This is a genomic window from Ferriphaselus sp. R-1, assembly GCF_000746095.1.
Taxonomy (GTDB): domain Bacteria; phylum Pseudomonadota; class Gammaproteobacteria; order Burkholderiales; family Gallionellaceae; genus Ferriphaselus.
Genome location: NZ_JQKP01000001.1, coordinates 388,289 through 445,052 on the forward strand (window position 1 = coordinate 388,289; position 56,764 = coordinate 445,052).

The 56,764-nt window shown below is 62.3% G+C and carries 52 protein-coding genes and 1 tRNA gene (2 of these 53 cut by a window edge); 32 read left to right on the plus strand and 21 right to left on the minus strand.

Annotation, left to right across the window (positions count from 1 at the left end; translation table 11 throughout):
- From DM08_RS02125 to DM08_RS12135, 3 genes are all read right to left on the minus strand, one after another.
- A protein-coding gene (locus DM08_RS02125; RefSeq protein WP_035382929.1) for a sensor histidine kinase crosses the window boundary here: on the minus strand, positions 1-107 show its start. 1,153 nt of this gene lie to the left of the window's left edge; the window shows 107 of its 1,260 coding nt (coding positions 1-107); its start codon is at positions 105-107; its stop codon lies off the left edge, out of view.
- Positions 104-805 carry a response regulator gene (locus tag DM08_RS02130; RefSeq protein WP_035382930.1) on the minus strand — a complete coding sequence of 234 codons (702 nt, stop codon included), beginning with the start codon at positions 803-805 and terminating at the stop codon, positions 104-106. Before DM08_RS02130 ends, DM08_RS02125 begins: the two co-directional genes overlap by 4 nt.
- Before the next feature lie 158 nt (positions 806-963).
- Complete coding sequence (locus DM08_RS12135; protein ID WP_051937731.1) at positions 964-1,554, minus strand: Spy/CpxP family protein refolding chaperone; 591 nt, start codon at positions 1,552-1,554, stop codon at positions 964-966.
- A gap of 287 nt (positions 1,555-1,841) precedes the next feature.
- Here DM08_RS12135 and DM08_RS02140 point away from each other — a divergent pair, with 287 nt between their 5' ends.
- The 9 genes from DM08_RS02140 (at position 1,842) to DM08_RS12140 (ending at position 11,757) form a co-directional block, all read left to right on the plus strand.
- Positions 1,842-2,717, plus strand: coding sequence for a class I SAM-dependent methyltransferase (locus DM08_RS02140; RefSeq protein ID WP_081908725.1), 876 nt, complete (start codon positions 1,842-1,844; stop codon positions 2,715-2,717).
- The gene (locus DM08_RS02145) at positions 2,714-4,363 is read left to right on the plus strand and encodes a glycosyltransferase family 39 protein (RefSeq protein WP_035382931.1); all 1,650 of its coding nucleotides are present in this window, start codon (positions 2,714-2,716) and stop codon (positions 4,361-4,363) included. Before DM08_RS02140 ends, DM08_RS02145 begins: the two co-directional genes overlap by 4 nt.
- Positions 4,364-4,372: 9 nt before the next feature.
- Positions 4,373-5,491, plus strand: a complete 1,119-nt coding sequence (locus DM08_RS02150; protein ID WP_035382932.1) for a DegT/DnrJ/EryC1/StrS family aminotransferase — start codon at positions 4,373-4,375, stop codon at positions 5,489-5,491.
- 79 nt (positions 5,492-5,570) lie between these two features.
- Positions 5,571-5,996: a nucleoside-diphosphate kinase gene (gene ndk, locus DM08_RS02155; RefSeq protein ID WP_035382933.1), complete on the plus strand. Its 426-nt coding sequence runs from the start codon at positions 5,571-5,573 to the stop codon at positions 5,994-5,996.
- Positions 5,996-7,081, plus strand: coding sequence for a dual-specificity RNA methyltransferase RlmN (gene rlmN / locus DM08_RS02160; protein WP_035382934.1), 1,086 nt, complete (start codon positions 5,996-5,998; stop codon positions 7,079-7,081). Before ndk ends, rlmN begins: the two co-directional genes overlap by 1 nt.
- The gene (gene pilW, locus DM08_RS02165) at positions 7,078-7,830 is read left to right on the plus strand and encodes a type IV pilus biogenesis/stability protein PilW (protein ID WP_035382935.1); all 753 of its coding nucleotides are present in this window, start codon (positions 7,078-7,080) and stop codon (positions 7,828-7,830) included. The genes rlmN and pilW overlap by 4 nt, the downstream gene beginning before the upstream one ends.
- Positions 7,830-8,669 (plus strand): helix-turn-helix domain-containing protein, encoded by an 840-nt coding sequence (locus DM08_RS02170; protein ID WP_161780249.1) that lies wholly within the window; start codon positions 7,830-7,832, stop codon positions 8,667-8,669. Before pilW ends, DM08_RS02170 begins: the two co-directional genes overlap by 1 nt.
- Positions 8,670-8,671: 2 nt before the next feature.
- Positions 8,672-9,904 carry a flavodoxin-dependent (E)-4-hydroxy-3-methylbut-2-enyl-diphosphate synthase gene (gene ispG / locus DM08_RS02175; protein WP_035382937.1) on the plus strand — a complete coding sequence of 411 codons (1,233 nt, stop codon included), beginning with the start codon at positions 8,672-8,674 and terminating at the stop codon, positions 9,902-9,904.
- Between the two features lie 158 nt (positions 9,905-10,062).
- On the plus strand, positions 10,063-11,757 hold the full coding sequence (locus DM08_RS12140) for a sensor domain-containing protein (RefSeq protein WP_081908726.1): 1,695 nt from the start codon (positions 10,063-10,065) through the stop codon (positions 11,755-11,757).
- 25 nt (positions 11,758-11,782) lie between these two features.
- On the opposite strand, the gene DM08_RS02185 is transcribed toward DM08_RS12140, so the two are convergent.
- Both DM08_RS02185 and DM08_RS02190 read right to left on the minus strand, forming a co-directional pair.
- Positions 11,783-12,070, minus strand: coding sequence for a helix-hairpin-helix domain-containing protein (locus DM08_RS02185; RefSeq protein ID WP_035382938.1), 288 nt, complete (start codon positions 12,068-12,070; stop codon positions 11,783-11,785).
- A gap of 4 nt (positions 12,071-12,074) precedes the next feature.
- Positions 12,075-12,668, minus strand: a complete 594-nt coding sequence (locus tag DM08_RS02190) for an SRPBCC family protein (RefSeq protein ID WP_051937733.1) — start codon at positions 12,666-12,668, stop codon at positions 12,075-12,077.
- A 280-nt stretch (positions 12,669-12,948) separates the two neighbouring features.
- Between DM08_RS02190 and hisS the strand changes: the two genes are divergently transcribed.
- The 6 genes from hisS to DM08_RS02220 are packed head-to-tail and all read left to right on the plus strand — an operon-like array spanning position 12,949 to position 21,977.
- Positions 12,949-14,220, plus strand: coding sequence for a histidine--tRNA ligase (gene hisS, locus DM08_RS02195; RefSeq protein WP_035382939.1), 1,272 nt, complete (start codon positions 12,949-12,951; stop codon positions 14,218-14,220).
- A gap of 8 nt (positions 14,221-14,228) precedes the next feature.
- Positions 14,229-14,867, plus strand: a complete 639-nt coding sequence (locus DM08_RS02200) for a YfgM family protein (RefSeq protein WP_035382940.1) — start codon at positions 14,229-14,231, stop codon at positions 14,865-14,867.
- Position 14,868: 1 nt separating this feature from the next.
- A complete protein-coding gene (bamB, locus tag DM08_RS02205) occupies positions 14,869-16,023 on the plus strand; it encodes an outer membrane protein assembly factor BamB (protein WP_035382941.1) in 1,155 nt (384 codons plus the stop codon).
- Positions 16,024-16,035: 12 nt separating this feature from the next.
- Positions 16,036-17,436 carry a ribosome biogenesis GTPase Der gene (der, locus tag DM08_RS02210; protein WP_035382942.1) on the plus strand — a complete coding sequence of 467 codons (1,401 nt, stop codon included), beginning with the start codon at positions 16,036-16,038 and terminating at the stop codon, positions 17,434-17,436.
- Between the two features lie 56 nt (positions 17,437-17,492).
- Entirely contained in the window at positions 17,493-20,906 is a 3,414-nt protein-coding gene (locus DM08_RS12145; RefSeq protein ID WP_051937734.1) for an EAL domain-containing protein, read from the plus strand.
- Between the two features lie 3 nt (positions 20,907-20,909).
- Entirely contained in the window at positions 20,910-21,977 is a 1,068-nt protein-coding gene (locus DM08_RS02220; RefSeq protein ID WP_035382943.1) for a PA0069 family radical SAM protein, read from the plus strand.
- 15 nt (positions 21,978-21,992) lie between these two features.
- Here DM08_RS02220 and ppx read toward each other — a convergent pair whose 3' ends face one another.
- Entirely contained in the window at positions 21,993-23,489 is a 1,497-nt protein-coding gene (ppx, locus tag DM08_RS02225; protein WP_035382944.1) for an exopolyphosphatase, read from the minus strand.
- A gap of 192 nt (positions 23,490-23,681) precedes the next feature.
- On the opposite strand from ppx, the gene DM08_RS02230 reads away from it, so the two are divergent.
- Positions 23,682-24,296, plus strand: a complete 615-nt coding sequence (locus DM08_RS02230) for a ParA family protein (protein WP_035382945.1) — start codon at positions 23,682-23,684, stop codon at positions 24,294-24,296.
- Between the two features lie 31 nt (positions 24,297-24,327).
- Here DM08_RS02230 and DM08_RS02235 read toward each other — a convergent pair whose 3' ends face one another.
- Positions 24,328-25,134 (minus strand): lysophospholipid acyltransferase family protein, encoded by an 807-nt coding sequence (locus tag DM08_RS02235; protein ID WP_051937735.1) that lies wholly within the window; start codon positions 25,132-25,134, stop codon positions 24,328-24,330.
- 49 nt (positions 25,135-25,183) lie between these two features.
- Entirely contained in the window at positions 25,184-27,064 is a 1,881-nt protein-coding gene (locus tag DM08_RS02240; protein ID WP_081908729.1) for a GGDEF domain-containing protein, read from the minus strand.
- Positions 27,065-27,245: 181 nt separating this feature from the next.
- On the opposite strand from DM08_RS02240, the gene ppk1 reads away from it, so the two are divergent.
- Complete coding sequence (gene ppk1 / locus DM08_RS02245; RefSeq protein WP_081908730.1) at positions 27,246-29,396, plus strand: polyphosphate kinase 1; 2,151 nt, start codon at positions 27,246-27,248, stop codon at positions 29,394-29,396.
- A 3-nt stretch (positions 29,397-29,399) separates the two neighbouring features.
- Here ppk1 and DM08_RS02250 read toward each other — a convergent pair whose 3' ends face one another.
- A complete protein-coding gene (locus tag DM08_RS02250) occupies positions 29,400-29,783 on the minus strand; it encodes a hypothetical protein (RefSeq protein WP_035382946.1) in 384 nt (127 codons plus the stop codon).
- 90 nt (positions 29,784-29,873) lie between these two features.
- On the opposite strand from DM08_RS02250, the gene DM08_RS02255 reads away from it, so the two are divergent.
- On the plus strand, positions 29,874-30,332 hold the full coding sequence (locus tag DM08_RS02255; protein ID WP_035382947.1) for a SixA phosphatase family protein: 459 nt from the start codon (positions 29,874-29,876) through the stop codon (positions 30,330-30,332).
- 6 nt (positions 30,333-30,338) lie between these two features.
- Here the strand turns inward: DM08_RS02255 and DM08_RS02260 are convergent, their stop codons facing one another.
- On the minus strand, positions 30,339-31,955 hold the full coding sequence (locus tag DM08_RS02260) for a methyl-accepting chemotaxis protein (RefSeq protein ID WP_035382948.1): 1,617 nt from the start codon (positions 31,953-31,955) through the stop codon (positions 30,339-30,341).
- A 195-nt stretch (positions 31,956-32,150) separates the two neighbouring features.
- On the opposite strand from DM08_RS02260, the gene DM08_RS12150 reads away from it, so the two are divergent.
- The 5 genes from DM08_RS12150 to DM08_RS02285 all read left to right on the plus strand — a co-directional run bounded on the left by DM08_RS12150 (position 32,151) and on the right by DM08_RS02285 (position 36,765).
- Positions 32,151-33,251, plus strand: a complete 1,101-nt coding sequence (locus DM08_RS12150; RefSeq protein ID WP_051937736.1) for a porin — start codon at positions 32,151-32,153, stop codon at positions 33,249-33,251.
- A gap of 125 nt (positions 33,252-33,376) precedes the next feature.
- Entirely contained in the window at positions 33,377-33,748 is a 372-nt protein-coding gene (sdhC, locus tag DM08_RS02270; protein ID WP_035382949.1) for a succinate dehydrogenase, cytochrome b556 subunit, read from the plus strand.
- On the plus strand, positions 33,742-34,089 hold the full coding sequence (gene sdhD / locus DM08_RS02275; protein ID WP_035382950.1) for a succinate dehydrogenase, hydrophobic membrane anchor protein: 348 nt from the start codon (positions 33,742-33,744) through the stop codon (positions 34,087-34,089). The genes sdhC and sdhD overlap by 7 nt, the downstream gene beginning before the upstream one ends.
- Positions 34,089-35,852, plus strand: a complete 1,764-nt coding sequence (sdhA, locus tag DM08_RS02280) for a succinate dehydrogenase flavoprotein subunit (RefSeq protein WP_035382951.1) — start codon at positions 34,089-34,091, stop codon at positions 35,850-35,852. Before sdhD ends, sdhA begins: the two co-directional genes overlap by 1 nt.
- 64 nt (positions 35,853-35,916) lie before the next feature.
- Positions 35,917-36,765, plus strand: a complete 849-nt coding sequence (locus tag DM08_RS02285; RefSeq protein WP_035382952.1) for an HDOD domain-containing protein — start codon at positions 35,917-35,919, stop codon at positions 36,763-36,765.
- A gap of 25 nt (positions 36,766-36,790) precedes the next feature.
- Here DM08_RS02285 and ffh read toward each other — a convergent pair whose 3' ends face one another.
- The gene (ffh, locus tag DM08_RS02290) at positions 36,791-38,140 is read right to left on the minus strand and encodes a signal recognition particle protein (protein WP_035382953.1); all 1,350 of its coding nucleotides are present in this window, start codon (positions 38,138-38,140) and stop codon (positions 36,791-36,793) included.
- Positions 38,141-38,194: 54 nt separating this feature from the next.
- Here ffh and ccsA point away from each other — a divergent pair, with 54 nt between their 5' ends.
- Positions 38,195-39,007 carry a cytochrome C assembly family protein gene (ccsA, locus tag DM08_RS02295; protein WP_035382954.1) on the plus strand — a complete coding sequence of 271 codons (813 nt, stop codon included), beginning with the start codon at positions 38,195-38,197 and terminating at the stop codon, positions 39,005-39,007.
- A gap of 60 nt (positions 39,008-39,067) precedes the next feature.
- Here ccsA and DM08_RS02300 read toward each other — a convergent pair.
- Positions 39,068-39,157: transfer RNA gene (locus DM08_RS02300), tRNA-Ser, on the minus strand.
- 313 nt (positions 39,158-39,470) lie between these two features.
- Positions 39,471-39,842 carry an Mth938-like domain-containing protein gene (locus DM08_RS02305; RefSeq protein WP_035382955.1) on the minus strand — a complete coding sequence of 124 codons (372 nt, stop codon included), beginning with the start codon at positions 39,840-39,842 and terminating at the stop codon, positions 39,471-39,473.
- Between the two features lie 123 nt (positions 39,843-39,965).
- On the opposite strand from DM08_RS02305, the gene DM08_RS02310 reads away from it, so the two are divergent.
- The 5 genes from DM08_RS02310 (at position 39,966) to DM08_RS02330 (ending at position 45,827) form a co-directional block, all read left to right on the plus strand.
- Complete coding sequence (locus DM08_RS02310) at positions 39,966-41,219, plus strand: pyridoxal phosphate-dependent aminotransferase (RefSeq protein ID WP_035382956.1); 1,254 nt, start codon at positions 39,966-39,968, stop codon at positions 41,217-41,219.
- Between the two features lie 102 nt (positions 41,220-41,321).
- Positions 41,322-42,635, plus strand: a complete 1,314-nt coding sequence (locus DM08_RS02315; RefSeq protein WP_035382957.1) for a homoserine dehydrogenase — start codon at positions 41,322-41,324, stop codon at positions 42,633-42,635.
- A 115-nt stretch (positions 42,636-42,750) separates the two neighbouring features.
- Positions 42,751-44,184: a threonine synthase gene (gene thrC / locus DM08_RS02320; RefSeq protein WP_035382958.1), complete on the plus strand. Its 1,434-nt coding sequence runs from the start codon at positions 42,751-42,753 to the stop codon at positions 44,182-44,184.
- Between the two features lie 130 nt (positions 44,185-44,314).
- Positions 44,315-45,220 (plus strand): AEC family transporter, encoded by a 906-nt coding sequence (locus DM08_RS02325; protein WP_035382959.1) that lies wholly within the window; start codon positions 44,315-44,317, stop codon positions 45,218-45,220.
- 1 nt (position 45,221) lies between these two features.
- Entirely contained in the window at positions 45,222-45,827 is a 606-nt protein-coding gene (locus DM08_RS02330) for an SAM-dependent methyltransferase (RefSeq protein ID WP_035382960.1), read from the plus strand.
- A gap of 135 nt (positions 45,828-45,962) precedes the next feature.
- Here the strand turns inward: DM08_RS02330 and DM08_RS02335 are convergent, their stop codons facing one another.
- From DM08_RS02335 to mutL, 8 genes are all read right to left on the minus strand, one after another.
- Positions 45,963-46,715 (minus strand): class I SAM-dependent methyltransferase, encoded by a 753-nt coding sequence (locus DM08_RS02335; RefSeq protein WP_035382961.1) that lies wholly within the window; start codon positions 46,713-46,715, stop codon positions 45,963-45,965.
- A gap of 75 nt (positions 46,716-46,790) precedes the next feature.
- A complete protein-coding gene (locus DM08_RS02340; protein WP_051937737.1) occupies positions 46,791-48,953 on the minus strand; it encodes a putative bifunctional diguanylate cyclase/phosphodiesterase in 2,163 nt (720 codons plus the stop codon).
- A gap of 91 nt (positions 48,954-49,044) precedes the next feature.
- Positions 49,045-50,091, minus strand: coding sequence for a hypothetical protein (locus tag DM08_RS02345; protein ID WP_035382962.1), 1,047 nt, complete (start codon positions 50,089-50,091; stop codon positions 49,045-49,047).
- 55 nt (positions 50,092-50,146) lie between these two features.
- On the minus strand, positions 50,147-51,175 hold the full coding sequence (locus tag DM08_RS02350) for a GGDEF domain-containing protein (RefSeq protein ID WP_035382963.1): 1,029 nt from the start codon (positions 51,173-51,175) through the stop codon (positions 50,147-50,149).
- A 127-nt stretch (positions 51,176-51,302) separates the two neighbouring features.
- A complete protein-coding gene (locus DM08_RS02355) occupies positions 51,303-51,530 on the minus strand; it encodes a hypothetical protein (protein ID WP_035382964.1) in 228 nt (75 codons plus the stop codon).
- Entirely contained in the window at positions 51,509-51,943 is a 435-nt protein-coding gene (trxC, locus tag DM08_RS02360) for a thioredoxin TrxC (RefSeq protein WP_035382965.1), read from the minus strand. The genes DM08_RS02355 and trxC overlap by 22 nt, the downstream gene beginning before the upstream one ends.
- A 42-nt stretch (positions 51,944-51,985) precedes the next feature.
- Positions 51,986-52,495, minus strand: a complete 510-nt coding sequence (locus DM08_RS02365) for a hypothetical protein (protein WP_035382966.1) — start codon at positions 52,493-52,495, stop codon at positions 51,986-51,988.
- A gap of 46 nt (positions 52,496-52,541) precedes the next feature.
- Positions 52,542-54,317, minus strand: coding sequence for a DNA mismatch repair endonuclease MutL (mutL, locus tag DM08_RS02370; RefSeq protein ID WP_035382967.1), 1,776 nt, complete (start codon positions 54,315-54,317; stop codon positions 52,542-52,544).
- 145 nt (positions 54,318-54,462) lie between these two features.
- Between mutL and DM08_RS02375 the strand changes: the two genes are divergently transcribed.
- The 3 genes from DM08_RS02375 to gnd form a co-directional block, all read left to right on the plus strand.
- Positions 54,463-54,699 carry a hypothetical protein gene (locus tag DM08_RS02375; protein WP_035382968.1) on the plus strand — a complete coding sequence of 79 codons (237 nt, stop codon included), beginning with the start codon at positions 54,463-54,465 and terminating at the stop codon, positions 54,697-54,699.
- A gap of 226 nt (positions 54,700-54,925) precedes the next feature.
- A complete protein-coding gene (locus DM08_RS02380; protein WP_035382969.1) occupies positions 54,926-55,363 on the plus strand; it encodes a four-helix bundle copper-binding protein in 438 nt (145 codons plus the stop codon).
- Between the two features lie 155 nt (positions 55,364-55,518).
- Positions 55,519-56,764, plus strand: the 5' portion of a protein-coding gene (gene gnd / locus DM08_RS02385; RefSeq protein ID WP_035382970.1) for a decarboxylating NADP(+)-dependent phosphogluconate dehydrogenase. It continues 200 nt past the right edge of the window; the window shows 1,246 of its 1,446 coding nt (coding positions 1-1,246); its start codon is at positions 55,519-55,521; the stop codon falls past the right edge of the window.

Here is a 56,764-nt window from a genome sequence, read left to right on the forward strand (position 1 = left end):
GGCGGTGAATCCTTGCCCTGCAAGTGAAAGAACGCACCCGCCGACACCACCAGCAGGGCGAGGCTGCCGATCACGCCGAGATAGATCTGGAAATATAGTTTTTTCATGCGCTCTGCTCCGGCTCATCCTGACTGCGGGTGAACACATAGCCTGCGCCGCGCAGGGTGAGGATGCGGCGCGGGCGTTTGGGGTCATCTTCGATGGCGGCGCGGATGCGCGAGATGTGTACGTCGATGGAGCGGTCGAACGCTTCCAGCGGCTCGCCTTTTACCGCGTCCAGCAACTGCTCGCGGCTCATCACCCGCCCCGGCCTTTCGGCCAGCGCCAGCAACAGGTCGAACTGGTACGAGGTCAGTTCGCGCGCTTCGCCATCTATCCGCACCCGCCGCGCATCGCGCGCGATCTCCAGCCTGCCGAAGCGCAGTACGTCGCCATCACCGGGTCTGCCGCGCCGCAGGATGGCTTTCAGCCTGGCCAGCAGTTCGCGTGGCTCGAACGGCTTGGGCAGATAGTCGTCCGCGCCCATCTCCAGGCCGAGGATGCGATCCATCGCCTCGCCGCGCGCGGTGAGCATCAACACGGGAATGGCGGAGAAGGCGCGCAACTGGCGGCAGGCATCCAGCCCGTCGCCATCCGGCAGCATCAAGTCCAGCACCAGCGCATCGAAGTCTTCCTGCTTCAACGCCTGCAAACCGCTGGCGATGGTGTGGCGCGCTTCCACGCGATAACCGGCATCGCCCAGATACTGTTGCAACATGGCGCACAGGCGTTCATCGTCGTCGATGATGAGAAGGTGATGGTTCATGTGAGATTCCCAAAAAGTTGCCCCGCATCATACCAAGCGGAGCGGGGCACAACACCCTCTCCCCTACCCCTCTCCCACAAGTGTGAGAGGGGTTACATATCATCCCCTCGCCCGCGTGCGGGAGAGGGTGGCCGTCAGGCCGGGAGAGGGAATGATGTTCAACCGTGATGCATCCAGCCGTGGCGCTTCTCCATCTTCTCGGCCAGTTTGGCGCGTTGCTCCGGTGTCAACACTTCGGCCACCTCTTCCATGGTCTGCGTCATCAACTTACTTGCCTCATCCGCCAGCTTGATCTGCTCCGCACGCAAGGTCTCGATGGCCGCCTTGTCTATGCTTGCCGCCGACATCAGCTTGCGCATCTGCACGTGGTTGTCGCGCAGCTTATCGGCCAGCGGCGCACCTTTGGCGACCGACGCCTTAACGATGGCGGTTGCCTTCACCTTCTGCTCATCGTTCGCCTTCACATCATCCAGCATGTGCTTCACCCCGCGCTCGGCGAACTTGTTCGCCTGCTCCACATCCATCGGCTGGCCAGACATGAACGCCTGCGGCCCGCCGTGATGTCCAAAGCCCGGCTCACAGGCATACGACTTGCCCGCAAAGAAGCCGAGTCCGAACACCAGCATCACGCCCAGCACCTTGCCGAAGCAGCGGCCACGATGTCCGCCGTGGCAGCGATGGGATGGGCTGCTGCCGCAGCAGCGGTCCTTGTTGGCCGTATCTTGATTGGTCGTGGCTTGCTCACTCATGTCGTTCTCCTTGATGGTTGCGCCGCACCCTGTGTGACGGCTGGACATCACTTTATGGACGGGCCTTTGCGGTGGTTTGTACGCAGAGTAAAGATTTGTAAAGTAGCGCGTCACGCACGGGTGCCGATGTCCCGCGCAGCTTGAGCAGGCGGTGGCGTTCGGACGCTTGCCTCGGGTGCTCCATGCATAGGCGGACAGGTGGGTAAGGTTGTGCCGGACCCACAACATGGCCTAGGTGGGGCGGCTTTCGGTTAAAATCCGCCCCCTGATTTTTTGCATTCATTGCCATGAAGCTGTGTCCGGCCTGTCATCATTCGTTCGACCGCCCCGACTGGGCCTGCCCGCAGTGCGCGGCAGTGCCGGTGGAGCGCGGCGGTTTTCCGTCGTTCGCGCCCGAGCTGGCGGCGCAGAACGATGGTTTCGATCCCGAGCTGTTCCAGCGCTATGCCCAGGTCGAGGCGGACAACTTCTGGTTCGTGGCGCGCAATGAGTTGCTGAAGCGCGAGATGCTGCGCCACTTCCCGAAGCCAGCGAAGATCCTGGAGATCGGCTGCGGCACGGGCTTCGTGCTGCAAGGTATTCGCACCACCTATCCCGAGGCCACGCTTTCCGGCAGCGACATCTTCACCGAAGGCTTGGGTTTCGCCGCGCAGCGCGTCCCTTCGGCGCAGCTGTTGCAGATGGACGCGACCGCCATTCCCTTCCGTGAGGAATTCGATCTGATCGGCTCGTTCGACGTGCTGGAGCATATCGACGACGACACACGCGCGCTGGCGCAGATCCGCGATGCCTTGAAGCCCGGCGGCGGGGTGATCTTCACCGTGCCGCAACACCCCAAGCTGTGGAGCCGCATGGACGAATACGCGCACCACAAGCGTCGTTACACCCGCGCCGAGTTGCTGGAGAAGATGACCGGTGTTGGCTTTGAGGTCGAATACGTCACGTCCTTTGTGTCGTTGTTATTGCCCGCGATGTGGGCTTCGCGCGTGATGCAGCGCAATGCGCCACCCGCCGCCGATGGCATGGATGACGGCCTGCGCATCAACCCGGTACTCAACAACTTGTTCGGCGGCATGATGCGGGTCGAGCGCGCGCTGATGGGTGCCGGGCTGACGTTCCCGGCGGGCGGTTCGCTGCTGGTGATAGGAAGGAAGCGGACATGAAAGAAGGTTTGAGCAAGCGAGGCTGGTGGCTGCTGATCCTGGTGGCGGCGCTCATCTGGTTCTCCAATCTCGAATACCGCTTGCTGGCGAAGCCGGACGAGGGGCGCTATGCCGAGATCCCGCGCGAGATGGTGGCCAGCGGCGACTGGGTCACGCCGCGCCTGAACGACCTCAAGTATTTCGAGAAGCCGCCCCTGCAATACTGGGCGACGGCGGTCGCCTACGAGGTATTCGGCGAGCATCAGTGGACCTCGCGCCTGTGGGCGGCGCTGACCGGCTTCCTGGGCTTGTGGCTGACCTGGTTCACCGGCGCGCGGCTGTTCGGGCGTACGGCGGCCAGCTACGCGACCGTGTTGCTGGGCAGCAGCCTGTTGTATGTCGGCATGGCGCACATCAACACGCTGGACATGGGCGTGACCTTCTTTGTCACGCTGGGCCTGTTTGCCATGATGCTGGCGCAACGCGATCCGCTCAATGTGCCGCAACGGCGCGGCTGGATGTTGCTGGCCTGGGCGGCGATGGCGCTGGCGGTGTTGAGCAAGGGGCTGATGGGCATCATCCTGCCCGGCACGGCGCTGCTCATCTACATCGGCATCCAGCGCGAATGGGTGCTGTTCAAACGTTTGCATCTGGTCAGCGGCGTGCTGCTGTTCTTCGCTATCTGCGCGCCCTGGTTCTATCTGGTGATGAAGGCCAATCCCGAGTTCTTCCAGCGCTTCTTCATCTACGAGCACTACACCCGCTTCACCACCAAGGATCTGGGGCGCTATCAGCCCTGGTACTACTTCGTGCCCATCCTGCTGCTAGGCCTCATGCCGTGGACCTTGCTGATGTTCGACACCCTGCTGCGGGTGTGGCGCAACGGGGCGCGCGCCGTGCGTGAGTTCAGCCCGGAGCGCTTCCTGCTGGTGTGGATCGTGTTCGTCTACGTGTTCTTCTCGGCCTCCGGCTCCAAACTGCCGTCCTACCTGCTGCCGATGTTCCCGCCGCTGGCTCTGCTGATGGGGCAACGGCTGGCGCTGATCGAGCCGCAGCGCTTGTTCCGCCTGCTGTTGCCGATGCTGGCGCTGGCCGGGCTGGCGGTGAGCTTTGCACCGATGATGCCGAAGCTGGCCGATTATCCCGAGCAGATGGTGCTGTACACAGCCTACGCCCGTTGGCTGGAAGGTGCGGCGCTGATCTGGCTGGCGACTCTGTTGCTTGGCTCGCTGTGGTTGCGCGGTGGCCGCAAGTTCGGCGCGGTGCTGGCCATCGCCCTGGGCTCCCTGCTGGCCTATCAGGTGGCCTTGTCCGGCTACAACGCGGCGGCCAGCGAACGTAACGCGCGTCATATCGCACAGGCCATCCAGCCCTTGGTCAAGCCGGACATGCCGCTGTACCAGGTGTGGAACTATGAGCAGACCATCGATTTCTATCTGAAGCGGACGTTCACACTAGTGCAGTTCCGGGATGAGTTGGCCTTCGGCATCGATCAGGAGCCTGAGCGCTGGATCGCCGACCTGGACCAGTTCGCTCCGATCTGGAACGCCCATACCGAGGCACTGGCGCTGATGCCGGTGTACGCCTACCCCGTGCTGCAAAAGCGTGGCTTCCCGATGCGCGTGGTTTACCAGGACTACCAGTTCGTGGTGGTCAGCCGGAAATAAGGAGTAACGATGAGCGAATTTCTACCCTTCACCCGCCCGCATATCGGCGAGACCGCCATCGCTGCCGTGGCTGATGTGCTGCGTTCCGGCTGGATCACATCCGGCCCCAAGGTGCTGGAGTTCGAGCGCCAGTTGTCCGAATACTTCGGCGGCAGGCCGGTGCGTACCTTCAACTCCGGTACCTGCACCATGGAGATCGCCCTGCGCATCGCAGGCATCGGTCCCGGCGACGAGGTCATCACCACGCCCATCTCCTGGGTGGCGACCGCCAATGTCATCCTTGAGGTCGGTGCCACGCCGGTGTTCGCCGACATCGACCCGGTGACGCGCAACATCGATCTGGCCAAGGTCGAAGCGGCCATCACTCCGCGCACCCGCGCCATCATCCCGGTCGACCTGTCCGGCCTGCCGGTGGATAGGGATCGGCTGTACGCCATCGCCGCCAGGCACCAGTTGCGCGTGGTGGAAGATGCCGCGCAGGCGCTCGGTTCACAGTGGGGCGGCAAGCGCATCGGCAGCTTCGGCGACTTTGTCTCGTTCAGCTTCCAGGCCAACAAGAACCTCACCACCACCGAAGGCGGTTGTCTGGTGCTGAACAATGCCGACGAGGCGCGGCTGGCCGAGAAATATCGCCTGCAAGGTGTCACCCGCAGCGGTCTCGACGGCATGGACGTGGATGTGCTGGGCGGGAAATACAACATGACCGACGTGGCCGCCGTGATCGGCCTCGACCAACTGCCGCAGCTGGATTCCATCACCGCGCGCCGCCATGCGCTGGCGCAGCATTATTTCGCCAGCTTCGGTGCGGATTTCGAAAAACAGACTGGCGTGCAGTTGCCGCAAAAAGATTTCGCCAACACCAACTGGCACATGTTCGAGATCGTCCTGCCGGAAGGGGTGCAGCGCAGCGATTTCATGGCTAGGATGAAAGAGCTGCATGCCATCGGCTGCGGCGTGCATTACCCGCCCATCCACCTGTTCCAGATGTACCGCCAGCGCGGTTTCAAGGAAGGCATGTTTCCCGTGGCGGAGAGCGTGGGGCGGCGCATCGTCACCTTGCCGCTGTTCCCGCGCATGAGCGAGGCCGATGTGGAACGCGTAGTGCAGGCCGTGCGGCGATCTTTGTAGTGTCAGCCGGGACAGCCCCGGCAAAGCCTGATAGAATGCGCGGCCTAATTTTTCATCAACTTAGCTGGAGCTTTTCATCATGGCCGTAGAACGCACCCTTTCCATCATCAAACCCGATGCCGTTGCCAAGAACGTGATCGGTCAGATCTATTCCCGTTTCGAAGGCGCTGGCCTGAAGATCGCCGCCGCCCGTATGGTGCAACTGTCGCGCGCTGAAGCCGAAGGCTTCTACGCTGTGCACGCCGCCCGTCCTTTCTTCAAGGATCTGGTGGACTTCATGATCTCCGGCCCGGTGATGATCCAGGTGCTGGAAGGCGAAGGCGCGATCCTGAAGAACCGCGACCTGATGGGTGCAACCGACCCTAAGAAGGCTGACAAGGGCACCATCCGCGCCGACTTCGCCGACAGCATCGACGCGAACGCCGTGCACGGTTCCGACGCTGCCGAGACCGCAGCCGTCGAGATCGCCTACTTCTTCCCGGCGCTGAACGTCTACGCACGTTAATGCAGCAAAACCTCCTCGACCTTGATCTGGCCGGACTGACTGCCTGGTTCGCGGAAATGGGCGAAAAGCCCTTCCGCGCCAAGCAGGTGTTCCGCTGGGTGCACAAGGCCGGGGAGCCCGATTTTGAAGCGATGAGCGATCTGGCTCTGTCGCTGCGCAGCAAGCTCGTCGAGCGCGCGACCGTCGCGTCGCCCGAGGTGATGCGCGAAGAACTTTCCGCCGACGGCACCCGCAAGTGGCTGCTCAACGTTGGCACCGGCAACGCGGTCGAGACCGTGTTCATTCCCGAAACTGATCGCGGCACGCTGTGCGTGTCCACCCAGGCCGGCTGCGCGCTGGACTGCGCCTTCTGTTCCACCGGCAAGCAGGGCTTCAACCGCAATCTGTCGGTGGCCGAGATCATTGGCCAGTTGTGGTGGGCGAACCGCGAGGTCGGCAAGAACAGCGAAGGGAATTGGCCGATCACCAACGTGGTGATGATGGGCATGGGCGAGCCGCTGCTGAATTTCGACAACACGGTGACCGCGCTGCGCATGATGCTGGACGACCACGCTTACGGCCTGTCGCGCCGCCGCGTCACAGTGTCCACCTCCGGCATCGTGCCCGCGATGGACCGGCTGCGCGACGAGTGCCCGGTGGCGCTGGCGGTGTCGCTGCATGCGCCCAACGATGCGCTGCGCGACCAACTGGTGCCGATCAACCAGAAGTATCCGCTGCGCGAACTGATGGCGGCCTGCCAGCGCTACCTGGAAAAAGCCCCGCGCGATTTCATCACCTTCGAGTACATCATGCTCGATGGCGTGAACGATACCCTGAAGCACGCCCGTGAACTGATCGCGCTCACCCGCGACACGCCGTGCAAATTCAACCTGATCCCGTTCAACCCCTTCCCGCAAGCACCGTACCAGCGTTCGCCTGCCGACTCGGTGCGCCGTTTTGCCGAGACGCTGATCGAGGCCGGCATCGTCACCACCACGCGCAAGGTGCGCGGCGACGACATCGCGGCGGCCTGCGGCCAATTGGCAGGCCAGGTGCAGGACAAGACCAAGCGTACCGCGCTACGCATCCAGGAGGTGCGCGGATGAGGTGGGCGACTCTGTTAGCGGTGCTTGTGCTGACCGCCTGTGCCAGTCAGCCGGCCAGTCGATCGGATGCTTCGGGGCGCGGCACAGCCAGTGCCCGGGTGCATACCGAGTTGGCAGCGCTGTATTACGAGCGCGGGCAGTTCGGTGTCGCACTCGAAGAGATCGATCTGGCGCTGAATGGCTATGCCGAATATGCCCCGGCATTCACCATGCGTGCGTTGATCCGCATGGCGCTGCGCGAGGATGCTGAAGCCGAGAGCGATTTCGTGCGTAGCCTGAAGCTGGATCCCGCCAGTTCGGAGGCGCACAACAACTACGGCTGGTTCCTGTGCCAGCGCGGGCGCGAGAAGGAATCTCTGGTCGAGTTCACGGCGGCCTTGAAGAACCCGCTGTACCAGACTCCGGAGAAGGCGCTGGTGAATGCGGGTATCTGCGCGCGCCGGATGGGCGATGGCAAGTCGGCGGAGGATTTCCTGCAGCGCGCCTTGATGGCCAGTCCCCGCTCGCCCGAGGCCCTGGTCGCCCTGGCCGAACTGAATTTTGAAAAGGGCGACTGGGCGGGAGCCAAGTCGTATTTCATGAAGTACGAGCAGACCGTACCCGATGCCCTGAGTGCGGCCAATCTGTGGCTGGCGGTGCGTATCGAGCGCAAGTTGGGCAGGAATGGGGCTTCGGAGGAGTATGCGCAGCGACTGCGCAGGCTCTATCCCGATGCCAGAGAGACACAATTGATGCTGTATGGACGATGATGGATACACAAACCCAGGAAAACAATGAGCCCAGCGAGGTGAGCCCGGTCGCACGAGGCCTTTCCGTCGGAGCAGCTCTGCGCGAGGCGCGTGAGCAGCAAGGCTTGAGCATCGATGATGTGTACGGGCGTATCAAGTTCGCGCCGCGCCAGATCGTGGCGCTGGAAGCCGACGATTTTTCCGCCATTCCCGAGGGGGCGTTCCTGCGTGGTTTCGTGCGTAGCTATGCGCGCATGTTGCAACTCGACGAGCAGCGGCTCATCGCCGCTCTGCCTAGCGGAGCCCCAGCCATCGAAGCGCTGCCTGCCGGTGTCGCGGTCGATGTGCCCTTGCCCAGGGAGTCGGACGGGCGCAAGGCTGTGTTGTTGAGGAATGTGGCCATCGCTGCCGTCGTCGTGTTGCTTGGTTCGGGCGCGTGGTTCGTGTTCGGGTCGCATGGTTCCGGCGAGGAAGGTGCGCTTCCTGCGGGCGAAGTGCCGGTCGCGGTCTCGGCAGTCGCCGCAGCCCCCGAGGCGAGTGCGCCGGTACTGGCCGAGCCGGTGGCTGTCGCGCCGGTCGTGCCTCAGGTCGAAGCGGTGGCGCAGTCCGCCGTGGCTGTCACCGAGCCACCGTTGCGTCTGGTGTTCGTCGAAGGCTCGTGGGCCGAGGTGCGCGACAAGCATGGTGCGATGCTGATGTCGCAACGCAATCCGGCAGGCAGCGAGCAGAGTTTTCAGGGCGAAGCGCCGTTCTACGTGGCGATCGCCCGGGTCAGCGGTGTCAGATTGTATTTCAAGGGCAGGCTGGTGGACCTGACACCCAACACCACCAACGGTTCGGCACGGTTGAAGTTGGAGTGAGCATGAGTCAAGTAGCGCAACGTCGCGCCTCGCCGCGCGTTTGGGTGGACGGCGTCGCTATCGGTGGTGATGCGCCGGTCGTGGTGCAATCGATGACCAACACCGATACCGCCGACATCACGGGTACGACCAAGCAGGTGTACGAGCTGGCGCAGGCTGGTTCCGAGCTGGTGCGCATCACCGTCAATACCTCCGAAGCCGCTGCTGCCGTGCCGCATATCCGCCGCAGGCTGGATGCGCTGGGCTGCAAAGTGCCGCTGATCGGCGATTTCCACTACAACGGTCACCGTCTGCTCACCGAATATCCCGAGTGCGCGCAGGCGCTGGCCAAGTACCGCATCAACCCCGGCAACGTGGGCAAGAACCGCAAGGGCGAAGACCAGTTCGCCATGATGATCGGTGTCGCCATCCAGTACGGCAAGCCGGTGCGCATCGGCGTGAACTGGGGCAGTCTGGATCAGGACGTGGTGGTGCGCATGATGGACGAGAACTCCAGACTGGCGCAGCCGAAAGACGTGCGCGAGCTCACCCGCGAGGCGCTGATCGTGTCCGCGCTGGAGTCGGCCAAACGCGCCGAAGAGCTCGGCCTGCCGCATGATCGCATCGTGCTGTCCTGCAAGGTCAGTGAAGTGCAGGACTTGATCGCGGTCTATCAGGAACTGGCAGGACGTTGTGATTACGCCTTGCACCTCGGTCTGACTGAAGCGGGCATGGGCTCCAAGGGCATCGTCGCGTCCACCGCTGCGCTGGCCGTGCTGTTGCAACAGGGCATCGGCGATACCATCCGCGTGTCGCTCACACCCGCTCCCGGTGGCGCGCGCACCGAGGAAGTCGTGGTGGCGCAGGAGATATTGCAGACCATGGGGCTGCGCGCCTTCGCACCGATGGTCACGGCCTGCCCAGGCTGTGGTCGCACCACTTCCACCGTGTTCCAGGAACTGGCGCAGGACATCCAGGGCTATCTGCGTGCCCAGATGCCGGTCTGGCGCGAGCAATACAGCGGCGTGGAGGAGATGACCGTGGCGGTGATGGGTTGCATCGTCAACGGCCCCGGCGAAAGCAAGATGGCCAATATCGGCATCAGCCTGCCCGGCACCGGCGAAACGCCTTCTGCCCCGGTCTATGTCGATGGCGAGAAGACCGTCACTCTGCGCGGCGAGCACATCGCCGCCGAATTCCAGCGTATCGTCGACGATTATGTAGTGCGGAAATACCGCGCCAAAGCGCCGGACTGACTTTGCCGGGCTACGGGTCGTACGCGCGGGAGCGCCGGGTTGCGGCGCTTGCTGGCCGGCTGAGCGATGAGCGTGAGCCTTCCAAACTTTCTTGCTGGTAAGCTGTCCCCCGTTAGGCGCATAATCCGAGCCTCGTTCATCCGATTGGCCGAACCTTCATGTATCGATTAGTCGACAGCCGGCTTTCTGTGGAGCAGCAGTGCTTGCTGCGGGAATTGATCGATGCGATCCCCGATCCTATCTTCATCAAAGACTCGACCGGAAAGTATCTGCTCTGCAATCGTGCCTTCGAGCACCTGACTGGCGTGGCGACCGATGCGATCCACGGCAAGACGGCATACGACCTGTTTCCGGCACAGCTGGCCGAGAGTTTCACGCAGCGGGATCAAGAGTTGTTCGACCGCCATAGCCCCGTCACCAGCGAAACTTGGGTGGCCTATCCGGATGGCCGGCGGGCCTGCTTCGAGGTGTTGCGTACGACCTTCCTGGGCGAGGCCGATGAGGTGGTCGGACTGATCGGCATCTGCCGTGACGTGACCGAGCGCAAATGGTCGGAAGCTGCCTTGCAGGAGAGCGAGCACCGCTTCCACGACATCATGGAGTTCGCGCCCATCGGCACCGGCGTGGCCGATCTGACGGGACGCTTCATCGAGGTCAATCAAGCGCTTTGTCAACTGCTGGGGTACAGCAAGGCAGAGTTGCAGCAATTCACTGCCAACGATGTCACCCATCCCGAGGATCGCAGCCGCGATGCGGAACTCAAGCAACGCCTGATCGGCGGTGAGCTCGCCAGCTTCCAGTTGGAAAAGCGCCTTGTGCACAAGGACGGGCATGTCATCCCGGTGCTGCTCTCGGTGGTGTTGCACAAGAGCCCGGCGGGTAAACCGATGTTTTTGATCGGCCAGGTGCAGGATCTGTCGGAGCATCGGGCGGCCATTCAGCGTGACCATCTGATGTCACTCGTGCTCGATAATGTGTTTGACGGTGTGATCACCATAGATGCTCGCGGCATCATCGGCTCGTTCAATCTGGCAGCCGAAAAGATATTCGGTTACCGGGCGGAGGAGGTCATCGGCAAGAACGTCAATCTGCTGATGCCCCAACCGTTTCGGGCCGCGCACGACAGCTATTTGCAGCGCTATCAGGAGACCGGGCAGAAGAGGATCATCGGCATCGGGCGGGAGCTGTCCGGTGTGCGCAAGAGCGGCGAAGTGTTTCCGCTGGAGTTGGCGGTCAGCGAGATGGCCACGCCTGAGGCGCGACACTTCATCGGAGTGGTGCGCGATATCACGGCACGCAAGGATGCGGAGGAGCAGATCCGCTATCTGGCCTATCACGATGCCCTGACCGGTCTGCCCAACCGCTTCTTGTTCGAGGATAGGCTATCGCATGCCATGTCGGTAGCGCGGCGTGACCGGCAGGAGGTCGCGCTGATGTTCGTCGACCTCGATGAGTTCAAGCCGGTGAACGACTGTTTCGGTCACCATGTCGGGGACAAATTGTTGCAAGAGGTGGCGCGGAGGTTGAAGGAGTGCCTGCGCGATTCCGACACGGCGGCGCGCATCGGCGGTGATGAGTTCGTCGTTTTGCTGCCCAATGTGGAAAGCTTGCCCGGAGCGAGGCTGGTGGCCGAGAAGATACTAACCAAGCTACGCCAGGTGTTTGAGCTGGATGGCTACCAAATCCATATCTCTGCCAGCATCGGGCTGGCTATCTCTGGGGGCTCCGGCGACAACGAAAAGGAGCTGACGCGGCGGGCCGATGCGGCCATGTATCAGGCCAAATCCAGTGGCAGAAACCATGTGTCCGTCGCCCGCAACGACACCGACCATTCGCACGACTGGGCGATCTAGCAGCGGGGCGGGCCCGGTTGCAGCTTCACGGCGCGCAAAGCGTTGCCGCGTGTGCGGACAGCAAGCGTCGCCCCTGCTCGGTGAACTTCCACCAGGGCAGGGACTCGCCGGTTTCCAGAAAGTGGCGGGCGGCGAGTAGCGTATAGAGTACGCAAGGATCGTGCCGCTTGCCCATGGGGGTGGCGAGGTGCAGGTACAAGGCCAGTGGGCTGTGCTCCAGCAGGCGTCCGGGCTGGTCGATGCCGATGGCGCGCAGGTCGGCGGCGATGGAGTGGCCGATATTGGGCAGCTCTTCCAGGCGGGTGCAGGTCATCGGATCACATGATGCCGGGGCGGGGCGCTTTCTGGGGCGTGCGATCTGTGTCCGTGCCGTATCGGGCGGTGGGTTGCTGCTCCACCCTGGTTTTCAGCCGACTCAGGCCGACCTCGAAATCCTTACCCACCATCCAGTCCAGGATGTAGAGCGTGTCGAGCACCTTGGATAACAAATTCATTTTGCAATCCATGCCCCAGCTCACTTGGGTCGAGTCGCCTTGCGGAGTCAGGGTGAAAGTGACGGCGTTGTGGGCTTCGATCGGTTTGATCATATGCAAATCGAGCACGACCTTGCTGGTGGGGACGGAATCGGTGATCGTGATTTCGCCCTGGCCGACCTCATTGTTGCCCTGCCAAGCGTACGATGCGCCTATCCCGCGCGGACTGCCGGTGAACAGTTTCTTCATCGCCGGATCCTTGTTGTAAGGTGTCCAGGATTCCCACTGGTAGAACTCATTGATGAGCGGGAATATCCTGTTCGGCGACGCATGGATGCTGATCGAACGCTCGACGTGCAGTTCGTTCGGCCTCTGCGATGCGTAGGCACCGACAAGGGGCAGAAATATGACAAGCGCGAGAACGGTTTTCTTGAACACTTTGACTCCTCTGGGTGTCTGCCGGACGGGTGGTGTCCGGGACGTGTGGCTCGATGCCATCGTTTGCTGTATGGGAATAGATTAGCTTAATACCCCGCTGTTTGGCTATGCATGAAATCCACTACCATCCCCATGCTTAATGCAGGGTTCCTCCGGGATGTGGGCTTGTGGCGGACGCATCAAGCGCTTCATGAACAAGCCCTTTCCTGCTACCATCGCGCCCTTGATAAATTCCCTGGGCGCGTGGTGCAAGTCGCTGTCGCGCTGACTAGTCGGTTCCATGAGCAATTCTCCTTTGCAGGCCGTGCGCGGCATGAATGACATCCTGCCGGATGAGGCGGGACTCTGGTTGTGGTTCGAAGATACGGTGCGTGACTGGCTGGAGGCCTATGGCTATCGCAACATGCGCATGCCTCTGGTCGAGCCGACCGCGCTGTTCAAACGCGCCATCGGTGAGGTCACCGACATCGTCGAAAAGGAGATGTACAGCTTCGAGGATGCGCTCAACGGCGATCATCTGACGCTGCGCCCCGAAGGCACGGCTTCCTGCGTGCGCGCCGTGCTGCAACACAACCTCCTGTACAATGCGCCGCAGCGTTTGTGGTACAGCGGGCCGATGTTCCGCCATGAGCGTCCGCAGAAAGGGCGCTACCGCCAGTTCCATCAGGTCGGCGTGGAAGCCCTGGGTTTCGCCGGGCCGGATGTGGATGCCGAGCAGATCGTGATGTGCGCGCGGCTGTGGAAGAAACTGGGCATCCGCGACGTGGCGTTGCAGCTGAACACGCTGGGCGACAGCGCCTCGCGCCAGCGTCACCGCGACAAGCTGATCGCCTATTTCGAGCAGCACAAGGACGTGCTGGACGCGGACGCGCAGCGCCGCTTGTACAGCAACCCGTTGCGCATCCTGGATACCAAGAATCCGGCGATGCAGGAGCTGGTGGCGGGCGCACCCAAGCTGATGGACGAGCTGGACTCCGATGCCATCGCCCATTTTGAGGCGGTGCAGGCCATTCTCCAACGCCACGGCATCGCCTACGAGATCAACCCACGCTTGGTGCGCGGGCTGGATTACTACAACCGCACCGTGTTCGAGTGGGTGACCACGCGACTCGGCGCGCAGGGCACCATCTGCGCCGGTGGCCGATACGACGGGCTGATCGCCCAGATCGGCGGCAAACCCGCCCCGGCCATGGGCTTCGCCATGGGCGTGGAGCGGCTGCTGGCCTTGTTGCAGGATGACGGCATGGCCAATCCGACCATGCCGCTGGACGTGTATCTGGTGCATCAGGGCGAGCAGGCGAGTGCGCTGGCGACGCTGGTGGCAGAAGAATTGCGTGACGCAGGACTGCGCGTGCTGCTGCATTGCGGTGGCGGCAGCTTCAAGTCGCAGATGAAAAAGGCGGACGGCAGCGGCGCGGCCTGTGCGGTCATCATCGGCGACGATGAGGCGGCGGCGCAGCAAGTCACGCTGAAACCGCTGCGTGGTGGTGGCGAGCAAGGCCGGGTGGCATTGGCAGACTTGCCGCAACGAATTCAACACATAGTCGAATAGGAACGAACATGGCAGCACTGGATTTGCAGGAACAGGAACAGGTCGATGCACTGAAACACTGGTGGAAGGACAACAGCAAGCGCTTGGTGATCGCGCTGCTGCTGGCCTCGCTCGGCTTCGCCGGGGTCAAGGGCTGGAACGTCTATCAGGCCAAGCAGACGGCGGAAGCAGCCAAGCTCTACGGCGAGCTGGTCAAACAACTCGGTACCGGCGATGCCAAGCGCGTGAACGACGCGGCTGCGGCGGTGGCCGAGAAGTTCGGCTCCACTCCCTTTGCTAGCCGCGCGCAACTGCTGGCGGCGCAGATCAATCTGGTGGATGCCCACGATGCGGCGCGCGCCAAGACCCAGTTGCAATGGGTGATCGAGCATGCCAAGGAAGAGGGCTTGCAGAACGTCGCCCGCCTCAAGCTGGGCGCGGCGCTGCTGGACGAGAAGAATTACGCCGAGGCGCTGAAGCTGGCGGAAGCCAAGCACGCGGAATCGTTCGACGGGCTGTATGCCGACCTCAAGGGCGACATCCTCAATGCGCAAGGCAAGGCTGCCGAGGCCAAGGCCGCGTACAAGATCGCTTACGACAAGACCGATGCCAAGAGCATGTACCGCAACCTGATCCAGATGAAGCTGGACGCGCTGGGTGGTGCGTAACATGCGCCGCGCTCTTGTCGTTGGATTGTTGTGCGGACTGGCGGGCTGCTCCGGCCTGCAGTCCACCATCAAGGACTGGACCAGCTCCGATCGTGCCAAGGACAACTTGCCTGCGACGCTGACCCCGTTCAGTGAGCGGGCGGCATTCACCGTGCGCTGGCATCAATCCGTCGGCGAGATCGGCAACAACCCGCTTACGCCAGCATTGACCGCCGATGCGGTCTACGCCGCCAATGGCAAGGGCGAGCTGTATCGTTTGGCGCGCAATGACGGCAAGCAGGCCTGGCATATCAATGCCGGTTTCGAGATCTCCGGTGGGGTGGGTGCGGGCGAAGGCTTGTTGCTGATCGGTGGCGAAAAAGGCGATCTGGCCGCTTACGGTGAGGACGGCAAGCTGCGCTGGAAGGCCAAGGTGACCAGCGAAGTGATGAGCGCCCCGCAGGTATCGGATGGCGTAGTGGTGGTGCGCACCGGCGACGGGCGCATCGCCGGGCTGGATGCGGCGGACGGCAAGCCGCTGTGGAACTACCAGCGTGCGACCCCCGCGCTGATCGTGCGCAGTCACGCCGGTGTGGCGATCCAGCGCAATCAGGTGTTCGCCGGGTTCGCAGGCGGCAAGCTGGTCGCGCTCGACCTCAAGAGCGGCTCGCTGCAGTGGGAGACGGCGGTATCGCAGCCGCGCGGCAACACCGAGCTGGAGCGCATCAGCGACGTGACCAGCACCCCGGTGGTGGATGACGAACAGGTCTGTGCCATCGCGTTCCAGGGCCGTCTGGCCTGCTTCGACATCGCTCAGGGCAACTTGCTGTGGAGCCGCGACATCGCGGGTGACAAGGGCCTCAACCTGCTGCGCAAATTCCTGTACGTGACCGACACTAACGGCGGCGTGCTGACGCTGGAGAAGAGCAGCGGCAGTACTGTCTGGAAGAACGATCAGCTCAGCTTCCGCCGCACCTCGGTGGCCACCCCGCTGGCTGGCTGGCTGGCGGTGGGCGATCTGGAGGGCTACGTCCATGCCATGAGCCGTGAGGATGGCAGTTTCGCCGCCCGGGTGAAGACCGATGGCAGCCCCATCCTGTCCGAGCCGGTCGAGTTCGACAACGGCCTGCTGGTGCAGACCCGCGCTGGCGGCGTGTATTCCCTCGCCCTACACTGATCGGAAAATCTCATGTTGCCTACCCTGGTACTGGTCGGTCGTCCCAACGTCGGCAAATCCACATTGTTCAACCGCCTCACCCGCAGCCGTGACGCGCTGGTGGCCGACCTGCCGGGCCTGACCCGAGACCGTCACTACGGGCGCGGTCGCGTCGGTTCCAAGCCTTATCTGGTGGTGGATACCGGCGGTCTGGAGCCGGTGGCCAAGGACGGCATCCTGCACGAGATGGCGCGGCAGACGCGCCAGGCGGTGGACGAAGCCGATCTGGTGCTGTTCCTGGTGGACGGGCGCGCTGGGTTGACGCCGCAGGATCGCATCATCGCGCAACAACTGCGCAAGACCGGGCGCACCGTGCTGCTGGTGGTGAACAAGGCTGAAGGCATGCAGCAGGCGCGCGTCACCGCCGAGTTCCATGAGCTGGGGCTGGGCACGCCGCTGCCGATCTCCTCCGCCCACGGCGACAACGTGGAAGAGGTCATCGAGATCGCGCTGGAAGAGTTTCCCGCGCCGGAAGAGGGCGCAGAAGACAAATCCGACCACCCCAAGATCGCCATCGTCGGTCGCCCCAACGTGGGTAAGTCCACCCTGGTCAACGCCATTCTGGGCGAAGAGCGCGTCATCGCCTTCGACCAGCCCGGCACCACGCGCGACTCGATCTACATCGACTTCGAGCGCGAGGGCAAGCAATACACCATCATCGACACGGCGGGCGTGCGCCGTCGCGGCAAGATCGACGAGGCGGTGGAGAAGTTCTCCGTCATCAAGACCTTGCAAGCCATCGAAGATGCCAATGTGGTGGTGCTGGTGGTGGATGCCGCCGACCAGATCACCGAGCAGGACGCGCACATGGCCGACTTCGTGCTGCAAGCCGGGCGCGCGCTGGTGTTGGCAGTGAACAAGTGGGATGGGCTGGACAACTACCGCCGCGACTGCGCCAAGCGCGAGATCGAGCGCAAGCTGCACTTTTTGGGTTTCGCCAAGCAGCATTTCATCTCCGCGCTGAACGGTACGGGTGTGGGAACTGTGCTGAAGTCGGTAAATGAGGCGTACAACGCTGCGATGGTCAAACTGGCCACGCCCAAGCTGACCCGCGTGTTGCAGATGGCGATCGAGAAACAGCAACCGCCGCGCAGCTCGGTGTCGCGCCCCAAGATGCGCTACGCCCACCAGGGCGGCAGCAACCCGCCGCTCATCATCGTCCACGGCAGCGGATTGGACAAAGTGCCGGACAGCTATTCCCGCTATCTGGAGCGCGTGTTCATGGAAGCCTTCAGCCTGCAAGGCACGCCGCTGCGCATCCAGTTCAACTCCAGCAAGAACCCCTTCGCCGATCGCGCCCCCAAACCGCTCACCGAAGAGGAACAACGCGCCGCCCACCGTGCCCGCATCCGTGGCCGCCGGATGTACGGCTGAGCCGCCTCCTGTGTTACCCGACTGTCGCTGGATGGAATTCTGGTAGAGTGGCAGCCATGGATAGCTTGCGGATATGGGTGGTCGTGGCGCGCCTCTTCCTCGTTCTGGGGATGTCGCTGTCGCTGGTCGCGCCTGCTTTCCCGGCACCCGTGTTACGGGTGGATGACTTCAGTCGCATGCTCCCTGCGGCTGCCTATATGGACTATCTGGAGGACCAGGCCGGCGAGTTGACCATCGCCGACGTAACCTCCGGCGCTGCGGCAAGCCGCTTCCGCTTGGCCGCCCCCGCCCGTGCCGGCGGGGGCGACATCAACTTTGGCTACTCCGGCTCGGCTTTTTGGCTGAAGCTGACACTGGAGTCCGACCGCCCCGAGCCCCAGTCCCGTTTGCTGGAGATCGCGTTCCCCACGCTGGACCGGATCGAACTCTATCGCGCCGGTGAGGCGGGTTGGTCGCGTGTGGTGATGGGCGACCGCTTGCCGTTCTCCGCACGCCCGCTGGGGCATCCCAACTTTGTCGTGCCGCTCACCCTGGCGCAGGGCCGGACCACGCTCTACATGCGGGTAAGCTCAGCCGGAACGTTGACTACGCCAATCAGGGTGTGGCGGCAAGAAGCATTCACGGCCTACGATCAGCGCCTGCATACCTTGCTGGCGTTGTATTTCGGCATGATGTTGGCGCTCTTGCTCTACAACCTGATGCTGTACGTATCGTTGCGCGACCGCAACTACCTGAACTACGTGCTGGCGGCCCTGGGCATGACCTTGGGCCAACTGGCCTTGAGTGGTCTGGGCAGCCAGTACGTGTGGCCGGATTGGCCGGATCTGGGCAATGTGGCCTTGCCGTTCGGATTCGGCGTGGCCGGCTTGTTCGGGGCGCGCTTCGTGCAGAGCTTCCTCGATACCGAGTACACCTCGCCCAGACACCACCGCCTGATGTCGGCGTTCGCCGGTCTGTTCCTGTTCATGGTGATCCTTCCCGTCTGGGTGGCCTATCAGTGGGCGGCGGTGATGGTGTCCGTGCTGGGCGTGTTGTTCCCGGCGTTCGCCATCAGCAACGCGGTGACCTGCTGGCATCGCGGCAACCGCAGTGCCTTGCTGTTCCTGCTGGCCTGGACCATGCCGCTGGTCGGTACCTTCCTGCTGGGCTTGCGCAATCTGGGCTGGGTGCCGACCAACTTCCTGTCGGTCTATGCCCTGATGATAGGTTCGGCACTGGAGATGCTGCTGCTTTCCTTCGCTCTGGCGGACCGTGTTCAGACCCTGCGGCGCGAAAAGGAGGCCGCGCAAAGTGATGCCATCTTTGCCATCGGCCATTTGCTGCGTTCGGTCATCAATGCCATTCCCGAGTACATCTTCTACAAGGATCGGAACGGTGTGTTTCTGGGCTGCAACACGGCGTTCGAGGGCTTTTTGGGGCGTAGCGAGCAGGAGATCGTCGGTCACACCGGCTTCGATCTGTTCCCCAGTGACAGGGCGGCCATCTTCCATGAGCAGGATGTCTATGTGATGACTTCCGGGGAGTCGTTGAGCCACGAGGAGTTGCTGCAACACGCCGATGGGCGGACCTTGTTCGTGGAGCAGAACAAATGGCCGTTGCGTGACCCGTCGGGCAAGGTGGTCGGGCTGGTCGGTATCGTGCGCGACAGGACAGAGCGTCAGCGGCTGGTCGAACTGGAACGGTTCCGTAACCGCATCTTCGAACTGCTGGCTTACAACAACAATCTGGCCGACATCCTGGGCGAGATCGTGGGATATATCGAGCAGGCCCACGAAGGCTTGCTCGCGTCCATCTTGCTGTTGGATGAGGACGGCAAGCGTCTGCGGCTGGGCGCAGCCTGCAGCTTGCCGGACTTCATCGAACAGGCCGTGGATGGCCTGCTGGTGGCGGAGGGCAACACGCCATGCGGTACGGCAGCGTTCCGTAACCAACGGGTGGTCACCGAGAACCTGCAGACCGATGCCGCCTGGGCGGCTTATCGGGAGATCGCGGCGCGCGCGCAGCTATGCGCATGCTGGTCCGAACCTATCCACTCTTCCAAGGGCGAGGTGCTGGGGACGTTTGCGATCTACCGGCATCAGCCGGGACTGCCCACCCCGGCTGACCTCAAACTGATCCAGCAGGCCGCCACACTGGCCAGTATCGCCATCGAACGCAAGCGGGCCGAAGACACCATCTGGCGCCAGGCCAATTACGACACGGTGACGCATCTGCCCAATCGGCGTTTGTTCCGCGACCGCCTGGAGCAGGAGATCCGTCGTGCCCAGCGTGAGCAGCGACTGCTCGCGCTGCTGTTCATCGATCTGGACCGGTTCAAGGAAGTGAACGACACACTGGGGCACGACGCAGGCGATGCCTTGCTGGTGGAGGCGGCACATCGCATCAGTGCCACCATACGCGACACCGACACGGCGGCACGCATCGGCGGCGACGAATTCACCATCATCATGCCGCAGCTGCCGGATACCCGGCGGGTGGAGGAGGTGGCGCAAAAGGTGGTGGATGCGTTGGCCATCCCGTTCAAGATCGGTGATGAGATGGTCTATCTGTCGGGCAGCATCGGCATCACCATCTATCCGGATGATGCCCGCGATCTGGAGAGTTTGCTGAAAAACGCCGATCAGGCGATGTATGTCGCCAAGGGCTGGGGGCGCAGTCGTTACAGCTTCTTCACCAGCGGCATGCAGGAGTCTGCCCAGCAGCGGCAGGTGATGATGCGTGACCTGCGCACCGCATTGGTGAACGACGAGTTCCGCATGTATTTCCAGCCCATCGTGGAAATGGATAGCGGACGCATCGTCAAGGCCGAGGCACTGATCCGTTGGCAGCACCCGCAACGCGGACTGGTCAGCCCGGTCGAGTTCATCCCGTTGGCTGAAGAGATCGGACTGATCGGCGACATCGGTGACTGGGTGTTGGGTGAGTCCCTGCGCTGGATGAAGCGCTGGCATGACGCGGGAGTGAGTTGCCGACAAGTGAGCGTGAACATGTCGCCGAACCAGTTCATCGGCGAAGCGAGCGGCGTGTGGCTGGAACAGTTACGCAATGCCGGACTGCCCGGTGAGTGCCTGATCATCGAGATCACCGAGGGCGTGTTGCTGAACGAGAGGGCGAGCGTCACCGACAAACTGACCCAGTTGCGGGCGGAGGGAGTACAGATCGCGGTGGATGATTTTGGCACCGGCTATTCAGCGCTCGCCTATCTGAAGAAGTTCGATGTGGACTTCCTCAAGATCGACCGCTCCTTCGTGCGTGACCTGGCTACCGACCCGAGCGACCTGGCCTTGTCCGAGGCCATCATCGTGATGGCTTACAAGCTCGGTCTGCGCGTCGTGGCCGAAGGCGTGGAGACTGCGGAACAAAGGGACATCCTGACCACCGCCGGGTGCGATTTCGCCCAAGGTTATCTCTATGCCAAACCCATGTCCGTAGAGGAGTTCGACACCCTGTTGGCGGGTAGTGTGCATTGAACCATGGGGCCGACGGTCCGCAAAGGGCGTGGCACGACCGCGCAGCCAGCAGGGCGCTTCGAGACGACGGCGCGTGAGGTGTGTGACGATGGCTGGTCGACGGACGACCCAGCCTTGCCGCCGCTGACCACCACCGTGATCGCCGAACAGGCCCGATCCATCATCCAGCATCACGATTCGCCAGACCTGCCCTTCCTTCAGTCGCTCAACGCCTATCGCGGCTGCGAGCATGGCTGCATCTATTGCTACGCCCGGCCCAGCCACGCTTATCTCAATCTGTCGCCGGGGCTGGATTTCGAGACGCGCTTGTTCGCCAAGCCAGACGCGGCACGCTTGTTGCGGGAGGAGTTGGCCAAGCCGGGCTACCGCTGTGCGCCCATCGCGCTGGGCAGCAACACCGACCCGTATCAGCCCATCGAACGCGAGTGGCGCATCACCCGGCAGGTGCTGGAGGTGCTGGCCGAGTGCCGCCATCCGCTCTCCATCGTCACCAAGTCGGCGCTGGTCGAGCGCGATCTCGATCTGCTGGTCGATCTGGCGCGGGACGGGCTGGTGCAGGTGTTTCTTTCCGTTACCACGCTGGATGCGGAGCTGGCGCGCACGCTGGAGCCACGTGCCAGTTCGCCGCGCCGACGCTTGCAGGCGGTGGAGCGGCTCAACGCAGCGGGCGTGCCGTGCGGGGTGTTGGTCGCGCCGGTGATACCGTTCCTCACCGATGCCGAACTGGAGCGCATCCTTGCCGCTGCCTTTGACCACGGCGCACGCACGGCGGGCTACACCTTGCTGCGCTTGCCTTACGAGCTGAAGGATTTGTTCAAGGATTGGCTGGAGACGCACTATCCGCTCAAGGCCGGGCATGTGATGAGCCGCGTGCGTGCCATGCGTGCAGGGCGCGAGAACGACAGCGACTACGGCAGCCGCTTCACCGGCGCGGGCGAGTTCGCCCGCCTGCTGGCGCAACGCTTCCGGCTGACGTGCGAACGGCTGGGGTTGAAGCGCGAGGCGGTGGCGCTGGATACCGCGCATTTCCGCCCTCCCGCTCGGGGTGGGCAGATGGGGTTGTTCGACTGAGGCGTGGCCGTCAGGTCAGCCCGGCTGGTCGGTCTGGCGCAGTTTCAGCTGGATGCCGAGCTGTGGCCATTCGGCGGTTTCGGCTTCGAGGGCGGCCAGGGTGAGCGGGTGTTGTTTCAGCCAGGATTTGCTCAGGCTCAGTTCGACGCGGCGGGTGTCGAGTTTGAACGAGCATGACGGCAGGCTGAGTTCGTTACGACTGCGGTAGAGCAGGGCGGCCAGACGCAGGGCCAGTGCCGGCCGCCACAGATCGTTTTGCTGTAACGACCCGTTCATCTTCCTGAGCGAGCCGCGATGGGCCAGCACCAGATGGCTGAGCGCCTCCTGTTCGTCCCTGGAGAAACCGGGCATGTCGGCGTTGACCAGGATGTAGGCGGCATGTTTGTGGTGGCCGCTGTGTGCGATGGACAGGCCGATCTCGTGCAGGCGAGCGGCCCAGCCCAGCATCCGGTGATGGGTGTCGTGCTGGCCGACCAGGTCGTGGGTGAGTGCCGTCAGCAACGACCCGGCCAGTCGCTCCACGCGCTGCGCCTGGGCGGGATCGACCTGATAGCGCTGCATGAAGTTGCTCACCGTGACATCGCGCACATCGTGATCGTGGAAGCGCCCGAGCAGGTCGTGCAGGATGCCGTCGCGCAGGGCGAAGCGGCTGGTGGTGAGGCGCGGGATGTCGAGCTCGGTCATGATGGCGTACATGATCGCGAAGCCGCCGGGCAGGACTTGCAGGCGGTCGGCGCGGAAGCCGAGTTTGTCCAGTTGCGATGTGTCGCCGATCTTGAGCAGATGGTTGCGCAGCGCGACCAGCCCCTCTTGCGTCAGGCTGCCGTCGGACCAGCCGTTGCGTTGCAGGATGCCGGCCAGCGTGCGGGCCGTGCCCGAGGAGCCGATGGCCTCGTGCCAGAACTCGTTGGAGTATTCGCTGACGATGCTTTGCAGCTCGTTCCTGGCGGCAAGTTCGGCGGCGAGCAGCGCCTTCTTGGTGATCTTCCCGTCCGGGAAGAAGCGCAGGGTGTAACTGACGCAGCCCATGTACAGGCTTTCGAGCTTCTCCGGCTGGGTGCCGCTGCCGATGATGAGCTCGGTTGAACCGCCGCCGATGTCCACCACTAGGCGGCGCTCCGACGAGGGCGGCAGGTTGTTGGCGACACCGAGATAGATCAGGCGAGCCTCTTCGCGTCCGGCGATGATCTCGATGGGGAAGCCCAGCGCCGCCTCGGCACGCAGCAGGAACTCGTGCGCGTTCTTGGCGACCCGCAGCGAATTGGTGCCCACCGCCCGCACCGCGCCCGGCGGCAACTGGCGCAGCCGTTCGCCGAAACGGGTCAGGCACGCCAGCGCGCGTTGCTGTGTCTCTTCGTCCAGCCGTTTGTCGGCGGTCAGGCCGGAAGCCAGTCGCACCGGCTCGCGCAGGGTGTCGAGCGGAAAGATCTGGTCGTTGATGACGCGGGCGATCTCCAGATGGAAACTGTTGGAGCCCAGGTCGATCGCGGCAAGGACGGAGTGTTTGAGCATGGTTGACCCAACGTGGAATGGCGACTGGATTTTCGAGTGCTACAGCATAGCGTAATAGTATTACAGTTTCATCTCATGGCGGGATGCACGATTGTCGCCCGAGCCATCTGGCCAAGCGAGTCGATATGCGTCATGCTTGCGCCAGCGGACGCTGCCTCGCAGCGTCGTTGATAGCAGATCGAAAGGCTCATCATGCAGACCATCCTGATCGCCAATCCCAAAGGCGGGAGCGGCAAGACTACCTTGGCAGTCAACGTGGCATCCAGTCTGGCGTTTGCCGGCGGACAGGTCACTTTGCTGGATATGGACAGACAGCGCTCGGCCCGTCTCTGGCTGGAGCGGCGCTCGCCCGAGTTGCCGGTGATCTGGCCGCTGGAGACGCGGCGCGACGAGCGGCCCGAGGCGGATTGGCTGGTGATCGATTCCGCCGCCGGTTTGCACGGCAAGAATCTGGAGCGGGCCATCAAGCTCGCCTCCAAGGTCATCGTGCCGGTCGGAACTTCCCTGTTCGACATGCAGGCCAGTCAGGATTTCCTGGATCTATTGAGAGCAGAGAAAGCCGTGCGCAAGGGCAGGTTGCAGGTGGGCGTGGTCGGCATGCGCATGTCCGCCCGCACGCGTGCGGCGGCCGCGCTGGAGGAGTTCCTGGCCGGTCTGGACCTGCCGGTGCTGGCCTGTCTGCGCGAGGCGCAGGTCTATGTGAACACGCTGGTAGAAGGCAAGAGCATCTTTGATCTGCCGTTGCATCAAACGGTGCGCGAACGGGAGCAATGGGCCTCTTTGCAGCGCTGGCTGGAGAAGCCCTGAGCTTGCGCATGCTGCCGTCACGCCGCCGCGATCAGCGCAGGTCGTAGGTGTGGGGGTGCAGCGCGCTGGGCAGCATCAGCGAGTACAGCGCCGGTTCGGTTCCGTCCCGGCACGGGTCGGATGGCTGCGGCGAGGCAGCCACGGGGTGACGCAGGGCGAGGCTGATGCTGGCATGCGCATCCCTGGCCAGGCGGCGCCGGGTCTCCCCGGCGCAGGGGAGTTCGGCCAGCCCGGTCAACGTGACGTGCAGGTCCGGACTGCGCAGGATGCGCCAAAGTGAACGTGGCAGGGTGGTTGTCCCGATGATGTCGGCGGCCCGCGACGGGCGGCCATCGCGGTCGTGATAGCGGATGGCGACAGGGCGTACCGGTACCTGGCAATCGATGGCACTTTGCAGCAGGATGGAGTGGAAATGGCCTGGCAGCTTGCCTGCGCTGGCCGCCCCCTCCGGGAACAGGATGACCGATTCTCCGCCGCGCAGTCTTGCCGTGATCTGGTCGCAGAGTCGTGCGCTGTCATCCGCTGTCGGAGGTCGGTCGCTCCAGCGCCGGGCCCCTCCGGTCAGCGGCCAGAAGCGCAACCCGTTCCCCGTGACGCAGCGCTCAGGGGCGACAGCGCTCAGGGCGATCGCATCCAGCCAGGAAGTGTGATTGGCGACGACCAGTCCGGGGCGATGGATGTCGCGCAGCATCTGCCCCTGTGTTTGCAGGCGGATGTGGAGTAACTGCAGCAGGTCGCTGCACCAGCGTTGCAGCATGCGCCGTTGCCGCGCACGGCCCAGCAGCGGGCAGAGCAAGCCCAGCGGCACTCCACCGGCCAGATGAAGCAGGACGCGCATTGCCCTGAAGAGGACGAAGCGTAGCCGGGTCTTTCCTGGGTACATATGCTCAGTCGACCGGCATTAGTACTGCGCCTTGTCTGCGCGGTTCGATGAACAGGCTGTTGCCACGGATCTGTTTGGCCATCTTCTTGGCGCGAGCGCTCGCCGCCGAGACCTCGTGGTGTGACTCGAACCGGCGCGGGTCGATATGGACGGCACCGATGGACAGCGCGGGGGAGGGATGGAAGATGATGCGGCCCTGTCTATCCTCGCTCTCGTAACCACCGCGCCATCGATGCTCGTCGCTGAGCAAGGACGAAGAAAGCTCGGCAAAGGAGCGCAGCGCATCGTTACAGCGTTTCTGCCAGTCCGGGCTGCGCATCAACAGGATGAAGTCGTCCCCGCCTATGTGGCCGAGAAAGTCCAGCTTCGGATCGCAGGCATGATGCAGGATACGTCCGGTCATCTGGATCAGTTCATCGCCCTTGCTGTAGCCGTAGACATCGTTGAAGGGTTTGAAGTTGTCGAGGTCGCAATAGCAGGCGTAGAACGGTTCGCTGTCACCCAGCAGTCGTTCGATCTGTTCGTTGATCGGGACGTTGCCCGGCAGCATCGTCAGCGGGTTGGCGTAGCGGGCGGACTCGATCTGCATCTGGGTGATGACACGCAGCAAGCTCTGGCTGGTGCCTACCCCCAGATAGCGGCCACCTTCGGTGATCAGGAAGCCATCGGCGAAATGGCGGCCCTCGGTCTCGGTCAGGAACTGGCTCAGTTCCTGCACCGGGGTGTCCTTCTCGACCAGTAGCGGGGTTTGCATCATCTGCTGACAGGGTTTCTTGCCCAGCAACTCGCGGCGGAAAGGTTGGGCGAAACAGTCGATGAACGAGTAGCGGTTGATCATCCCGACCGGCTTGCCATTCTCCACCACGGGGATGCTGTGCAGGTTGCCGGCCTCGGCGAAGCGTGCCAGAACGGTATCGTTATCGGTTTCGGGCGTGACCGGGTCGACATACGTCAGCAATTTGTGGGCGGTCACGCTGAGGTTGGACAGCACCGCGTTCTTGGGGTGTTCGGCGACGCGCGCGCGGTTGAGCACCTGGACGACTTCAGGCGGCGCGATCAGGGGCGGCGTGGGGCTGGGGCGGGCGATGAAATAGCCCTGGCCCATGGCGATGCCGATGTCGCGCAGGGTACGCAGCTCGGCCTCGGTCTCCACGCCTTCGGCGATGACCTGCGTGCCGCAACTGTCCGCGATCTGCTGGATGGATTTCAGGAACTGCAGCTTGAGCGGGTCGAGGTTCACGCCCTGCACGAAATGCATGTCGATCTTGACGAAATCGGGGCGCAGTTCCGACCACAAGCGCAGGCTGGAAAAGCCTTCGCCCAGATCGTCCATCGCGATCTGGAAGCCCATCTGGCGATAGTGCAACAGGGCGTTGCGCATCGCCTCGAAATCAAAGATGGGCTGGTTCTCGGTGATCTCGATGATGACCTGCTCAGGCGCGATGCCGAGCTTGTCCATGAACGCCAACGTCTGGCCGTTTTTGAAGCTGGGATGGGTCAGCGCATCCGGGCTGATGTTGAGGAACAGCTTGCCCGGCAGGCGTAGCTGGGCGAAGCGCTCCAGCACCACTTGGCGGCACAGCATCTCGACCTCAAGCGCCCGGCCTTGCTGTTTGGCCGCGCTGAACAGGTTGCAGGGCGAGTGCAGCGGGCTGTTGGCCGGTCCCCGGATCAGTCCCTCGAAGCCGACGAATTCACCGCTGTCCATCGCCAGAATGGGCTGGAACAAGGCCGACAGGCTGCGTTTGCTGAGTACGGCATCGAGTTCGCTCGAAGTCTCATCGTGCGGGATGCGGAACGGCAAGCCCAGAGTGTAGTGTTCGGTGCCGGAGAATTCTCCCAGGGTCCAGATCGGGGAGAGTTGCGGTTCGTTGGCATGTGACATGGGGCGGACTCCTGTGGTCTGGTGGTTCGGTTGCAGCAACGGTACGGTGGGAAGGTTAGGCTGGCTTTGTTGCGTCAAGGTGACAGGGAGATGTGTTTTTGGTTACTGTTGTGATGGCGACTGTCATCTTGTTGACATAAAAACCGCATAGACTGGCGACATGGACGAATCGAAAGCAAGTATGGGTATTGAACATGCTGTATCAGTGGTGGCGATCCCCGAGGGCGGTCGCCACCTGAAGGTCGGTGAGGACCGGGACTATCTGCCGCAGCAGCTCATCAACCGGGAGTTGGGGCTGCTGGAATTCAATCGGCGTGTGCTGTCACAAGCGGCGGATGCGCGTGTGCCCTTGCTGGAGCGCCTGAAATACCTGTGCATAGTCAGCAGCAATCTGGACGAGTTCTTCGAGATACGCGTGGCCGGCCTGAAAGAGCGGATCAAGAGCGGTAGGGGCGCGGGCGGGGAGAACGGCACGGATGCCGGTGAGGTGTTCGCGCAAGTGCGTGAGGAGGCTTACCGGATCATCATGCGCCAGTACCAGTTGCTCAATGAGGACATCTTCCCCGCACTCGCGGTGGAGGGAGTCCGCTTCCTGCGTCGCACCCACTGGAACGAGGTGCAACAGGCTTGGGTGAAGGATTTCTTTTTCCGTGAGGTGATGCCGGTGCTGACCCCGATCGGGCTGGATCCGGCGCATCCGTTCCCGCGCGTGCTCAACAAGAGCCTGAATTTTGCGGTCGAGCTGGAAGGCAAGGATGCCTTCGGGCGCAGTTCGGCCAAGGCCATCGTGCAGGCTCCGCGCATGTTGCCACGCACCATCCCGGTCCCGCCCGAAGTGGCGGGATGCCCGCACGGGTTCGTGTTCCTCTCGTCCGTCCTGCATGCCCATGTCGGTGAGTTGTTCGCGGGTATGGAAGTGCTGGGCTGCTACCAGTTCCGCGTCACCCGCAACAGCGACCTGTTCGTGGACGAGGAAGAGGTCAAGAACCTGCGCACCAGCTTGCAGGGTGAGCTGCCGCAGCGACACTACGGCGACGCGGTGCGGCTGGAAGTGGCGGACAACTGCTCGTTACAGATGGAAGCGTTCCTGTTGAGCCAATTCGGGCTGGGGGCTGAGGATTCCTATCGTGTGCACGGCCCGGTCAATCTGGTCCGCCTGATGGGCATCCCGGATCAGGTGGCTCGTCCCGACCTGAAGTTCCCGCCGTTCGTGCCCGGCATCCCCGGCGTGTTGCAGAAAAAGGGAGCGGACCTGTTCAAGGTCATCCGCAAGGGCGATGTGTTGCTGCACCATCCCTTCCAGTCGTTCAAGCCGGTGATCGATTTCATCGTTCAGGCGGCGAACGATCCCGCCGTGGTCGCCATCAAGCAGACGATCTACCGGACTGGCGCAGACTCGGCCCTGATGGAAGCGTTGATCTCCGCCGCCCAGCGTGGCAAGGAGGTGACGGTGGTGGTCGAGTTGCTGGCGCGTTTTGACGAAGAAGCCAACATCAATTGGGCCAGTCGGCTGGAAGAGGCGGGGGCGCACGTGGTGTACGGCGTGGTCGGCCACAAGACCCATGCCAAGATGCTGATGGTGGTGCGTCGTGAAGAGGGTAAGTTGCGCCGCTATGTGCATCTCGGGACGGGCAACTATCACCAGCGTACCGCCAGGCTGTACACCGACTTTGGACTGTTCACCTGCAACGAGGCGATGTGCGCCGACGTGAACGAGATGTTCGTGCAGCTCACCGGGTTGGGGCGGGCGGGCAAGCTGCATCACTTGTGGCAGTCACCGTTCACCCTGCATGCTGAGGTGCTGCGCGCCATCCGCAACGAGACCCGTCTGGCGCAGGCGGGCAAGGGCGGACACATCATCGCCAAGATGAACGCCCTGCTGGAGCCGGAGATCATCCTCGCGCTGTACGAGGCATCGCAGGCGGGAGTCAAGATCGACCTGATCGTGCGCGGCGTGTGCGCGCTGCGTCCGGGCGTGGCCGGGCTGTCCGAGAACATCCGGGTGATCTCCGTGGTTGGCCGGTTTCTGGAGCACACGCGCATCCTGTATTTCCGCAACGACCTGGCGCACGATGTCTACCTGTCCAGCGCGGACTGGATGGAACGCAATTTCTTTCGCCGCATCGAGGCCTGCTTCCCGGTACTGGACCGGAAGCTCAAAAAACGGGTGATAGGCGAAGGACTCAGGGTCTACTTGCGTGACAACACACAAGCCTGGCACATGGAAGCGGACGGCCACTACCGACTGAAGACATCACGCCGCGCGGCACCGAGGTGCGCGCAGCGCTCGTTGTTGCAAGACCTGGTCAGTCGGGCACCCCAGGTCGTATGACGCTCAGGAGGCCTTGGGTCGACCGGTCTTGACCTTCTCCAGCGCACTCATCTCGGTGTGGAGCTGGGCCTCGTCCAGCTTGCTCAACAGGCGCAGACCTGCGCGGATCAGTTCGCTCTTCTTCACGTGCAGACCCGTCTTGAGGCAGAGCTGTTTGAGCTGCGCGATCCTGGCGTAATCATCCTGCGGCAGGGTAAAGCTATCCCGGATGACCTTCATCTTGGTCGGTTTGGCCTTCTTGTCCTTCTTCGCCTCAGCTTTGGGCGGTGCGGGGACGACAGGTGCGGCTTTGCCCGCTGCGGCGGCCTTGGTGCGAGTGGTGCGGGCGGGGGCGGTTCGGGTGGCAGGCGCTTGTTTGGCGGCAGGTGGTACAGTCTTGTCAGTCATGACGCTCTCCTTCAGTGGTTGGTGTCGCGATAACAATATATACAGTATCTTCTTGCGGGTAAATTGTAATAATTCAATAGGGACAAAGAGATGGAGCTTATCCTGTGGCGTCATGCCGATGCGGAATATGGTTTGCCCGACCTGGAGCGCGCGTTGACGGCCAAGGGTCTGCGTCAGGCCCGTGGCATGGCCGAACTGCTGGCACCGCGCCTGCCCAAGACGGCGCGCATCCTGGTGAGCCCCGCCGTGCGCGCCCGCCAGACGGCGGCAGCGTTGGGGCTGCCCGTGCAGATCGAACCCGCTCTGGCACCCGATGCCACCGTCGCAGCGTTGTTGCAGGTGGCAGGCTGGCCACAGGCAGAGGGCTGCGTGGTGGTGGTTGGCCACCAGCCTACGTTGGGTCGCGCCGCTGCCCGCTTGCTCACCGGTCGTGACACCGATCTCAGTCTGCGCAAAGGCGCGGTGTGGTGGTTGAGCGGGCGTGAGCGGGAGGGCGTGGACGCGTCGGCGTTCCTGCGTTTCGCCGTGGGGCCGGAATTCTCCGAGTGAAGCGACTCAGGCGGTTTTGAATCGCCCCACCACCTCGCTCATACGCATGGCCAGTTCGTTGAGCAGCTCTGAGCGGGTGGCTGTGTGTTTGGCTGAAGTGTCGGTGATGTCGAGTAGTCCCATCAGTTGTCGCACATCGCCCGAGATGTGCTTGCTGGAGCCGGTTTGCGCGTCGATGGCTGAGTGGATGTCCTGGATCAGCGTCAGGGTCTTTTCCGAGCCGTGCCGGATCTGTTGCGCGGCCTCGTCGGCCTGGCGCGCTTCGATCACTCCCTTGTTCACTTGCTGGATGACATGATGCATCGCCGAGGTCGCTTCGGTGGAGACCGTGTGGATCTCGTTGGAGAACTGGCTGATCTCGCGTGCAGACAGGCTGGTGCGTTCGGCCAGACTGCGTACCTCGTCGGCCACGACGGCGAAGCCGCGACCGTACTCGCCCGCGCGGGCCGCCTCGATGGCAGCATTCAGCGCCAGCAGGTTGGTTTGCTCGGCCACGTTGCGGATGATGGAGACCATACTCAGGATGTTCTGGCTGGCCGAGGTGAGCTCGTGGATCTTGTCGGCAGCCTGGCCCACCACGCTGGAGGCGGCATCGATCTCGTTGACGCTGGTCTGGATCGCACCGGCGCTCTGGATGGCGATGATGCCGGAATTTTCTACCAGCAGACTGGTTTCCTTGCTGCGTTGGGCGATCATCGATATGTTATCCGCCACGTTGATCAGCGATTGCCCCATCTGTGTGGCCAGAGTATTACCCTCGGAAAATGTGTGGGCCATCATCTGGGCGGACTGCTGCAGATCCAGTGAGGCCTGGACCATTTCCACGATGCAGTTCCGTAGTTCGATGAAGCTTTTCTGTACCACATCCAGCAACTGATTGAAGGCACTGATGGTTCTGCCGATCTCGTCCTTGCCGTTGACCGGCGCGCGCCGGGTGAAATCCAGCGAGGTCGAGATCGCCTGTACGGTGTTTTCCAGTGCCTTGAGTGGAGCGACGATGCTGCGGTACAGAAAGTAGCTCACCGCTGCCAACAGCGCGATGGAGAGCAGCGTGACCAGACCGTAACCCAGCATCACCTGCTGGAAGATGTCGGCGAGGTCGGCGTTCGCCTCGGCCTGCGCCCGATCGGAGCTGATGCGCAATGCGTTCAAGGTCTGATGGATGATGTCGCCGGACGGTACGACGCTGCCGAAGGTGATGGCCGAGGCCAGCTCCTTGTTGCCCCGTCGGGAGGCTTGCACGGCTTCATCCAGCGCCGTGAAATATTCATCCGCGCTTTCCCGGACGAACTTGAACTGCTTTTGTTCCTGTGCGCCGGTGAACCGTACATCCACCGCGTCCAGACTATGCCGGAACGTCGCCTGGATGGTGCGCAGCTTCTCTTCTTGCGCATGCATCAGCTCGGGGTTTTGCTCATTGATGTGCGCCAATAGCACCGGCAGCACATCCTTGAACTCGGCGGACAGGTCGTGCAGCGCGATGACCGAGGGATAGGAATGCTCCGTCAGCCGGGTGACATTCTTCTCGATATGCGTGAACAGGAACAGGTTGATGCCGCCGACCATGAGGATGGTCATCACGGCGGTCAGTAGCAACAGCACTAGGCGTTTGGCAATGGACATGACACGGGACTCCAGGTAATGGTTTATCCCATTATGTGGTCCGCTTGTTGCAGGACGATGAAGCCTTGTGGTGCCCTGATAACTCGAATTTTTCTGTAAAGAATAATTCATCAGGGCGTAACACTGTCTGGCTACGATGCGCGCCGTCGCATAGGGCGGCTCACAACACCAATGATAGAACTAAGGAGAGATTCCATGATGTACAAGAAACTGATCGCACTGGCTGTGACGGCTGCCGTGTCTGCACCCGCGCTGGCTGACAGCAACGTGACTGTCTACGGCCTGGCCCACGTGTCGGTCGATTCGGTCAAGCAAGGTGCAGGCGTCGATGCGCTGAAGGTGTCCAGCAATGTGTCCAAGTTGGGTTTCAAAGGTAGCGAGGATATCGGCGACGGTCTGAGCGCCATCTGGCAGATCGAGCAACAGATCAACATCGACAACTCGACCGCCAACGTCAGCACCCTCGCCACCCGCAACTCCTTTGCCGGCTTGAAGAGCGGCGCAGGCACCGTGTTGCTGGGCCGTCACGACACGCCTTACAAGATCGCCACCCGCAGGCTGGACGTGTTCGGCGACTACTTGGCCGATAACCGCACCCTGATGGGCGGTGTGGCTGGCAAGAGCGTCGGCTCTTCCTTCGATGGTCGTCCGACCGATGTGCTGGCCTATATCACGCCTGATCTGGGCGGCTTCACGGGCGCGATCGCCTATGTCGCTGGCGCAGAAGGACAGACTCTGGCCGCCGACAAGAAAGGCTCCGCCATCTCGGTCGCCGGTATGTTCAACATGGCTGACTTCTACGGCAGCTTGGCCTACGAAGAGCACACCTTCGGTACGGCTGGCACCGGCACCATCGCTGGCGCAGCGGCACTGGCTGGTTTGAAGGAGTCTTCTGCCAAGCTGGGTCTGGGTTACAAGATCGCGGATGCATTGGATTTGGGCGTCGCCTATGAAAAGAGCACCGACAATTTCGGCGCGGCGAATGCCAATAAGTACGGTCACAACGCGGCTTACGTGTCGGCCAAGTATGCGTTCGGCGCACACGCGCTGAAGCTGGCTTACACCAAGGCTGGCGCAACCGCTACGGCCAACACCGGTGCGACCCAAATCTCCGCTGCTTACGAGAACAGCCTGAGCAAACGTACCTCGGTGTATGCCCTGTACACTCAGCTGAACAACGGTTCGGCAGCCAACTACAACTTCGCGACTGCTGGCTCCACCGCAGGTGGTGTTGCCACGACCGGGCTGGGCAAGAACCTGTCTGCGATCTCGTTGGGCATGAAGCACTCCTTCTAAGTCAGTGCGGTAAGTGTCATCTGAAAGCGGGCAACGCAAGTTGCCCGCTTTTTTATGCGGCACGCAAAACAGCACCTGCGCACGGGTGTAAGATGGCGGCCATCGTGCTTTTCTGATCTTCTGCAATGCCCAGCCGACCCAAACATCTCGACCTGTTTTCGATCAAACTACCCCTGCCGGGGTTCGTCTCCATCCTGCACCGCGTCAGCGGTGCCTTGCTGTTCCTGGCATTGCCGCTGCTGCTGTGGCTGTTGCAGCAAAGCCTGCGTTCGATCGAGACGTATACGCGCGTCAGCGAACTGCTGCAGTCCGGGCTGCTCAGGCTGGTGTTGCTGGGTTTACTTTGGGGATTCCTGCATCACCTGTGTGCAGGCATCCGTTATCTGTTGATCGATGCGCACCTGGTCTCCGGCTTGGCGCAGGCACGCTCTTCGAGCTGGCTGGTGCTGGCCGTCAGCCTGTCATTGACTGCGTTGTTTGGAGTGAGGCTATGGTGAACCGGATGGTGACCGGCGCGCATTACGGTCTGCGCGATTGGCTGGCCCAGCGCGTGACCGCTGTGGCGATCGCCGCCTACAGTATCTTCGTCGGGGCTTGGCTGCTGCTCCATCCGCAACCCGGCTACGACGGCTGGACCGGGCTGTTCTCCAGCAACGTGATGCGTACGTTTTCGCTGCTGTTCCTGCTGGCGGTGTTCTACCACGCCTGGATAGGCGTGCGCGACATCGTGATGGACTACGTCAAACCAGCTTTCATTCGGCTGGCGATCCACGTCGTGGTCATCCTGCTGTTGGTGTTGTACACCCTTTGGTCGGTGCAAATTCTCTGGGGCATGTGATGGCGGTCAACAAACGAACCTTTGATGTGGTGGTGGTGGGCGCGGGTGGCGCGGGGATGCGCGCGGCGCTCACGCTGGCGGAATCCGGCCTCAAGGTGGCGGTGCTGTCCAAGGTGTTCCCGACGCGCTCGCACACCGTGGCGGCGCAGGGCGGCATCGCGGCCGCGCTGGGCAACGTCAAGGAAGACAACTGGCTGTGGCATATGTACGACACGGTCAAGGGCTCCGACTATCTGGGCGACCAGGATGCCATCGAGTTCATGTGCCGTGCCGCGCCCGAGGTGGTGTATGAACTGGAGCACTTCGGCATGCCCTTCGACCGGCTCGACAGCGGCAAGATCTACCAGCGCCCGTTCGGCGGCCACATGCAGGCCTTCGGGCGCGAGTCGGTGCCGCGCGCCTGCGCCGCCGCCGACCGTACCGGCCATGCGCTGCTGCACACGCTGTACCAGCGCAACGTGCGCGCCAACACCCATTTCTTCGTCGAATGGATGGCGCTCGATCTGGTGCGCGACGAGCACGGCGACGTGCTTGGTGTCACCGCACTGGAGATCGAGACCGGCGAAGTCACGCTGTTCCACGCCCGCGCCACCTTGCTCGCCACCGGTGGGGCAGGGCGCATCTTCGCTTCCAGCACCAATGCCTACATCAACACCGGCGACGGCCTCGGTATGGCGGCGCGTGCGGGCATCCCCTTGCAGGACATGGAGTTTTTCCAGTTCCACCCCACCGGTGTGTACGGCGCGGGCGTGCTGATCTCGGAGGGCGTGCGCGGCGAGGGTGGCTACCTCGTCAACAAAGACGGCGAGCGCTTCATGCCGCGCTATGCGCCGACCGCGCAGGACCTGGCCAGCCGCGACGTGGTGTCGCGCGCCATCGCCACCGAAATCAAGGAAGGGCGCGGCTGCGGCCCGCGCGCCGACCATGTACTGCTGAAAGTTGATCATGTCGGTGACGAGGTGATCCGTCATCGCCTCCCCGGCATCCGCGAGATTTCGCTCACGTTCGCTCACGTCGACCCGGCCAAAGCGCCTATCCCCGTCGTGCCCACCGCGCATTACATGATGGGCGGCATTCCCACCAACCTGCACGGCCAGGTGGTCGCGCCCTACGGCACTGCGCCGGAAGAGGTGGTGCAAGGCCTGTACGCCATCGGCGAATGCGCCTGTGTCTCGGTGCATGGCGCGAACCGGCTGGGCTGCAACTCCTTGCTCGATCTCATCGTGTTTGGCCGCGAAGCGGCGCGCCAGATCGTCGAGGACTTGCAGCGCAACCCGCATCCCAAACGCTTGCCGGACGGCGCAGCCGACCCGGCACTGGCACGTCTGGCGCGACTGGAGAGCCAGCAGCATGGCGAGCGCGTGGCCGAGGTCGGCGCGGCGATGCGCGAGGTGATGCAGACCCATTGCGGCGTGTTCCGCTTCCCCGAGCTGCTGGCCGAAGGCGTGGACAAGATACGGGAAGTGGCGGAGCGCGCGCGCCAAACCGCTATCGGTGACAAGAGCCGGGTGTTCAACACCGCGCGCATCGAGGCCTTGGAGTTGGATAACCTGATCGAGGTGGCGCAAGCGACCATGGTTTCGGCTGCGGCCCGTACCGAGAGTCGTGGCGCGCACGCCCGTGCCGACTTCCCGCAGCGCGACGATGACCATTGGTTGCGCCATTCGCTCTATTTCAGCGCCGATCAGCGCCTGGATTACAAGCCCGTGCGGCTGAAGCCACTGACGGTCGACTCCTTTCCGCCCAAGGCCCGGGTGTATTGAGGGCCGGGCTAAACTTTGCATGGCGGCTGCCGTTAGATGGGCAGATGGTCAGGGGGAGCTTGGTATGAGACAAGGTATGCGGGGAGTGGATGACTGGGTGGCGTTCCTGAGCAAAGCCGATATTCCGGTGCTCAAGCGCACTGGGCGTGAGCTCGCGGTGTTGCGTCAGGATCCGGAGAAGTTGGGTGCCCGCAAGGTCGCCGAGGTCATTTCGCGGGACCCGTTGATGACCGTCAAGCTGTTGCGTTACCTCCAGTCACACAGAAGCCGGAACCAGACCAACGATGTGCTCGTGGTCGAGCAGGCGTTGATCATGCTTGGGCTGGACGTGTTCTTCAACCGGGTTCCAGCCGAACACTCGGTGGAGGAGGTGCTGCATACCCATCTTGATGCACTGACCAGTTTGTTGCATGTGGTGCATCGCGCTCATCGTGCCTCCGGCTATGCCCGTGAATGGGCCGTACTCCATCTGCATGACATGCATTATGAGGAGGTACGCATCGTTGCGCTGCTGCATGATTTGGCCGAGATGCTGATGTGGTGTTTCGAGCCCGAGGCGATGCTGGAAATCCGGCATATCCAACAACACGACAAGGCATTGCGCAGCCGGGACGTGCAGAAACAGGTGCTGGGGTTTCCCTTGATCGAGTTGCAGCACGAGCTCGCGAAGGCGTGGAACCTGCCCGAGCTGCTGTTGAGTTTGAACGACACTGAGCATTCCCGCCATCCGCGCGTCCGCAACGTGGAGCTGGCGATCAATCTGGCGCGCCACTCGGCCAACGGCTGGGATGATGCCGCCCTGCCGGACGATTACAAGGATATCGGTGAGTTGATTCGCATGTCGGCAGACGAGGTCATGGCCATGGTGGCGATGGAGTCGGGGGCCGCCTGCGACCTGAGTCGTCCCCACTGAACAGGCGACGCATCGGGAGTGCGGCTCAGCGCATTCCCGGCATCATGCCCTTCATGCCGCGCATCATCTTGGCGATGCCGCCCTTGCTGAACATCTTCATCATCTTTTGCGTCTGCTCGAACTGGCTGAGCAGTTGATTGACGTGCATCACCTGCACGCCCGCGCCCATCGCGATGCGACGCTTGCGGCTGGCCTTGATGAGCTCCGGCTTGGCACGCTCCAGCGGGGTCATGGAATTGATGATGCCTTCGATGCGGTTGATGGCCTTGTCGTCCACCTTGGCTCCGGCGGCGGCCTGCGACAGCTGGGCCGGTAGCTTGTCCATCATGGCGGACATGCCGCCCATCTTGCGCATCTGCACGATCTGCATCTTGAAGTCGTTGAGGTCGAAGCCCTTGCCGCTCTGCACCTTCTTGGCCAGCTTCTGCGCCTCTTCCACATCGACTTCGCGCTGCGCTTCCTCGATCAGCGACAACACGTCGCCCATGCCCAGCACGCGTTGCGCCATGCGGTCGGGGTGGAAGGCTTCGAGGCCGGTCATCTTTTCGCTCACGCCGACGAACTTGATCGGCTTGCCGGTCACGTGACGCACCGACAGCGCCGCGCCGCCGCGTGCATCGCCGTCCAGCTTGGTGAGCACCACGCCGGTGAGCGGCAGCGCCTCGCCGAAGGCTTTGGCGGTGTTGACGGCATCCTGGCCGGTCATGGCATCGACCACGAACAGCGTCTCGATCGGCTTCATCGCGGCATGGAGCTGCTTGATCTCGTCCATCATCGCCTCGTCGATGGCCAGACGACCGGCGGTATCGACGATCAGCACGTCGTGATAATGGCGGCGCGCCCAGTCATGCGCGGCACGGGCGATATCGACCGGCTTCTGGCTCAGGTCGGAGGGGAAGAAGTCGATCTCCAGTTGCAGCCCCAGGGTGCGCAGTTGCTCGATCGCCGCCGGGCGGTACACGTCGCAGGAGACCAGCAGCACCTTCTTTTTCTGTTGGTCGCGCAGCAGCTTGGCCAGCTTGCCGGTGGTCGTCGTTTTACCGGCGCCTTGCAGACCCGCCATCAGGATCACGGCGGGCGGCACGGTGTTGAAGTTCAGCCCGGCGTTCTCCTCGCCCATCAGCTTGGTCAGCTCGCGGTGCACCACGCCGATGAAGGCCTGTCCCGGCGACAGGCTGCCGATGACTTCCTGACCCAGCGCGGCCTCTTTCACCTGGCCGATGAACTGCTTCACTACGGGCAGCGCCACGTCGGCTTCTAGCAGGGCCAGACGCACTTCGCGCAGCGCGTCCTGGATGTTGGTTTCGCTCAGGCGCGCTTGTCCGCGCAGGTTCTTGATGACACCGGAGAGGCGGCTGGTCAGGTTGTCTAGCATGGCGATTTCGGAGATGGTGTAGAATTCCGCGCAGTCTAATCATCCTGACCTGAAATGTCGAACCTTGATCTCTATTTGCTGACTTTTTTGTTGTACGGCGCCTTGGCGGTGTTCTTTTGGCGTGCGCAGATGCGGGGTGAGGGTGAGGCGCTGAACCGCAGTCTCATCGGCCATCTGGTGCTGGTGCCTTTGCTGACACAGGGTTATTTGTTGTCACATAGCCTGCGCATGCTGGGGGAGTTCAACTTCGGGCTGGCCAACGCCGTATCGCTCATTCTGTGGCTGACCATGCTGGTGTACTGGCTGGCGCGCTTCTTCTACCCGATCTGCAGTTTGCAAACCTTGGTGTTGCCGCTGGCCGCCGTCGGCGTGATGTTGCCCGCCTTGTTCCCGGCGCTGCATCCGCTCGATTACACGGTGACCCTGGCCTTTGAGGCACACATCGCAGCGGCCATGCTGGCTTACAGCCTGCTCACCATCGCGGTGCTGCATGCCGTTATCATCTCCAGCGTGGAGAAGCGCCTGCATCATGGCAGCCTGCCCGCGCTGCTGCGCAATTTGCCGCCGCTGCTGGTGATGGAAAGCCTGCTGTTCCGCATCATCGGCATCGGCTTCGTCGTGCTCACCTTCACCTTGGCTTCCGGCATGATGTTCTCCGAACAAGTGTTCGGCAAACCCTGGGAATTCAGCCACAAGACCGTGTTTGGCCTGCTTTCCTGGGCGGTGTTCGCCATCCTGCTGGTCGGCCATCATGTCTATGGCTGGCGTGGTCGCACCGCCGTGCGCTGGACTGTGGGCGGTTTCGCTTCCCTGTTGCTTGCTTACATCGGAACACAGTTCGTCTTGCAGATCCTACTGCACCGCTGACCCCGCAGAGTAGGGTGGTGCAAAAAGCAACGGCCCCGATCGACGGGGCCGTTTTGATTCTGGCGGAAGCTGTGAGATTCGAACTCACGGAGGACTTGCGTCCTCGGCAGTTTTCAAGACTGCTGGTTTAAACCACTCACCCAAGCTTCCAGATTTTGTACTACGCACTCAGGCGGCAGTTTTGGCTTCGGCATCACATTGGCTGCGCAAATATGAGCCTGCACCGCCATAAGCTGCTGTGCAGCGTATGGTCAAGACTGCTGGTTTAAACCACTCACCCAAGCTTCCAGATTGTGTACTACGCACTCAGGCGGCAGTTTTGGCTTCGGCATCACATTGGCTGGGCCAATATGAGCCTGCACCGCCATAAGCTGCTGCGCAGCGTATGGTCAAGACTGCTGGGTTAAACTACCAACCCAAGCTTCCGTATTTTTGCGGCGCGTATGGTAACCGAAACCGGGGCTCAGCGCATCAGTACGGCGGCGATGACGTGGCGGTCTTCGGCGACGAGGATGTTGTAGGTGCGGCAGACGGCGGCGGTGTCCATGAACTCGACCCCGATGCGGGCCTCGATCAGGGCGCGATACAGGCGCGGATGGGCGAAGCGTTGCTGGCTGCCGCTGCCGAGCAGCAGAACCTCAGGTTTTAGTTCGAGAAAGTAGTCGAAATCGGCGGCGGTGAGCGCGTCGAAGTCGTCCACTTTCCAGTCGCTACGCACCTGTCCGGCCATCACCACCAGCGATTGCTCGTAGCGCTGGCCATTGACCGACACGTAACCATCGCCGTGGCCGGTGAAGATGTTCTGGTTGCCGTTCGAGGCGAGGTGTAGCTTCACTGCGGTCTCCATTTGCTGTAGGGGGCGCTGGCGCGGTAAAATCGCGGCCTTTGTAGCCGGGTACGCCCAAGGCGGCGGATTTTACACCGCCTGCCGCACCGGCTGTTGATTTGAAAGAGTGCGATGACTTCCGAAAATACGAGCCCGACCGCGCGTCCGGTGCTGAAATCCGCCAAGCTGGCCAACGTCTGCTACGACATCCGTGGCCCGGTGATGGCGCGCGCCAAGCAGATGGAGGAAGACGGCCATCGCATCATCAAGCTGAACATTGGCAACCTGGCCCCGTTCGGCTTCGAGGCACCCGAAGAGATCCAGCAGGACGTGATCCACAACCTGCCGAATTCCTCTGGTTACTCCGATTCCAAGGGCCTGTTCGCAGCACGCAAGGCCATCATGCACTACAGCCAGCAGAAGGGCATCAAGGGCGTGGGCATGGAAGACATCTACATCGGCAACGGCGCGTCCGAGCTGATCGTGATGGCGATGCAGGGCCTGCTCAACACCGGCGACGAAGTGCTGGTGCCCGCGCCCGACTATCCGCTGTGGACGGCGGCGGTGACGCTGGCGGGCGGCACGCCGCGCCATTACATCTGCGACGAGGCGAACGAGTGGATGCCCGATCTGGCTGACATGCGCAGCAAGATCACGCCGAACACGCGCGCCATCGTCATCATCAACCCGAACAACCCGACCGGGGCGCTGTATTCCGACGAGCTGCTGCACGAGATCATCGCGATCGCCCGCGAGCACAGCCTGATCGTCTTCGCCGACGAGATCTACGACAAGATGCTGTACGACGGCGCGACGCACACGTCCATCGCCTCGCTGGCCGAGGATGTGCTGTTCGTCACCCTGAACGGCCTGTCCAAGAACTACCGTGCCTGCGGCTACCGCGCCGGCTGGATGATCGTCTCCGGCAACAAGAAGCCGGCGCAGGATTACCTCGACGGCCTGACCATTCTGGCTTCGATGCGCCTGTGCTCCAACGTGCCGGGCCAGTTTGCCATCCAGACCGCGCTGGGCGGCTATCAGAGCATCAACGATCTGGTCGCCCCCGGCGGTCGTCTGGCCAAGCAGCGTGATCTGGCGTACAAGCTGCTGACCGACATCCCCGGCGTGACCTGCGTCAAGCCCAAGGCGGCGCTGTACCTGTTCCCCAGACTTGATCCGGAGATGTATCCCATCGAGGACGACCAGAAGTTCATCCTCGAACTGCTGGAAACCGAGAAGGTGCTAGTGGTGCAGGGCAGCGGTTTCAACTGGAAGAGCCCGGACCATTTCCGCGTGGTGTTCCTGCCGAACGCCGACGACCTGGAAGAGGCCATCGCCCGCATCGCCCGCTTTCTGGAAAGCTATCGCAAGCGGCACGGAAAATAACCCGGTTGTGAGACGTAAGACGTAAGTCATGAGTTAAATCCGCGCAGCGGACAAAACCAACTTACGTCTCACGTCTCACGACTAATAACTTAGGAATCACACATGAAGCCAATCAACGTAGGTCTACTCGGTATCGGTACTGTCGGCGGTGGCACGTTCACCGTTTTGCAGCGCAACGCGGAAGAGATCGCGCGCCGCGCCGGTCGTCCCATCCGCATCACCGTGGTGGCCGACCGCAATCTGGAGCATGCCAAGACCGTCACCGGCGGCGCTTGCCGCGTCACCGACGATGCCTACTCGGTGGTGAACGACCCGGAAGTGGACATCGTCATCGAGCTGATCGGCGGCTACGGCGTGGCCAAGGAGTTGGTGCTGAAGGCCATCGCCAACGGCAAGCACGTGGTCACCGCCAACAAGGCGCTGCTGGCCGTGCATGGCAACGAGATCTTCAAGGCCGCGCAGGACAAGGGCGTGATGGTCGCCTTCGAGGCGGCGGTAGCAGGCGGCATTCCCATCATCAAGGCGCTACGCGAAGGCTTGAGCGCCAACCGCATTGAGTGGATCGCGGGCATCATCAACGGCACGACCAATTTCATCTTGTCCGAAATGCGCGACAAGGGCTTGAGCTTCGACACCGTGCTGAAAGAAGCACAGCGTCTGGGCTACGCCGAAGCCGATCCCACCTTTGACATCGAAGGCGTGGACGCGGCGCACAAGGCCACCATCCTCTCCGCGCTGGCCTTCGGCATCCCGGTGCAGTTCGACAAGGCCTACGTCGAAGGCATCTCCAAACTGGACGCCGCCGACATCAAATACGCCGAGCAACTGGGCTACCGCATCAAACTGCTGGGCATCGCCAAGCGCACCGACGAAGGCGTGGAACTGCGCGTGCATCCCACCCTGATCCCGGCCAAGCGCTTGATCGCCAACGTCGAAGGCGCGATGAACGCCGTGCTGGTACAGGGCGACGCCGTCGGCGCGACCTTGTATTACGGCAAGGGCGCGGGCGCGGAACCCACCGCTTCCGCCGTGATCGCCGACCTGGTCGACGTGACCCGCATGCACACGGCCGACCCGCAGAACCGCGTCCCGCACCTGGCCTTCCAGCCCGATGCCATGGCCGACCTGCGCATCCTGCCGATGGACGAAATCACCACCAGCTACTACCTGCGTCTGCGCGTGCAGGACAAACCGGGCGTGCTGGCCGACATCACCCGCATCCTGGCCGACGAAGCCATCTCCATCGACGCCGTGATCCAGAAAGAACCCGGCGAAGGCGAGACTCAGACCGATTTGATCCTGCTGACGCACCAGACCCGCGAGAAGCGCATCAATGCCGCCATCGCCAAGATCGAAGCGCTGGGCGTGGTGGCAGGCAAGGTCACCAAGCTGCGGTTGGAAGAGTTGGGCAAGTAATCAAACTCCCCTCGCCCGCAGGCGGGAGAGGGGCTGGGGGAGAGGGGCTCTGAGCGTCTACCCTCTCCCTAGCCCTCTCCCTGCAAGGGAGAGGGGACTGACTAGGTAGATCAAAATGAAATACATCTCCACCCGTGGCAATTCGCCCGCCAAAACTTTCACCGAGATTCTGCTCGGCGGTCTCGCGCCGGACGGCGGGCTGTATTTGCCGGAAGCCTATCCGCAGGTGACGCACGCCGAGTTGGATGCTTGGCGCGGCCTGTCTTACGCCGAGCTGGCGTTCGCGGTGCTGTCGAAGTTCGCTACCGACATTCCATCTGACGATCTGCGCGCCATCGTGAGCAAGACTTACACCGCCGAGGTGTACAGCAATGGCCGCGCCGACAGCAATGCTGCCGACATCACGCCGCTGCGCAAGGTGAGCGAGGGTGTGTACATTCTGGAGCTGTCCAACGGTCCGACGCTGGCGTTCAAGGACATGGCGATGCAGTTGCTGGGCAACTTGTTCGAGTACGCGCTGGGCAAGCAGAACGCCGAGCTGAACATTCTCGGCGCGACTTCGGGCGATACCGGCTCCGCCGCCGAATATGCGATGCGCGGCAAGCAAGGCATCCGCGTGTTCATGCTGTCGCCAGAAGGCAAGATGTCCAGCTTCCAGCGCGCGCAGATGTACTCGCTGCAAGACCCGAACATCTTCAACATCGCCATCCACGGCTTCTTTGACGACGCGCAGGACTTGGTCAAGGCGGTGTCCAACGACCACGCTTTCAAGGCGCAGTACAAGATCGGCACGGTGAATTCGATCAACTGGGCGCGCGTGTCGGCGCAGGTGGTGTACTACTTCAAGGGTTATTTCGCCGCGACGCAATCCAACGACGAGCAGGTGGCGTTCTCGGTGCCGTCAGGCAACTTCGGCAACATCTGCGCCGGGCACATCGCGCGCATGATGGGCTTGCCCATCGGCCAGTTGATTCTGGCGACCAACGAAAACGACGTGCTGGACGAGTTCTTCATGACCGGCACGTACCGCCCGCGCGATACGAAGCACACTTACGAGACCAGCAGCCCGTCGATGGATATTTCCAAGGCCTCCAACTTCGAGCGTTTCGTGTTCGATCTGGTGGGCCGCGATGCCGCCAAGGTGCGCGAGTTCTGGGGCGCGGTGGACCGTGGCGGCTCGTTCGACATCAAGGGCTCGGACGCCTGGCATGATTTGCCCAAGTTCAAGTTCTCTTCCGGCAAGAGCACGCACGAAGACCGCCTGAAGACCATCCGCGAGATGTGGCAGGAATACGGCGTGATGGTGGACACGCACACCGCCGACGGCCTCAAGGTCGGCATCGAACAGCGCCGTCCCAGCCTGCCGTTGATTTGTCTGGAAACCGCGCTGCCCGCCAAGTTTGCCGAGACCATCGAGGAAGCGCTGGGTCGCCAGCCGGAACGTCCCGCCAAGCTGGAAGGCATCGAAGCCCTGCCGCAACGCTGCGAGGTGATGGAGCCGGACGTGGTGAAACTCAAGGCCTTCATTGCCGCGAACGCGCCGGTGTAAGGCCGTCATTCCCGCGCAAGCGGGAATCCAGCCAGAAAGACATCCGGCAAAGCCGACCATGACAGGTGTTGCCCGCTACGCGGAATTATTCGGACTAACTGGATTCCCGCTTGCGCGGGAATGACGCTCCATGAACAACCTCCTGCTCCTCATCCTCTGTTTCATCGCCGGTGTGTTGTTGCGCCGTTCGCGGCGGATGCCGGACAACGCGCCGGCGACGCTGAACAGCTTCATCATCCACGTCTCGCTGCCTGCGCTGACGCTGCTCTATATCCATAATCTGAAACTGTCCGGCGATGTGTTGCTGGTAGGCGCGATGGCCTGGCTGGTGTTCGGGCTGTCGTTCGTGTTTTTCCGCGCCGTGGGGCGCTGGCTGGCGCTGCCGCGCGCCACGGTCGGCGCGCTGATTCTGGTCGGCGGGTTGGGCAACACCTCGTTCTTCGGCCTGCCCATGGTTGAAGCGTTCTACGGCGCGTCTGGCCTCACCACCGCCATCGTCGCCGACCAACTCGGCTCGTTCTTCGCGCTTTCCATCCTCGGCATCACCGTGGCGGGCATCTATTCCTCCGGGCGACCGACGGCGGCGCAGATCGTGCAGCGCATCGCGCTGTTTCCGCCGTTCATCTCGCTGTGCGTGGCGCTGCTGCTGATCCCGCTGGACTATGCCGACTGGTTCACCGTGCTGCTGAAACGTCTCGGCGACACCCTCGCGCCGCTGGCGCTGCTCTCCGTCGGTCTGCAACTGAGGTTGGGCCACCTCGCCGAACATCGCCGCAACCTGGCGCTGGGACTGGGATTCAAGCTCATCCTCGCGCCGCTGGCGGTGTATCTGCTCTACGTGCCGCTACTGGGCGCGCACGGCCAGGCCATCCAGGTGACGCTGTTCGAGGCGGCCATGCCGCCGATGATCACCGCCGCCATCGTCGCCAGCGAACACGAGCTCGACCCGGAGCTGTCCACCTTGATGGTGGCGGTCGGGCTGATTATTTCCTTCTTCACACTCGGCGGCTGGTGGTGGCTGCTGCAAGGAGTCTGACATGGCTTATGTTTGGGACGAACGCTACGCGGGCGAGCACTATCATTTCGGCACCGAGCCGAACGCCTTCCTGCTGACCCAGCGCGACCGGCTCAAGCCCGGCATGACATGCCTGGCCGTGGCCGACGGCGAGGGGCGCAACGGTGTCTGGCTGGCGGAGCAGGGGCTGGAGGTGCTGGCGGTGGACAACTCGCCGGTCGCGCTGGAAAAAGCGCGCCGCCTCGCGCAGCAACGCGGTGTGGCGTTGCAAATCGAACTGGCTGACCTGCTCGATTGGGACTGGAGCGGGCACCGCTTCGATGCCGTCGTCGCCATCTTCATCCAGTTCGCCCCACCCGGCATGCGTGAGCAACTCTTTGCCGACCTCAAACGCTGCCTCAAGCCCGGCGGCCTGCTGCTGCTCCAGGGCTACACCCCGCGCCAGCTCGACTACAAAACCGGCGGCCCTTCTCAGGTCGAAAATCTCTACACCGCAGACCTGCTACGCGCACAGTTCGCCGACATGGACATCCTTCACCTCGCCGAACACGACAGCGTCATCCACGAAGGCGTGGGGCATGACGGCATGTCGGCGTTGATTGATCTGGTGGCGAGGAAGGCGGGGTAACAGCAGGGCTGGAGGTTGAGAACGGCATGAAAAACGCCCCGCCTGCCTGAGCAAGCGGGGCGTTTTGCTTTCTGGAAGACTGGTTGCACCGTTCATCCTTCGACAGGCTCAGGACGAGCGGAGTCGTGCTTTCTTTCAATCCTCAAACCTCCCCACCTGCAAGAACAGCGGCCAGTCGATCTGCAGCGCTTCCATTTCCGGCCAGTGCGGGGCGATGGCCTGTTCAAAGTCGGCGACGGGATCGCGGCCGGTGGCGGTTTGGTAGCGGCCGACGGCGGACCAGCTGCGCAGGTAGCCGAGCAGTTGTGGCCGTCGCCAGGTTTGCTGCATGGCGAAGTCGGGGGCGGGCAGGCGGGGGAAGGGGAACGGTAGGTCGCGGTAGCCGCTTTCCACGTGGAGACGTTCCGGCGGCCAATATGTGCCTAGGGTGTCCTCGTAGAACACTTCCAACAGGCGCTGGATGTCCGGCTGGCCGATGTGCAAACGGTTGTAGCCCCAGACGGCGAGGAGCCCGTGTGGTTTGAGCACGCGCCGCGCTTCGGCGTAGAAGCGGTCTAGGTCGAACCAGTGCAAGGCCTGGGCGACGATGATGAGGTCCACTGAACGTGACGGCAGGCCGCTGTCGTGCGCCGGAGCGATGCGGCGGGTGACGTTGTCCGGCGCGGGGGCGGCGGCGAGTTGCGCGGCGCTCAGGTCGCTCGCCAACACGTGCCGGAAGCGCTGCGCCAGCGGCAACGTGGCCTGGCCGCTGCCGGCGCCGCAATCCCAGGCCAATTCTTGCGCAGGCGCAGCGGTGGCCAGCCAGTCGAACAGCTCGGCGGGATAAGTGGGGCGGAACGCCGCATACTGTTTAGCCAGCGGTGTGAAGTGGTCGGCGGGGGCGCTCATCGAAGTCTCCGGACGAAGGTCGCGGCTATGGTAGCGCGGATCGGCAGGTGGGGTGGCGTGCGCGATGTGCCAAGCTCACGGTTGCGAGGCGGTCGTCTTGCCCATCCCGCTCAGGATCAACTGCTCGAACGCTGCATATGGCAAGGGTTTGCTGAAGTAGTAGCCCTGGAACGTAGTGCAGCCGATGACGCGAAGACTCTGGACGTGTGCTTGCGTTTCCACGCCTTCCGCGATCACATTCAGCCCGAAGTTGTGCGCCATGTCGATGATGGTCTTTACCATGATGGCATCGTCTTCGCTGTTGTCGATGTCGCGCACGAAGCTCTGGTCGATCTTCACCTGATCGAGCGGCAGTTTCTTCAGGTAAGAGAGCGACGAGTAGCCGGTGCCGAAGTCATCCAGTGACAGCGTTACGCCAATCTGATCACGCAGGATGTACATCTTCTCGATGACTTGCGTCATTTCTTGCAGGGCGATGCTTTCGGTCAACTCCAGCTTCAGCCGATCTGGCCGGATGGCATGCCTTGCGATGGCTTGTGATACCCGCAGGACGAAGTCGTCCTGTTTGAACTCAAGGCTGCTGACGTTGATGGCGACCACCAGTCCGGCAAATTCGGCGTGTTTTTGCCAGACGGCCAGTTGTCGACAGGCTTCGTTCAGCGTCCACAGACCGATTTCGATGATGAGGCCGCTGCTCTCGGCGATGGGGATGAACTGGATTGGCTGCACCATTCCTTGGGTCGGATGTCGCCAACGTATCAGTGCTTCGGCACCGACAGCTGTCCCGGCGCCGCCGACCTGGACTTGATAATGCAATTCAAACTGATGGCCGGACAGTGCGTCGCGCAGGTCCGATTCAAGCCGGAGCTTGTTTTCCGCTGAACGCTGCAGGTCGGCATCAAAATGGCAGACGCGGTTTCTGCCGCGCTCCTTGGCCTGGTACATGGCCGTGTCGGCTCGCTTGAGTACTGTATCCTGCGAGTCGCTCATTCCATCGAACAGATACAAACCGATGCTGGGTGAGGTGAGATGGATGTGCTCGCTGATTTGGACTGGGGAATTCAGCACGGAGCGGATCTTTTCGGCGACGATAGAGGCGTGCTGGGTAGCCTCTTCCGGCGTGCTGCCCATGTTTTGCAGGATTACCACGAACTCGTCCCCACCAAGCCGCGAGACCGTGTCAACTTCCCGGACGCATAGTCGCAGACGTTTGGCGACTTTGATGAGCAGTCTGTCACCGTACTCGTGGCCTTTGGTGTCGTTCAGGCTCTTAAAATTGTCCAGATCGAGATAGAGCAGGGCGCTGAACATCTGGTCGCGCGCGGTCTGGGCAAACGACTGCCCCAGCCTATCCATGAATAGCCGCCGGTTGGGTAGCCCGGTCAGGGCATCGTAGAACGCAAGATTGCGTATCTCGGCTTCATTGCGTTTGCGTTCGCTGATGTCGGCAAAGATTGCGACATAGTTGGTGATGGTGCCACTGTGGTCGCGGACTGCGCTGATGGTGGTCTGTTTGGGATAGACCTGTCCATTCTTGCCCCGATCCCAAAGCTCACCTTTCCATGTCCCGTGCTCGGCCAATTGTTTCCAGAGTGCGGTGAAGAAGGGTTGGTCGTGCACCCCGGAATTGAGCAGGCTGGGATTCTTGCCCAGTACCTCCTGCTCGCTGTAGCCGGTGATGCGCTCGAAGGCTGGATTGACCCGAACGATGTGTACCTGGGCATCCGTGATCAGGATCGCCTCGTGGGTGTTGAATGCCGTGGCAGCCAGACTCAACTTGTCGTTGGCAGCGTATAGCTCCAGGTGAGAGGCTTCCAATTCATCGATCAGTCGTTGTTTCTCAGTTTCGGACTGCTGCACCAATGACAGTTGTTGGTATGCGTCCCGGCGAAAAAGGTGCATCTGTTGGATGGTGATGGAGACGATCAAGCCGTCCATCATGAAGATCAAGTTTGGTAACAGCCCCAGCTTTATAGACTCGTGACTGAAAGACGAAAAGGGCGGGAAAAAGAAGTAAGTGGCGAGTATCACGCCGAGGAAGTTGGTCAGCAGGCCGGAATAGTAACCGCCCAAGATGGCGGACAACGCTACGGCGGGAAAGAACGTGATGTATTGAATCCCGGCTTCGGGAGGAGCGATCAGCCACCGAATGGATAGTGCGAGGAGGGCAAGCAGCAGACTGGTAGCGATCGGCCAGAGAATGGGACGGGCGGATTGAGCTTGCCAGATGATTTGCATCCAGCGCCCAACCCACGCCCATGCCTCGATCGGGGGAGGCACCGTTTTCGGCACAGATATCTCAGTGAATGCCATCAGGGATGCGGTTCCTCTACGCCACCAGGTCGATCTGCTGGGCGGTGCCGGCGGTACCGTTCTCGTTCAGCACCACGCCGGTGTTGCGCACGCTGCCCAGGGTCTGATTGGCGGTGTTTTTCACGTCGAAGGGCGTGGCGACAGAGGCCAGCGAGATCGCGCCCACGCCAGTGTCGGCGAGGCTGGCGAGTTGGCCGCCGCCCTTGCCGTCCTGCGTCCACACCTTGAGTTGCTTGAACACCGGGTCGGCTTCGTCTATCCAGCCGTTCTGGTCACTGTCGTATTTGGCCAGATCGGCAAAGCCGTTGCCGCTGGCGGTGCCGAACAGTTCCTTGCCGTTGTTGACCTTGCCGTCGGCATTCAGGTCCAGCGCCAAGTAGCCGCTGCCGGAGGCAAGGGTGGCGATCTGCTCGTTCTGGCCGTCGCTGTTGAGGTCGAAGCTGAAGCGCTGGTCGGTGAGTTGGGCCGCCGTGCCGTTGAAGTTGATGACCAGCGGGTCGGTCTTGCGCACCGCGTCACCCAGCCGGATGCTTTCGCTGCTGGTTTCGCTGTACTGCCGGGCCATGGCCAGATCGAGCTTGAAGCTGATCTCCTTGCCGTCGCTGGTCTTGATGGTGCCGCTGGCATGCAGGGTGGTCTGCTCGGATTCGCTGTACGTCTCGGTACGGTCGTACTCCACGCCATAACCGGCGGGGCGTTGTGGCGGTTGCGCCGCAGGCGTGGCCGTGCCGGTCGCGGTATCGCCAGCAGTTGCGCTCCCCTGACTTTCCGGCTGGTACAGCCTCACCTTGTGGCCGGTCAGGGCCTCGACCAGCGAGATAAGCAGTTGCATCTTTGGCTGGGTCTGCGCGTCTTGGGTGGCTTGTTCAATCGCGTTCGCATCACTGGATTGACGTGCACGGGCCGCATCGGAAATGTTCACGGTAGTTCTGGGCGGCGGGGGTGCCTCGCCACGTTGCGCTGGCCGCTGACCGACCCACATGCGCAGCGATTCCTTGACTTCCGTTTGCCGGGTCTGGGTGTGGCTGGACTGCAAGTCCAGCGTCGAGTTGGCGATTTTCATGGCGACCTCCGCAGTGAGCGTTGCTCATCTGTTATCGGCGGCAACCCGCGCTGCTTTAGGGGCTCTTGTGACCGAAGACCGTGGTGCGGTTGCGACCGCCCTGCTTGGAAACGTACAAGGCCTGATCGGCCTGGTCCATCATGGTCGTCAGATCGCCATGGTAGCTGGCGATACCGATCGAGATGGTGATGCCGCCGATAGGCTCCTGCGCGTCCTGACGGCGGATCTTGCTTTTCTCTATAGCCAGGCGGATCTGCTCGGCCACGACGTGCGCACCCTCGATGGTGGTCTCGGGGAGCAGCACGCCGAACTCTTCTCCCCCCAGCCTGGCCACCACGTCCTGCCCCTTGACCTTGGTCTTGAGCAGGCTGCCCAACGCCTGGATGACTTTGTCGCCGAACAGGTGGCCGAACGTGTCGTTGATCTTTTTGAAGTGGTCGATGTCCAGCATCAGCATGCAGATGCCCCGGGCGACGATGGCCGAATCGTCTAGCAGCACCTGAGTCGCGGCCTCGAAGCCGCGCCGGTTGGCTACCCCGGTGAGCGGGTCGGTCAGTGCGGCACCCTGGGCGGATTTCAACTCCCGGTTCAGCTTCTCGACTTCTTGCTTGCTGGCCTCCAGCTGCGACTGCAAGTGCTGCATGGAGTCGTGCAACTTGTGGGTGTCCTTGCTCATGTTGCCGATCAGGGTTTCGAGCTTGCCCAGGTCCAGGTCGGGACGCAGCGAATCGTTGTAGGTTTGCAGGCTGTTGCCGAATTGACTGACTTGCTGATCGGCTTGTTCGGCAAAGTTGGCGACCTTGCCCAGCAACTGTTGCATGCCATCGCGGAACGCTTGTTCGGCCTTATGTCCGGTCTCCGAGATGAACTGGCTGTACAGATGGTCTATCACATCGTCGTCCAGCTTTTTGCCGGAACTCAGCAAATGGTTCATGGTGGCGGACAACCCTGGGTTGATGCCTGCCAGATGCTCATACCACACGGTATAGTTCAGTGGTGCGAAGGTCGCCGGATGGGCCGCCATCTTCTGGATGACCAGGCGCAGGATCTCGCTACTGGTACCTCGCTCTTGCTCGTATTTCATCGCCTTGCTCCCCTCCTCGGGATACGTTCGCCAAGATACGGGAAACACGCGGCGCTTCCCGGCCTGAAGTTCTTATGGTGCGAAACCCTACTCCAAGTCCCTACTATCGACAAGATGCATCAGAAATTCAGGGCGCAGTGCGATTTTTCCGTTCCAGTTCATCGCGGTAGGCATCATAGCTTGGTAGTGGTGTAGACAGGGTGCGCTCACGGGGAGACTTCACTACCTCTTGCTGCTGCTTGATGCCTTCGTAGATGGCGCGGTAGGGGTTGGCGGTGCAGCCGGTCAGCATGACGATGGCCAACAGGTACCAGCGGGTGCGCTGTGTGCGCGTTAAACCCTGGAGCGGACCCAATTGACTATCCCTCCCGCATCCATCGCTCCGGCGTGGAGCGGCACTTCGCGCCCGCCCCTGAACAGAGCCAGCGTGGGGATGCTGCGGATGTTGTATTGCGCGGCCAGCCTTTGGGCTTCCTCGGTATTAACCTTGGCCAGGCGGACGTTCGGCTCCAGCCGCTGTGCTGCCTGGGCGTAGGCCGGAGCCATCATCCGGCACGGGCCGCACCAGGGTGCCCAGAAATCCACCAGCAGCGGGATGTCGTTGCGGCTGAGGTGGCGCTCGAAATCGCCTTCGTTCAGTTCGCTAGGGTGGCCGGAGAACAGGGCCTGCTTGCACTTGCCGCAAGTCGGCTGATCGCCCAGCTTGTCCGCCGGGACACGGTTGATCGCCGCGCAATGCGGGCAAACGATGTGGGTTGCTTCAGTCATTTTCCGCCGCCCCTGTTTATTGAAGCATGCATAAACTTTGTATTACTGTTGAAGCAAATCGTTCATTCGCTTTAGATAAGCTGCAGCTGCCTCTGAGCCCCGTTTTTTTGCTACGGCATCCAGCAGTTTTTGCTGCAGAGGTTCCAAGTCTGCCAGATTGGTGGCTTGCTCCAGCTTTAGTACGTTGATGAAGGTTGTTAGCCCAAAGAAATGGGGAATTTGCACAACTAAAAATGCATAGAGTCGGGCGAATGGGGTGTCTTGCAGCAGCGAGGTTAGCGGCAGATCGAGCTCTGGAACGCCGAGTGCTTTGCCTATCTGTTGACTGTCTGCAACTGTTCCGAGACCGGTGACTTCCAGATAGCCATCTGCAACCAAGCGCTCTAGTAGGTCGATATTGCTGGCGGCTATCATATTTATCAGCTCGTCAGCAGTTCGCTGTCCATCTGCCATTAGTAACAGGTTTCGCTCGGTTCGTGACAGCGCATGATTCGACAAAGACAGAGTGCTTTTGCCCAAGGCTGATTTGTTCAAGATAACCGCATGATCCATAAGTGGAGTCCTTTCCTGTGGTTGTCGGTCGATACTGTGCCGGGGATTATTGCCCGCGCATGAACATCGCGTCCAGCTCCGCCAGCGTGAGCTGGAACCAGGTCGGGCGGCCATGGTTGCACTGGTCGGCGCGTTCGGTCTGTTCCATGTCGCGCAGCAGGCCGTTCATCTCGGCCAGCGTCAGCTGGCGGTGGGCGCGCACGGCGCTGTGACAGGCCAGCGTCGCCAGGAGTTCATTGCGGCGCTCGGTCAGCGCGCGGCTGATGCCGAACTCGCGCAGCTCGTGCAGCACCTCGCGCGCGGCGGCTTCGGCCTGAGATTGCTTGAGCAGCGCGGGCATGGCGCGCACCGCCAGCACAGTGGGTGAGATTGGCGCGAGGTCGAAACCGAGTTGGCGCAGCGCGTTCTGCGCGTCCTCGGCGGTGGCGATGTCCAAGGCCTCGGCGGCGAAGGTCACCGGAATCAGCAAGGGCTGGGTCGGAATGCCTTGCGCGTCGAACGCGGTCTTCAGCCGTTCATACACGATGCGCTCGTGCGCGGCGTGCATATCGACCACGATCAGCCCGTGCGCGTTCTGCGCCAGGATGTAGATGCCGGAAAGCTGGGCCAGGGCGAAACCTAGCGGCGGTGCGCCGTGTTCTGCGGGTTCGGCGGGCGGCGTGATCTGCGGCGCGGACGGGGGCGGAGCATCGCGGCGACCGAACAGCGCGTCGTAAAAAGCCAGTGGCTCGGCAGTCTGTAGCGACATGGCCTGCTGGCGCGGCGGCAGCCAGGAACTGGCAGCGGGCGTGGCCTGACTGGCGGGCGCGGATGCCGAAGGCGCTGCTGCCTCGCGCTCAGGTGCGGCCAGTGCGTCCTGCACGGTATGGAACAGGAAGGAATGGATCGCCTGGCTGTCGCGGAAGCGCACCTCGCTCTTGGCCGGATGCACGTTCACGTCCACCCGTTCCGGCGGCAACTCCAGGAACAGCACAAAGGCCGGATGGCGCTGGCCGTGCAGGATGTCCTGGTAAGCCTGACGCAGAGCGTGGCTGGACACCTTGTCGCGGATGAATCGGCCATTGACGAAGAAATACTGCGCGTCGCGGTTGCTGCGCGAATAGGCGGGCAGGGCGGCCAGGCCGGTGAGGGTGAAGCCCGCCGCCTGGCGTTCCACCGCCACCGCAGCTTGCCCGAACTCGTCGCCCAGGATCGCGGCGACGCGCCCGGCGGGCGTGTGCGCGGGCAGTTGCCAGATAGTCTTGCCGTTGTGAGTCAGGCTGAAACTGATCCCGGGATGCGACAGCGCGATGCGGCGGAACACCTCCTCGCACCAGGCGAATTCGGTCGGTTCCGACTTGAGGAACTTGCGCCGCGCCGGAGTGTTGAAGTACAGCTCTCGGAGCTCGATGCTGGTGCCGAGCGGAAGCGCGGCGGGCGCGGGTGCGGAGATATGGCCGTCCAGCGCTTCGACCTTCCAGCCGTGCGCCTCCTGCGCGGTGCGGCTGGTCAGGGTCAGTTGCGCCACCGCCGCCATGCTGGCCAGCGCCTCGCCGCGAAACCCCATGCTGGCGACGCATTGCAGGTCGTCCAGCGTGGCGATCTTGCTGGTGGCATGGCGCTGCAAGGCCAGCGCCAGCTCATCCCTGGCGATGCCGCCGCCGTTGTCGCGCACGCGCAGCAGTTTGATGCCGCCGCTCTCCAGTTGCACCGCGATGTCGGTCGCGCCCGCGTCCAGACTGTTTTCCATCAACTCCTTGAGCGCCGAAGCCGGGCGGTCGATGACTTCGCCAGCGGCGATCTGGTTGATGAGCAGGTCGGGGAGGGGGCGGATGGTAGACATGGCGGCGATTATAGCGGAAGCCGGGCAGTACTCTGGGGCGGGCGGAACGGCGGATGGTTTCATCGCTTGCATCAAGGAACTAATCCCGACTATTTTAGTCAACGTAAGGTGAGCGACGTGCTCATAATTCATTGAGAGGGTGATTATGCAATTCCAGATCGTGTTGTCCGCATTGTTACTGACCAGTCTGTTCGCGTTGCCGGTGCAGGCGGTGGAGGAGGATGAAAGCAAGAAGCGTCGCTCTTCGTCCAAGCTCGACCAAGGGGCGACCAGGGAGAAAGTGGAGCAACAAGGTGCTTCGGTCAGCCAGTCCGAGCAAGATGTCGAATTCGAAGGGCCGCCTGCCGGAATCTACAAGAATCTCGACCTGAATAGTTTCTGATGGGCAGCGTGAGCAGACCGGGGCACGGTCTGCGCATGGTGTGGTCATGTGGCTGGTAGCCACGCCGGGTCGTGGTGCCACCGCCATCCGGGTTGCGAAATGGCGTGGTGAGGGTAGACTGTGATCCGTTGTCCGGGCAAAGCAGCCCGGACCGTTTGGGCCGGGGTGGTTGGCCCGGTTACCATCGTTCACCCAGCCCGCTGGGCATCCTCTAAGGAGAAATATCATGAATCGTAGGGAAATGTTGATGGGTACGGCAGCAATGGCGGCAACGCTGACTGCTGGCCGTGCGTTTGCCGAAGGGCATGAGCATATGGCGCATGACCATGGCAGCAATCCCAATCAGAAGCTGATCGAAGCGGCGGCAGACTGCGTCACCAAGGCACAGCTTTGTCTGAGTCACTGCCTTGTTTCTCTGGGCAAGGGCGAGACCGATCTTGCGGCGTGCGCCAACAGTGCCAGCCAGGTCGAAGCGGCGTGTGCGGCCCTGCAAAAACTGGCCGCGCTCAATTCCAAGCGCCTGGCCGCCTACGCCAAAGTGGCGATGGACATCTGCAAGGACTGCGAGGAAGAGTGCAAGAAGACCGAGAAGCATCCCGAATGCAAGGCATGCATGGAAGCTTGTGCAGCATGCTACAAGGAGTGCAAGAAGCTGGTCGGTTGATCGTTGATCGAGTCAGCACAGGAGGGCGATGCCATGGCATCGCCCTTTTGCATTCCCCGACTCGGAAGAGGCTGTCCGGCTGTCGTCCGGGCTGACTTCTCTCGGGTTCCGCTGTGATAGTATCCGTCGCAATCCAACCCCCAACGAGACGCGCAATGAAAGCAGATATCGGTTTGATCGGTTTGGCCGTGATGGGCCAGAACCTGGTGCTGAACATGAACGACCATGGTTTCAAGGTGGCGGTGTACAACCGCAGCCGCAGCAAGACGGACGAATTCCTGGCGGATGCCGCGAAGGGCACGCAGGTCGTCGGGACGTATAGTTTGGAAGAGCTGGTCGGCAGCCTGAGCTCGCCGCGCAAGGTGATGCTGATGGTCAAGGCTGGTTCCGTGGTGGACGACTACATCGCTCAACTGGTGCCGCTGCTGTCGCCGGGTGACATCATCATCGACGGCGGTAATTCGCTGTTCACCGACAGCAATCGCCGCACCGACGCGCTGAAGGAGCAGGGCATCCTGTTCATCGGCACTGGTGTGTCCGGCGGTGAAGAGGGCGCGCGTCACGGTCCGTCCATCATGCCGGGCGGCAATCCGGCAGCTTGGGCGGCGGTCAAACCCATCTTCCAGGCCATCAGCGCCAAGGCCGACGGCGAACCGTGCTGCGAGTGGGTGGGCGAGCAGGGCGCCGGGCACTACGTCAAGATGGTGCACAACGGCATCGAATACGGCGACATGCAGCTCATCAGCGAAGCCTACCAACTGCTGTCCGAAGGGCTGGGGCTGAGTGCCGACGCGATGCAAGCGGCGTTCGCCGAGTGGAATCGCGGCGTGCTGAGTTCCTACCTGATCGAGATTACCGCCAATATTCTGGGCTACAAGGACACCGACGGCGCGCCGCTGGTGGACAAGATCCTCGATACCGCCGGGCAGAAGGGCACCGGCAAGTGGACGGCGATCAGCGCGCTGGACATGGGCATGCCGCTGACGCTGATCGCGGAATCGGTGTTCGCGCGCTGTTTGTCGGCTCAGAAGGACGAGCGCGTCAAAGCGGCGGCCATCCTGCCCAAGGCGAAAACCGCCTTCTCTGGCGACCAGCAAGCGATGATCGCCGCCGTCGGCGATGCCTTGTACGCGGCCAAAATCATCTCCTATGCCCAAGGCTTCCGCCTGTTGAAGGAAGCGGCGGCGGAATACGGCTGGAAGCTGAATTACGGCGAGATCGCGCTGATGTGGCGCGGCGGTTGCATCATTCGCAGCCAGTTCCTGGGCGACATCAAGGCGGCCTACGAAAAGAATCCCGAACTGGACAATCTGCTGCTGGCCGACTACTTCATCAACGCCATGCGTCAGGCCGAAGCCGGTTGGCGCAAGGCGGTCATCCTCGGCGTAGAACTGGGCATCG

What these genes read in the sequence shown, in the direction of transcription:
- DM08_RS02130 (WP_035382930.1), bottom strand. Translation starts at nt 805, where the DNA reads ATGAACCATCACCTTCTCATCATCGACGACGATGAACGCCTGTGCGCC.
- DM08_RS12135 (WP_051937731.1), bottom strand. Translation starts at nt 1,554, where the DNA reads ATGAGTGAGCAAGCCACGACCAATCAAGATACGGCCAACAAGGACCGC.
- DM08_RS02140 (WP_081908725.1), top strand. Translation starts at nt 1,842, where the DNA reads ATGAAGCTGTGTCCGGCCTGTCATCATTCGTTCGACCGCCCCGACTGG.
- DM08_RS02145 (WP_035382931.1), top strand. Translation starts at nt 2,714, where the DNA reads ATGAAAGAAGGTTTGAGCAAGCGAGGCTGGTGGCTGCTGATCCTGGTG.
- DM08_RS02150 (WP_035382932.1), top strand. Translation starts at nt 4,373, where the DNA reads ATGAGCGAATTTCTACCCTTCACCCGCCCGCATATCGGCGAGACCGCC.
- ndk (WP_035382933.1), top strand. Translation starts at nt 5,571, where the DNA reads ATGGCCGTAGAACGCACCCTTTCCATCATCAAACCCGATGCCGTTGCC.
- rlmN (WP_035382934.1), top strand. Translation starts at nt 5,996, where the DNA reads ATGCAGCAAAACCTCCTCGACCTTGATCTGGCCGGACTGACTGCCTGG.
- pilW (WP_035382935.1), top strand. Translation starts at nt 7,078, where the DNA reads ATGAGGTGGGCGACTCTGTTAGCGGTGCTTGTGCTGACCGCCTGTGCC.
- DM08_RS02170 (WP_161780249.1), top strand. Translation starts at nt 7,830, where the DNA reads ATGGATACACAAACCCAGGAAAACAATGAGCCCAGCGAGGTGAGCCCG.
- ispG (WP_035382937.1), top strand. Translation starts at nt 8,672, where the DNA reads ATGAGTCAAGTAGCGCAACGTCGCGCCTCGCCGCGCGTTTGGGTGGAC.
- DM08_RS12140 (WP_081908726.1), top strand. Translation starts at nt 10,063, where the DNA reads ATGTATCGATTAGTCGACAGCCGGCTTTCTGTGGAGCAGCAGTGCTTG.
- DM08_RS02185 (WP_035382938.1), bottom strand. Translation starts at nt 12,070, where the DNA reads ATGACCTGCACCCGCCTGGAAGAGCTGCCCAATATCGGCCACTCCATC.
- hisS (WP_035382939.1), top strand. Translation starts at nt 12,949, where the DNA reads ATGAGCAATTCTCCTTTGCAGGCCGTGCGCGGCATGAATGACATCCTG.
- DM08_RS02200 (WP_035382940.1), top strand. Translation starts at nt 14,229, where the DNA reads ATGGCAGCACTGGATTTGCAGGAACAGGAACAGGTCGATGCACTGAAA.
- bamB (WP_035382941.1), top strand. Translation starts at nt 14,869, where the DNA reads ATGCGCCGCGCTCTTGTCGTTGGATTGTTGTGCGGACTGGCGGGCTGC.
- der (WP_035382942.1), top strand. Translation starts at nt 16,036, where the DNA reads ATGTTGCCTACCCTGGTACTGGTCGGTCGTCCCAACGTCGGCAAATCC.
- DM08_RS12145 (WP_051937734.1), top strand. Translation starts at nt 17,493, where the DNA reads ATGGATAGCTTGCGGATATGGGTGGTCGTGGCGCGCCTCTTCCTCGTT.
- DM08_RS02220 (WP_035382943.1), top strand. Translation starts at nt 20,910, where the DNA reads ATGGGGCCGACGGTCCGCAAAGGGCGTGGCACGACCGCGCAGCCAGCA.
- ppx (WP_035382944.1), bottom strand. Translation starts at nt 23,489, where the DNA reads ATGCTCAAACACTCCGTCCTTGCCGCGATCGACCTGGGCTCCAACAGT.
- DM08_RS02230 (WP_035382945.1), top strand. Translation starts at nt 23,682, where the DNA reads ATGCAGACCATCCTGATCGCCAATCCCAAAGGCGGGAGCGGCAAGACT.
- DM08_RS02235 (WP_051937735.1), bottom strand. Translation starts at nt 25,134, where the DNA reads ATGCGCGTCCTGCTTCATCTGGCCGGTGGAGTGCCGCTGGGCTTGCTC.
- DM08_RS02240 (WP_081908729.1), bottom strand. Translation starts at nt 27,064, where the DNA reads ATGTCACATGCCAACGAACCGCAACTCTCCCCGATCTGGACCCTGGGA.
- ppk1 (WP_081908730.1), top strand. Translation starts at nt 27,246, where the DNA reads ATGGGTATTGAACATGCTGTATCAGTGGTGGCGATCCCCGAGGGCGGT.
- DM08_RS02250 (WP_035382946.1), bottom strand. Translation starts at nt 29,783, where the DNA reads ATGACTGACAAGACTGTACCACCTGCCGCCAAACAAGCGCCTGCCACC.
- DM08_RS02255 (WP_035382947.1), top strand. Translation starts at nt 29,874, where the DNA reads ATGGAGCTTATCCTGTGGCGTCATGCCGATGCGGAATATGGTTTGCCC.
- DM08_RS02260 (WP_035382948.1), bottom strand. Translation starts at nt 31,955, where the DNA reads ATGTCCATTGCCAAACGCCTAGTGCTGTTGCTACTGACCGCCGTGATG.
- DM08_RS12150 (WP_051937736.1), top strand. Translation starts at nt 32,151, where the DNA reads ATGATGTACAAGAAACTGATCGCACTGGCTGTGACGGCTGCCGTGTCT.
- sdhC (WP_035382949.1), top strand. Translation starts at nt 33,377, where the DNA reads ATGCCCAGCCGACCCAAACATCTCGACCTGTTTTCGATCAAACTACCC.
- sdhD (WP_035382950.1), top strand. Translation starts at nt 33,742, where the DNA reads ATGGTGAACCGGATGGTGACCGGCGCGCATTACGGTCTGCGCGATTGG.
- sdhA (WP_035382951.1), top strand. Translation starts at nt 34,089, where the DNA reads ATGGCGGTCAACAAACGAACCTTTGATGTGGTGGTGGTGGGCGCGGGT.
- DM08_RS02285 (WP_035382952.1), top strand. Translation starts at nt 35,917, where the DNA reads ATGAGACAAGGTATGCGGGGAGTGGATGACTGGGTGGCGTTCCTGAGC.
- ffh (WP_035382953.1), bottom strand. Translation starts at nt 38,140, where the DNA reads ATGCTAGACAACCTGACCAGCCGCCTCTCCGGTGTCATCAAGAACCTG.
- ccsA (WP_035382954.1), top strand. Translation starts at nt 38,195, where the DNA reads ATGTCGAACCTTGATCTCTATTTGCTGACTTTTTTGTTGTACGGCGCC.
- DM08_RS02310 (WP_035382956.1), top strand. Translation starts at nt 39,966, where the DNA reads ATGACTTCCGAAAATACGAGCCCGACCGCGCGTCCGGTGCTGAAATCC.
- DM08_RS02315 (WP_035382957.1), top strand. Translation starts at nt 41,322, where the DNA reads ATGAAGCCAATCAACGTAGGTCTACTCGGTATCGGTACTGTCGGCGGT.
- thrC (WP_035382958.1), top strand. Translation starts at nt 42,751, where the DNA reads ATGAAATACATCTCCACCCGTGGCAATTCGCCCGCCAAAACTTTCACC.
- DM08_RS02325 (WP_035382959.1), top strand. Translation starts at nt 44,315, where the DNA reads ATGAACAACCTCCTGCTCCTCATCCTCTGTTTCATCGCCGGTGTGTTG.
- DM08_RS02330 (WP_035382960.1), top strand. Translation starts at nt 45,222, where the DNA reads ATGGCTTATGTTTGGGACGAACGCTACGCGGGCGAGCACTATCATTTC.
- DM08_RS02335 (WP_035382961.1), bottom strand. Translation starts at nt 46,715, where the DNA reads ATGAGCGCCCCCGCCGACCACTTCACACCGCTGGCTAAACAGTATGCG.
- DM08_RS02340 (WP_051937737.1), bottom strand. Translation starts at nt 48,953, where the DNA reads ATGCAAATCATCTGGCAAGCTCAATCCGCCCGTCCCATTCTCTGGCCG.
- DM08_RS02345 (WP_035382962.1), bottom strand. Translation starts at nt 50,091, where the DNA reads ATGAAAATCGCCAACTCGACGCTGGACTTGCAGTCCAGCCACACCCAG.
- DM08_RS02350 (WP_035382963.1), bottom strand. Translation starts at nt 51,175, where the DNA reads ATGAAATACGAGCAAGAGCGAGGTACCAGTAGCGAGATCCTGCGCCTG.
- trxC (WP_035382965.1), bottom strand. Translation starts at nt 51,943, where the DNA reads ATGACTGAAGCAACCCACATCGTTTGCCCGCATTGCGCGGCGATCAAC.
- DM08_RS02365 (WP_035382966.1), bottom strand. Translation starts at nt 52,495, where the DNA reads ATGGATCATGCGGTTATCTTGAACAAATCAGCCTTGGGCAAAAGCACT.
- mutL (WP_035382967.1), bottom strand. Translation starts at nt 54,317, where the DNA reads ATGTCTACCATCCGCCCCCTCCCCGACCTGCTCATCAACCAGATCGCC.
- DM08_RS02375 (WP_035382968.1), top strand. Translation starts at nt 54,463, where the DNA reads ATGCAATTCCAGATCGTGTTGTCCGCATTGTTACTGACCAGTCTGTTC.
- DM08_RS02380 (WP_035382969.1), top strand. Translation starts at nt 54,926, where the DNA reads ATGAATCGTAGGGAAATGTTGATGGGTACGGCAGCAATGGCGGCAACG.